The following is a 57671-nucleotide window of genomic DNA, read 5'->3' as shown; positions in this document are numbered from 1 at the left end:
GTCTTAGCATCCCTCGACGTTCGTTTACAGTCTCCCAATGCCATAAGGCGACTATTCAAAATAGTACCACAATAATCGCCAAGCCGTCCTTCTAGGACGGGGCTTGTGTCTCATGTTTTTAGTCAACAACACAACTTATGAATAACAAACCCAAAATAATTGTCCTCGATGATGATCCTACCGGTTCCCAAACCGTCCACAGTTGTTTACTATTGATGCGTTGGGACGTGGAAACCCTGGGTTTAGGATTAAAAGACGATGCCCCCATTTTCTTTATTTTAACCAATACTCGTTCCCTCACCCCGGAAGCAGCTGCAGCTGTGACTAGAGAAGTTTGTCATCATCTCAAACTGGCATTAGCAGCCGAAAAAATCGCCGATTTTCTGGTAGTTAGTCGTTCTGACTCCACTTTGCGGGGACATTATCCCATAGAAACCGATGTGATTGCCGAAGAATTAGGTCCATTTGATGCTCATTTTCTCGTCCCGGCATTTTTTGAAGGGGGAAGAATTACCCGAGACAGCATTCATTATTTAATGATTGATGGTGTTCCCACTCCCGTACATGAAACAGAATTTGCCCGTGATTCTGTCTTCAGTTACAATTATAGCTATCTTCCTAAGTATGTAGAAGAAAAAACCAAAGGACAGATCAAAGAAGATACTGTCAACAGATTTTTACTTACAGATATCCGCGCTGGTAGTTTAGAACGCTTGTTACAATTGGAGAACAATCAGTGTGGTGTAGTAGACGGAGAAAATCAACAGGATCTGAACACCTTTGCACTAGATGTATTAACGGCCGCAAGTCAGGGAAAACGATTTTTATTCCGTTCTGCTGCTAGTATTTTAACAGCTTTGGCTGCTTTACCCCCTCAACCAATTGCCGCTGAAAATATGGCAGAATATGTGCGCGGTGACAAACCTGGTGCCATCATTGTCGGTTCTCACGTTAAAAAGACAACTCAACAGTTAGAATCGTTATTACAACTGGAGGGAACGGTAGGCATAGAAGTTAATGTGGGTAGATTGCTTGATCATGGGGTAGAGGAATCTGCTAAACTGCTAAGGGAGATTCTAGAAAATGTCAAAACAGTACATAATGCTGGTAAAACTCCAGTAGTTTACACTAGCCGTCAAGAATTAACTTTTAAAGATGTCAAAACTAGGTTAGATTTTGGCAGCACGGTTTCAGCTTTACTCATGGATATTGTCCAAGGTTTACCATCTGATATAGGATTCCTAATCAGTAAGGGGGGTATTACTTCAAATGATGTCTTGAGTAAAGGGCTGGCTTTAACTTCGGCTAGGTTACTTGGTCAAATTTTAGCAGGTTGTTCAATGGTAATCACACCATCTGATCATCCCCTGTTTCCTAATTTGCCAGTGGTGTTGTTTCCCGGTAATGTTGGTAATGCTGATGCTTTGGGGACGGTTTATCAAAGATTAGTATGTAAATTGACAATTAACAGTTGACAATTATCAATTTCAAATCTCACTGTTAGTATATTTTGGCTAGTGCTGCATGAATTCTAATTCTGCTAAACCTGATGCAATCAACTCTGAAGTTCTTAAGTCGGAGTCAATTGATCCTGAGGTTGATATAGAGGTGAATAATTCTAATTCAGGTGAGGTAAATACAGATGATGCTAAAGCTGATGCTAAAGATGATGCTAAAGCTGATGCAATAAACTCGGAAGTTCCTAAGTCAGAGTCACATATCGGCCATGAGGTTGATATAGAGGTGAATAATTCTAATTCTGGGGGGGTAAATACAGATTCTACTGATCAGGTAGAATCTAATTCTATACCCTCCAATCTGGAGTTAAACCCTGTTATTGCCTATTTTAAAGATAATTCTGCTAAAGATAATTCTGCTGCTGAAAATATGGCTAGGTCTGGTAGTCTATCAGAATCTCATATTCCTAATCTGATGGCAGAAGGTTATATTTTATCTGATTTCACAGATGAGGATTTAAATTACCAGCTACAAAAGGCAGAACAAAATACTCAAGTTCAGTTAAAAACTCAAGGAGAGCGACTGTTATTAATTTTGCCCACTGAATCTCAAGTACCACCATCAGAATTTAGTTGGTGGGAGATATGGCAACAAATGAAACAGCGTTTGAATGCAGGCGATCGCTTACGTAAGCCGAACACAGCCCTGCATCTGGTAGCTAAGGATCGGTTATTAGATAACAGACAACTGCAAGATTTGGCAGAAACTTTAAATACATATCAAATACAACTAAAATCCGTAGCCACCAGTCGGAGACAAACGGCGATCGCTGCTTGTACCCTTGGTTATTCCGTAGAACAAATCCAACTAGAAACATCCCCGACCGCCGATTTTCAAACTACCCCCGCCCCACTGGCAGATGCTCTTTATTTGCAAATGACAGTCAGATCAGGTGTGGAAATTCGCCATGGCGGGACAGTGATTATTTTGGGAGATATCAACCCCAGTGGCATCATAATTGCAGATGGAGATATTCTAGTTTGGGGTCGGTTGCGGGGAGTTGCCCATGCTGGAGCTGGTGGTAATCGGGAATCTCTGATCATGGCCTTGCAAATGGAACCAACCCAATTGCGAATTGCCGATGCAGTCGCCAGATCGCCAGAAAAGTCCTCAACTAACTTCCTGCCTGAAGTTGCACATATTACCAGCGAAGGAATTCGCATTGTTAAAGCCGCTGATTTTTCCCGCAGCCAATTAAATAGTCGGACGCGATTAATTACACAAAATCTGATCTAAAATTCTTGACTAGGCAAGAATCACAAATGTAATTAATTCCGTCAGGTGACTTAATTAGAATCAATGAATAGCCGGAAATATTTTATTGTTCCTGAATCTTATACAGCATTACCATGAGTCGCATTATTGTCATTACCTCCGGTAAAGGAGGAGTGGGTAAAACCACAGTTTCAGCTAATTTGGGGATGGCCTTAGCCAAAATAGGCAAGCAAGTAGCCTTAATTGATGCGGATTTTGGTCTGAGAAATTTAGATTTACTACTAGGATTAGAAAATCGCATTGTTTATACAGCTGTGGAGGTCTTAGCTAGAGAATGTCGTCTAGAACAAGCTTTGGTAAAAGATAAGCGACAACCTAATTTGGTACTCCTACCAGCAGCCCAACATCGCAATAAAGAAGCAGTGACACCTGACCAAATGAAGTTACTGGTAAATGCACTGTCACAAAAGTATGAGTATGTAATCATTGACTGTCCAGCCGGAATTGAAATGGGGTTTAAAAATGCTACCGCCCCAGCCAAGGAAGCTCTTATTGTCACCACTCCCGAAATTTCCGCTGTCCGTGATGCTGACCGTGTAGTGGGATTATTAGAAGCACAAGGCGTGAAAAAGATTAACTTAATAGTTAACCGAATTAGACCAGCAATGGTACAAGCAAATGATATGATGTCTGTACAGGATGTTCAAGAACTTCTCGCTATCCCCATAATAGGAGTAATCCCCGATGATGAGCGTGTGATTGTCTCTACCAACCGTGGCGAACCCTTAGTATTATCAGATACGCCATCTTTAGCCGCCACAGCTTTTGAGAACATTGCTCGGAGATTGCAAGGGGAAACTGTCGAATTTCTTGAGCTTGACTCATCTAGTAAAAACATCTTTTCCCGCTTGAGAAAGATGTTTTGGTCAAAACTTGTTTAATTAACTTCCCAGTTTCTTGTGCCTTACACATACCAGCAATGATTCTTGAAATTTTAGAAAAACTTTTTGTTCGTAGTCCCGATAACAGTCGCAATGACGTTAAACGTCGTCTGCAATTTGTTATCTCCCATGACCGTGCTGACTTAAACCCCCAAACCTTAGAAAAAATGCGTCAGGAAATCCTGGAAATTGTTTGTCGCTATGTGGAAATAGAAACAGACGGTTTGGAGTTTTCCCTAGAAAGCAATCAACGGACAACCGCTTTAATCGCTAATTTACCAATCCGTCGGGTTAAGGAAGCTCTCGATGAAAACCAGTTAGAAAACACTGATATTTTACTTTTATAGTTTGTTGTTTGTCCAGAAAATAGCCTTACTTGTGACGCGACTATTAAAGAACTTATTCAATTAGTATCAAGATTACCCGTTGTTTTTAGTTGTTACGGTTGACAACGGGTATGGATTAGTGATTAATCTCTTATCGAGACGCAACCTGTGGATCAGCCCAAATTTTAGCACTTTCACCAAAAGTTATCGGCTGATCTTCCTCTGCTGACATATCTACGGTTTTACCATCATTAGCCACTTGCACCAAAGGCCAATTTTCTTCCCCTAGTTCACCAGCACGAAATAAGACATTGTTAGGCTGCTTTTTACTCCAACCTAACAAGATGGCTATTTTTTCGTGGTCATCTTCTGATTGCACAGGATTAACTACATTGATATTATTTTGTTGACGATTCCAAATTACAGCCTGATCTGTAGCATCTGCTGTGTTGAAAACAGCCACAAATTTACGTGCTAGAAAGCGATCGCCTTTTTCAGACCAGCTAACAGGCACTAACACCCCAATTTTACCATCATTATCAGCTTCTTCAGACAAACTGGCCTCTTTATTTAATAGAGGATCAATCTCCTTATCGGTTGATGTCATCACCCGCAACCTCTTAGTTTGTCTATCTTCCATAAACAACACGCTCTTAACTCGGCTATTGTGCATTTCCGGCTTTACTTCCATTTGCACCCGGCTATAAATCGCATATTTGCCATCAGGAGAAACTACAGGTAGACTGCGATAATAACGGACACCAGAAAGACCTTTGCCACCAATCGCTTCCTGGGTTGACATAATCCATTGCCAAGGTATGGGATGGGGGCTACCTATAGGATCATTTTGTGTCATTTCTGACTCATTTTTCTCTTCAATTACAGGTATTTCGCCGGTTTCAGGTGGTTGGAATTTATTCTCCTCAGGTATAACCGTTGATGTTGCTGATGTTGCTAATACTTCTGATTCAGAACCCTGATTCTCTAGAGAATTAAATTCAGCTTCTTCCTTTCTGTTTTTTAATTTTTGACTTAAATTAACTTGATTAACAGATATTTGTTCTTGATATTCTACAACATCAACTGATGGTGCAGTTTCCTTAACAAGATTATTCTCGACTCGATGATTCTCTGTTTTTGCCTCGGTTATCACCTTATTGGTTGATAATGACTGTATTCCTTCCCCAATAGATATTTTTCCCGTCTGAGAATTGACTTGAGCAAATTGTAAATTTATTTTCCCATTGGCTTCAGATTTGTCGTTTTCTAAATTGGTATTTGCTACTTGGGATTGTTTAGCTAAAGTAGCGTGAAGAGACATTCCTACAAAGGGTGAAATTACTATACTAATAGCAATGTACTTGATATATGGTTTAACACGGAACCATCCTAACACCAAAAGTGATTTAAGCATGATGAGACTCTCTAGAGGCAGTTGCTAAGTGCGGGCAGTATTTATACAGTAATGGTAAAAGCTATAACTATATATATCAATAAAGCAAAAGCTTTTACAGGATAATTTAGGCAAATGTTACAAGGCTTTACAAAAGTTTTAGTGTCACTATTAACCTCTCATAATTTTTACATAATATACATAAGGACAAGGACGTTATTAAAATTAACAGTAAATTACATCTGTTAATAAATACGGTCATTGCTGTCACTTCCAGTAACATCCATATTCAACTTAACTTGAATATAGAGATTTTTACAGTGATCATCATTAAGTTTTGATTTGACTAAATGGTATTCAAAATAACCTTAGTTCAAACTAGTCTAAAATAGCTTGTTTTGTATATAGCTTGCTGTAATAGTCAAACCTTTATACAAATAAAATTCATCTATTTTTGGCAAATTTAAACCAACTGATGCACAATCAAAAATAAACAAGAACACTAAATACACATACCCAAATTCACAAATTTATAATTTATACTTACACTGTTAAATGCTAGAATTAAGCAAACACAGTTTATTTGCAACTTGGGTAATTACTTAACAATTTTGATTTAGTAGAGAAATGGCCAATTCAAAAACTGAGTGAGATACACAAAACCTATCAATAGTAGATGCAATTAGCGATAACTTCTCTTTGAGACGCTTTGCGTTAGTGCAGCCTGTAAGATTTAGAAAACGCTCCGCGTAGCTTGCTTTCCCTCCATAGCCAAGATAGTGGTTAGCATCACTTAACTAATTGACTTGACATCATAGTTGATTTCGTCCATTTTCACTAGACTAATAGTAGACACTATACCATGAAACCCTTAAAATTCATATCCTGCCACCAAAAATTCTGTAATCAAATTCGCCAGAACAGATAATTCCATTGATATTTAGATTTTGCGGTTGTCAGCGACGGGGAACACACCTAATATTGATTAATGACTTATGACTCGTGATTAATAATTAATAACTAATGAAAGTAGTATTTTTTGGCACTCCTGATTTTGCAGTTCCCACCTTGGAAAAACTCTTAGGAAATAGTGATTTTCAGGTATTAGCCGTTGTCACTCAACCGGATAAACGTCGAGAACGTGGGAATAAATTAACACCTTCACCTGTGAAAACTTACGCTACAGATCATCATATTCCAGTTTGGCAACCTGAGAGGGTGAAAAAAGATGTGGAAACCTTAACACAACTCAAACAAATGGAAGCTGATGTATTTGTAGTTATTGCTTATGGTCAAATTCTGTCTAAGAAGATATTAGATATGCCAAAGCTAGGTTGCATTAATGTACATGGTTCAATTTTACCTCAATATCGGGGGGCTGCACCAATTCAATGGAGTTTATATAACGGAGAAAAAGAAACGGGAATTACAACTATTTTAATGGATAAGGGGATGGATACAGGGGATATGCTTCTAAAAGCTACTACAGAGATTGAATTACTAGACAATGCTCAGATTTTAGGGGAAAAGTTGGCTATTATTGGTGCAGGTTTACTAATAGAAACCCTGTATAAACTGGAACGTCAGGAAATTCAACCTATTCCCCAAGATCATGACTGTGCTACTTACGCATCTTTGATTCAAAAGCCTGATTATAATTTGGACTGGGGACGAAGTGCTATCCAATTACACAATCAAATTCGCGGCTTTTATCCTCATTGTACTACTGTTTTTCGTAACCAACCATTTAAAATCACTGCTAGTATTCCCCTAGATATTCCGTATATTGAAGAATTACCAGAGCAGTTACGAGAAAAAATACATAAAATCTCTAACTCAATGGTATCAGGGAAAGAAGGAGAAGTAGTTAATATTATTAAAGGAGTAGGGGCAATTATCCAAACTGGTGAGGGTTTATTGCTATTGCGAGAAGTACAATTAATGGGTAAACGGCCTCAGTCAGGATGGGATTTTGTCAATGGAACTCGGCTGACAGTGGGTGAGGTAATGGGTAATGGGTAATGGGTAATGGGTAATGGGTAATGGGTAATGGGTAATGGACTAATAACTTTCGTAGAAACGGCAGGACTTACAGGGTCCTGCTGGGTTAACTGCACAACGAATAATTTCCGAAAGAGCATTATAGTTACAAGTAGCATCACCAATAACCCAACGTCCCTCTACTAAAGTTTTTTCTTCTGGTCTTTGGGCTGTTTGTACGTAAATAGCGATATTATATAAAATATAGCGTCCACCTTGAAGCTGATACCTATGAAGACGCTCCAAGACTGCATAGGTTTTACCTTCAAAATCTAAATAGTTTCCTGGTTGAGGTGTCCAATCAAGCTGTAATTTACCAAGAGATTGACGCGGATGTGTTAAAATTACCTCTGTGGGTAAGGAATTTAGCTCCATAATATGTTATCTGGTATACTTGTTGAGCTTATGATCACTAATTAGGATGTTTTTGCTATAACTTAGATTTTGTATAAATAAGATTAAGCATATTTTGTCAAATTGTATAATATATAAAATATAATTTACATATAACTTTATATTATTTAATATTTATTAAATCATAACTTGATAAGTATCTGAACAATTAGTATAGATGATTAATTATAGGTACTGTAGATAACTTCTAGGAAAATCACGATTAGTTTACATATCTTTACAAATCGGCATTTATGGGAGAGGGTGATTTAGGTAAAGACTTGATGTCTATGTTGCTGATTATGACTGAATCAGAGGGATATTGGTAGATAAATTGTCCAAAGTGTCTATTACATTGTTTAAAGTTATGTAGCCTTTTGCTTACAAGCTATCAAGCCCTGGGGTAAACTATGCCTTGATTATGATTTTGTCATTCTAGAAGAACACCCAAGAGGAGAAGTTTTTCAATGTCTCATACCGTAAAAATCTACGACACCTGCATTGGCTGTACACAATGCGTCCGCGCTTGCCCCACTGACGTGCTAGAAATGGTTCCTTGGGACGGCTGTAAAGCTGCTCAAGTGGCTGCGTCTCCCCGCACTGAAGACTGTGTAGGTTGTAAGCGGTGTGAAACTGCTTGCCCCACCGACTTTTTGAGTATTCGCGTTTATTTAGGCGCTGAAACAACTCGCAGTATGGGCTTGGCTTACTAAGAATTTCAAATTTCTAAAATTTCTAAATTCTTGGTAGTTTAGTGCTGGGGAGTGAGAAGAGGAGAAATATTGAGATTCTTCTCTCATTCCTCAGCATTTTTGTTGTTACTTGTTAGTTGGTTTTCAATTACCAATTACCCATTACCAATTACCCATTACCAATTACCCATTACCCATTACCCATTACTAATTTGCTTTTATTTGCTAAAGTGGCTGAAGTATCCCAGCAACTATACTTAAAATTTAATCATCCTGTAATTGGAGTTGTTTAAGCAATGTGTGGAATAGTCGGATATATAGGCACCCAGGCAGCGACAAATATTTTACTGACTGGTCTGGAGAAGTTAGAATATCGGGGTTACGACTCGGCAGGAATTGCCACTATTTTGGAAGGTGACGTGCATTGTGTGCGGGCTAAGGGTAAATTACTCAACTTGCGCTCTAAACTGGAACAAATGGAAAATCCTGCCCAAATTGGTATTGGTCACACCCGTTGGGCAACTCATGGTAAACCAGAAGAGTACAATGCTCATCCTCATTTAGATACGGCTCTGCGGGTAGCGGTAGTGCAAAATGGCATTATTGAGAATTATCGAGAGTTACGGGAACAATTAAAGGCTTTAGGTCACACATTCCGTTCGGAAACAGATACAGAGGTAATTCCTCATTTGATTGCTGAGTGTTTAAAGCATTCTTCTAAAACTCAAGTTTCCGCTTCTGTGTTTTTAGACGCGGTTAGGGAAGCTGTAAGTAAGTTAGAGGGAGCTTATGCGATCGCTGTTATTTCTGCTGACTACCCTGATGAAATGATTGTAGTTCGTCAACAAGCGCCTTTAGTCATTGGTTTTGGCCAAGGTGAGTTTTTCTGTGCTTCAGATACGCCGGCAATTGTTCCCTATACCCGCGCTGTATTGACCCTAGAAAACGGCGAAATCGCTCGTTTAACTCCTTTGGGGGTGGAGGTCTATAACTTCGCTGGACACCGCTTGAAAAAGCATCCTCGCACCCTGAACTGGAATCCTATTATGATAGAAAAGCAGGGATTCAAACATTTTATGCTCAAGGAAATCTATGAGCAACCGGGGGTAGTACGGGATTGTTTGGAGGCTTATTTTTCTACGGAAGAGAGCGTAAATAGTGATCAATCACCAGTAAATTTCGGTTTAGGTAGCGAATTTTACGCAGATATAGAACAGATTCAAATTGTCGCCTGTGGTACAAGTTGGCACGCAGCATTAGTGGGTAAATACTTATTAGAACAATTGGCGGGAATTCCCACTCAGGTACAATATGCTTCTGAATTTAGGTATGCACCATCACCGCTAACGCCTAATACTCTAACTATTGGCGTAACTCAGTCGGGAGAAACTGCTGATACTTTGGCGGCTTTGTCTATGGAGAAGGAAAGAAGACAGGGTAAAGAGGCTAAGTATCAAGCGCGACTTTTAGGAATCACGAATCGCCCGGAAAGTAGTTTGGGTAATATGGTTACAAATATTATCAATACTCATGGGGGAATTGAAATTGGTGTGGCCGCGACGAAAACTTTTGTAGCGCAATTGATGGCTTTTTATGCTTTGGCGCTAGATTTGGCTTATCGTCGTCATGAGATTAATTCTGTTAGATTTGAGGAAATTCTCACTGGTTTACGGGAATTACCGGGGGAAATTGAAGCGATTTTAGAAACTCAAGAACGTTATATTGAGCATTTAGTACATGATTTTGCAGAAACGCAAGATTTTATCTTTATTGGGAGAGGAATTAATTTTCCCATTGCTTTAGAAGGAGCTTTAAAATTAAAGGAAATTAGCTATATTCACGCGGAGGGTTATCCTGCGGGGGAAATGAAACATGGACCAATTGCGTTATTAGATGCTAAAGTTCCTGTAGTAGCGATCGCTGTTCCTGGTAATGTATATGAAAAGGTGATTTCTAATGCTCAAGAAGCAAAGGCTAGAGATTCCCGTTTAATTGGGGTAACATCTGTTAAAGATAGTGAAGCGGGGGAGATATTTAATGATTTAATTCCGGTTGCGGAAGTAGAGGAAATTCTGTCACCAATTCTCACAGTTATACCGTTGCAATTATTAGCTTATCATATTGCGGCGCGGCGGGGTTTGGATGTAGATCAGCCGAGGAACTTAGCGAAGTCAGTAACAGTTGAATAACTGATATTTTCTATATTTGGTAAATAATTAGGTGGGTATTTTCCACCTAATAAAATTGTATCTTTGTTGAGTTATTTTTGATTTGTGAGCAACCAGTTATGTAACCCAAACTCCGCCCTGAAAAAATTAGCATTTGTAGCCATTTAGCACAAGCAAGGCTTTTATCTGATAATTTTGGATTTGTGATTAAACCTAAACGAAACCCAACATCACCCACCGACATATTATAATTACTCATTCTTTATAACCGCCAATATTTGTAGGTTGGGTTGAGGAACGAAACCCAACATCACCCACCAACATATTATCAGGACTTACGCAACTGGCACATTGGTAGGGTGCTTTACTACTGCATAAATCCTGATTAAGAGATGCTTTTGGTTATGTAATGCAGAAACATCCATTTATTATAGATGCTACTGTTATTTTACCTGATCATCTCCACTGTATTTGGACATTACCAGAAAATGATCATGATTTTTCTACTCGTTGGCGGTTAATTAAAAGTTATTTTAGTCGTCAATGTGAAACTAGTTCACCAGAAAATATATCTATATCTAGAAAAAATAAAAAACAACGGGCTATATGGCAATATCGGTTTTGGGAACATTTAATTAGAGATGAAATTGATTTTCAAAATTACGTTGAATATATTCATTAATTTCTATTTACTCAAGTAGTTGAATTTTATATTTTTATTGTTCTGGAATGGTATTTTCTTCTTCATATTGAGCTATTGCTTGTTCAATTATTTCAACGAATGGAACGATAGCGTTTAGCTAGTTCTCGCAAATCTCTTTGAAAACGAGGAGTAATAGCAATTTCAATTGATAGTGGTTCATTATTCTGCATCTATTCCTTCCCACATTTGTGAAAGAGGTATAGTTTGTCCACTTAATGCTTCCTTTATTCCCTGATGAATACCTTCAATGACAATTTCTGTGGGTGTTTCTTCAAATGAATTTTTCTCCAATTGGAAAATAGATTTTTGAATAAGTTGCACTGCATAAGTTTCCACAGAAAGACCTTGTTGTTGTGCTTGCTGTATTAAATACTGTTCTAATTCTGGTGGTAAGCTGAGGGTTAGTGTCATAAGTCTATTGTGGGTAACTTTATATATTGTATATGTTGTAAACCTGCAAAAACAAAAAATTAACCCCAAAATACCAATAAGCGTTGTTGGGTTTTCTCAACCCAACCGACGACTTATAATTGATCGGATAACCTGCACACCTACATTTAGGCATGAACCTGTGACCGAAACTGGAAAATACAAAGATACCGTCAACTTACCCAAGACTAACTTCGATATGCGGGCAAACGCCATTAAGCGCGAACCGGAAATCCAAAAATTCTGGGCAGAAAACAACATTTATTCTCAACTGGCTGAAAACAACCCCGGCGAATTATTTATACTGCACGATGGTCCTCCCTATGCTAACGGTCAATTACATATTGGTCATGCTTTAAATAAGATTCTCAAAGATATTATTAACCGCTACCAATTGCTAAAAGGTCGTAAGATTCGTTACGTTCCTGGCTGGGATTGTCACGGGTTGCCCATTGAGTTGAAAGTTCTGCAAAATATGAAACAGGCAGAACGCCAAAATCTCACTCCTTTGCAATTGCGTCAAAAAGCGAAACAGTTCGCACTAAAAACCGTAGATGAGCAACGAGAAAGTTTTAAACGCTATGGGATTTGGGGTGATTGGGAAAATCCTTATTTAACTCTACAGCCAGAATACGAAGCCGCGCAAATTGGCGTTTTTGGGGAAATGTTCCTCAAAGGTTATATTTATCGCGGTCTCAAGCCTGTACACTGGAGTCCTAGTTCTAAAACCGCTTTAGCAGAAGCTGAGTTAGAATATCCTGAAGGTCACGTTTCTCGCAGTATTTACGCCGCGTTTCCGGTGGTGAAGGTTACAGAACTATTAAAATCAGTTTTAGAGCCGTTCCTGCCTGATTTGGGCGTGGCTGTGTGGACTACTACCCCCTGGACTATCCCCGGTAATTTGGCTGTGGCTGTAAATGGTGCGTTGGAATATGCTTTAGTGTCAACTAGACAGGAATTTGCGAAACAGGACGTTGAAAATAGAGCTAGAGAAATTTGGGAAGCAAAAGGCAGGCCGCAGCAGGATAAACTTGGTCAAGATGCTGACTATATGCAGGCTTTACTAGAACTAGAACACGGACTTACAAAACAAGACGTTGAAAATAGAGCTAGAGAAATTTGGGAAGCAAAAGGCAGACCGCAGCAAAATAAACTTGGTCAAGATGCTGACTATATGCAAGCTTTGGGACATCTAGCAACAGAGGGAAAACGAAAACAACTTCCCAAATATCTGATTGTTGCGGCTGATTTGGTAGCAGATTTAGCTACTAAGTTGGATTGTGAGTTAACGGTAAAAGCCAAATTTGTCGGCAAGGATTTGGAAGGTACTATTTATCGTCATCCTCTTTTTGACCGTGAAAGTCCGGTTGTGGTTGGTGGTGATTATATCACTACTGAGTCGGGGACTGGGTTGGTACATACTGCTCCTGGTCATGGTCAAGAAGATTACATCGTTGGTCAGCGTTACGGTTTGCCGATTCTTGCTCCTGTTGAGGATAGTGGTAATTTTACGGATGAAGCTGGTAAGTTTTCTGGCTTAAATGTTTTGGGCGAAGGCAATCAAGCGATTATTGACGCTTTGCATGAGGTTGGTTCTCTGTTGAAGGAGGAAGCATATCCTCACAAGTATCCTTATGACTGGAGAACGAAGAAACCGACGATTTTCCGCGCTACTGAACAATGGTTTGCTTCTGTGTCAGGATTTAGGGATGAGGCTTTAACGGCTATTTCCTCGGTACGCTGGATTCCTCCCCAAGGTGAAAACCGCATTACGCCAATGGTAGCAGAAAGATCGGATTGGTGTATTTCTCGTCAACGTTCTTGGGGTGTTCCCATTCCGGTGTTTTATGATGAAGCAACTGGGGAAGTTTTGCTGAATGCGGACACGATTAATCATGTTCAAGCTATCATCGCTAAAAGAGGTTCTGATGCTTGGTGGGAGTTGTCGGTAGAGGAGTTATTACCGGAACAATACCGCAATAACGGCAAGACTTACCGCCGGGGTACTGATACAATGGATGTCTGGTTTGATTCTGGTTCTTCCTGGGCAGCGGTGGCGAAGCAAAGACCGGAGTTGTGTTATCCTGTGGATATGTATTTGGAAGGTTCTGACCAACATCGCGGTTGGTTTCAATCTTCTTTGTTGACTAGTGTAGCGGTTAATGGTATTGCACCTTATAAAACTGTTTTAACTCATGGTTTCGTCTTGGATGAACATGGACGAAAAATGAGTAAGTCTGTGGGAAATGTGGTAGACCCTCAATTAATGATTTTGGGTGGAAAAGACCAGAAAAAAGAACCCGCTTATGGTGCTGATGTTTTGCGGTTGTGGGTTTCTTCGGTAGATTATTCTGGTGATGTCCGTTTGGGTGGTAATATCATCAAGCAATTAGCTGATGTAAGGAATAAAATCCGCAATACGGCACGGTTTTTATTGGGTAGTTTGCATGATTTTGATCCTCATAAGGATGCTGTAGCGTTTGATGATTTACCAGATTTGGATAAATATATGCTGCATCGCATTCGTGAGGTGTTTAATGAGGTGACGGAAGCTTTTGATAGTTTCCAATTTTTCCGCTTTTTTCAAACTGTGCAGAATTTTTGTGTTGTAGATTTGTCAAATTTCTATTTAGACATTGCGAAAGATAGATTATATATCAGTTCTGCTGATGCTTTCCGTCGTCGTAGTTGTCAAACAGTTTTGCAAATTGCTTTGGAAAATTTAGCTAAAGCGATCGCTCCCGTTTTGTGTCATACTGCGGAGGATATCTGGCAATTTATTCCCTACGAAACACAATATAAATCAGTTTTTCAAGCTGGTTGGATTAAGGTGAATGATGAGTGGGATCATCCCGAATTAGCGGAATTTTGGAAAACATTGCGACGCATTCGCAGTGATGTTAATAAGGTATTGGAACAAGCGCGGGTAGAAAAGTTAATTGGTTCTTCTTTAGAAGCTATTGCTTTGATTTATTTCAGTGATGAAAAATTACGCGCTGCTATTGAACCTTTGAATGTTAGCGGTAATGGCATTGATGAATTACGATATTTATTCCTCACTTCTGAAGTGCAATTATTAGATACACCTGACACATTAAAAGGATTAAAAACTTTGCGAGTTCAAGGTGAGGATAATTGGGATATTGGGGTAGTCAATGCCGCAGAACAAGACCATAATGGTAAATTATATCAGAAATGCGATCGCTGTTGGAATTATTCGCCCCATGTTGGTGAATCAGCAGAACATCCTTTACTCTGTGAACGGTGTATTCCTGCTTTAGCTGGAGAGTTTTAGAACCATAATATCTCCGACTTCTACTAAAAAGAAGTCGGGGATCTGAATCATCTTACCATTTTTAATGATCATGAACACACAATTATCTGTAGATTTAGAAATATTACCAATGGTATTACAAATGCTACCAAATATGATCATGACAGATGATCAGTTTTTTGATTTCTGTCAGTTAAATCGTCATTTTAGAATCGAACGTAATCAAATTGGAGATTTATTCATTATGTCTCCTACAGATTCAGAAACAGGTCAACGCAATTTTAATTTAATTGGTGAATTAGGTATTTGGACAAAACAAGATGGTACAGGAGTAGGATTTGGTTCTAGTGGTGGTTTTACCCTACCTAATGGTGCAGTCCGTTCTCCCGACGCAGCATGGATAAAACGGACAAAATGGGAAATAATACCCGCAGACAAAAGAAAGAAATTCGCGCTTATTTGTCCCGAATTTGTAGTAGAATTGCGTTCAGAAAATGATAGTTTATCTACATTAAAAGAAAAGATGCAAGAATATATAGACAATGGCACACAATTAGCTTGGTTAATTGATAGAAAACAACGTAAAGTATTTATTTATCGTCCTAATTGTGGAGTTGCAGAATTAGATAATCCGCAAACATTAACGGGTGAGGATATTTTGCCGGGATTTGTGTTAGATTTAAGTGAGATTTGGTGATAAATAAATTAAATTAAATAAATTAAATAAAAGTATGAATTTGTCTCACCCAGAGCCGCAGAGATCACAGAGTAGGATGAATTTATACTTATGTCACTTTGTAAAAATAAAACTTTGTAAAAATAAATTTTATTCAGCAAACCCTATATATTACGTATTATTTCGCCATATTATTCTCAAGTCGAATTATAGTCTAGAATACAAATATATCAGCAACATTCTCAAAGATATACATTTAAATTCGGTTCTGAATTAAATAATATTAGCTATTTAAGGAATTTCAGAAGATGCTGGAAATTAAACGCAATCAAGAAAATAGCCAAACTATCCCAGAAGCTTTAGTATTACCCTTTAATTCCGTGGGAATTGCAGATATTCCCTTGGTAGGTGGTAAAAACGCCTCTTTGGGGGAAATGATTCAACAATTAAATTCCAAAGGGGTGAAAGTTCCCAATGGTTTTGCGACTACTGCTGGTGCTTATAGATATTTTATAACTGGGGCTGGTTTAGAGGTAAAATTAAGGAAGATTTTTGCACATTTAGATGTCGAAGATATGGATAATCTGCGGGAATGTGGAAAAAAAGCCAGATCATTGATGTTAGAAACTCCATTTCCGCTAGAATTACAAGAAGCGATCGCTAATTCCTATCAAAGTTTATGTGCAGAATATGGTATTAATACTGATGTAGCTGTGCGTTCTAGTGCCACAGCCGAAGACTTACCAGATGCGAGTTTTGCGGGACAACAAGAAACTTACCTGAATGTTCATGGACTGCAAGGAGTATTAGAATCTTGTCATAAATGTTTTGCTTCTATTTTTACAGATAGGGCAATTTCCTACCGACAAATTAAAGGTTTTGATCATTTTGAAGTAGCTTTATCTGTCGGTGTCCAAAAAATGGTACGTTCTGATTTAGCATCTTCTGGAGTGATGTTCTCTATTGATACGGAAACAGGTTTTAAAGATGCAGCTTTAATTACTGCTGCTTATGGCTTGGGTGAAACTATTGTTCAAGGTGCTGTTAATCCCGATGAATACTTAGTATTTAAACCCACTTTAAAACAAGGATATAAGCCCATTCTCCAAAAGCGTTTGGGAACAAAAGAAATTAAAATGATTTATGATCTAGGTGGATCAAAATTAACTAAAAATGTTCGTGTTCCTGAAATTGAACGGCATCAATTTGCCCTCAATGATCAAGAAATATTACAATTAGCTGACTGGGCTTGTATCATTGAAGATCATTATTCCCAAATTCGGGGAATAACCACACCAATGGATATTGAATGGGCAAAAGATGGGGTAACTGGTGAATTATTTATCGTCCAAGCTAGACCAGAAACAGTTCAATCTCAAAAATCAAAAACCGTTCTCAGAACTTATCAACTCAAGGAAAAAAGTCAAGTTTTATTAACAGGTCGTAGCGTGGGCGAAATGATCGGTCAAGGTAAAGCTAGAATCATACTTGATGTCCATCAAATTAACCTTTTCCAAGCCGGAGAAGTGCTAGTTACCAATCGCACAGACCCGGACTGGGAACCAATCATGAAAAAAGCCAGTGCTATTGTCACTAACTCTGGAGGTAGAACCTGTCATGCAGCAATTATTGCTAGAGAAATGGGCATTCCTGCTATCGTTGGTTGCGGAAATGGAACTACAATTTTAGAAACTGGACAAGAGATTACTGTTAGTTGTGCCGAAGGGGAAACAGGTCAAGTTTATGCGGGTTTATTAAAGTTTGACATCCAAGAATTAACTTTAGATAACTTGCCCCGTACCCGCACTAAAATTATGATGAATGTAGGTAATCCAGAGGAGGCTTTGGGTTTGACAGCAATTCCTAATGATGGTGTTGGTTTAGCGAGAATGGAATTTATTATTGCTAACCATATTAAAGCCCACCCTTTAGCATTATTACATTTTGACAAATTAGAAGACGAACTTGCCAAATATAAAATTAGCGAATTAACGGCACAATATGAAAACAAAGCCGAATTTTTTATTACTAAATTAGCCCAAGGTATCGGTACAATTGCAGCAGCATTTTATCCTAAACCTGTAATTGTGAGATTGTCTGATTTCAAAAGTAATGAATATGCTAATCTTTTAGGAGGTAGACAATTTGAACCCAAAGAAGAAAATCCCATGATTGGTTGGCGTGGTGCTTCTCGTTATTATGATCCTCGTTATCGTGAAGGTTTTGCTTTAGAATGTCAAGCCATGAAACGGGTAAGAAATGAAATGGGTTTAACCAATATGATTTTGATGGTTCCCTTTTGTCGTACTCCCGAAGAAGGAAAACAGGTATTAGCAGAAATGGCAAAAAATGGCTTAGTTAAAGGTGAAAATGCCTTAGAAGTTTACGTCATGTGCGAATTACCCAGTAACGTTTTATTAGCTGATGAATTTAGCCAAGTATTTGATGGTTTCTCCATTGGTTCTAATGACTTAACCCAATTAACATTAGGATTAGATCGAGATTCTGAATTAGTTGCACATTTATTTGATGAACGCAATGAAGCTGTAAAACGAATAATTGCTAAAGCCATAACTACAGTTAAACAAAATGGCCGCAAAATCGGTATTTGTGGACAAGCGCCCAGTGATTATCCAGAATTTGCTCGTTTCCTCGTTGCACAAGGTATAGATTCTATTAGTCTAAATCCTGATTCTGTGATCAAAACAATGTTAGAAATTGCCAAAGCAGAAAAAGGGGAATAGGTAATGGGTAATGGGTAATGGGTAATGGGTAATGGGTAATAGGTAATAGGTAATAGTTTGACAACTAACAACTTACCACTGACAACTAACCAATATGCAAACAACAAATCTAGATTTAGACTTATCTAATCCCTGTATTTTGCTTACCACATTACAGGAACTTCGTCAATCTATTAGTGAAGAAGGAACAGAAATATTTCAACAATGGAAAAAGCAAATTCACCGTCAATCTTTCATTAATAGTAGTCTCAATTTGGCCTATTATCTAGCACTGAGAAGACACGATTTAAGAGAACTACAAGCGGCCTTAATGCCTTGGGGTTTATCCTCTTTAGGGAGGATAGAAGCTAAGGTTTTACCGACTTTAGATGCTGTCATTGCCACCTTACAGGCAGTTTGTCGCCCAGAACAAGACTCAACAATTATACATCCTCCTTTGGAATTATTTTTTGAAGGCGATCGCTTGCTGCAACAAAATACTGAAGATTTATTTGGTAACACTCTCGATAAGCGTCGCGTCCGAATTATGGTGACGTTACCAAATGAAGCCGCGACTAATTATGAATTTATAGAAAATATAATTCGTCAAGGCACAAACTGTGTTAGAATAAATTGCGCTCATGATACATCTGTTGAATGGTTAGCAATGATTAATCATGTCAAACAAGCAGAATTAGAATTAGGATCTGTCTGTAAAATTCTCATGGACTTGAGTGGTCCCAAAGCCCGAATTAAATCTGCTCTTACCCCCAGCCCCAAACAGCGGATATTTAAAGGTGAATCTCTCCTCTTGGTCCAGGATTTACCAACTGCAATTAATTCTCAATATTTTCAAGTTAGTTGTACAATGCCAGAGGTATTAAAAGAACTCAAAGTTGGCACAATAGTTTGGATTGATGATGGACGTATTGGGGCTTATGTAGAGTCAATTACACCCCAGGGTGTATGGTTAAAAATCACCCATGCGCGGCTTAAAGGTGAAAAGATATTACCAGAAAAAGGCATCAATTTTCCTGAGACTGATTTGCATTTGAGTTCCCTGACGGCAAAAGATAAGCAGGATTTAGACTTTATTGCTAGTCATGCGGCTCAAGTTGATATTATCGGCTATTCCTATGTACAAACTGCTGAAGATATTCAGCTTTTACAACAGGAATTAACAGCAAGATTACCAGAAAATTCTCCCATACCTGCCATAGTTGCTAAAATAGAAACACCCCTAGCTGTTAGCAATCTTCCAGAATTAATTATTCAAGCCGCAGGTAAACAACCCTTTGGAATTATGATTGCTAGGGGAGATTTAGCTATTGAGATTGGTTATCAACGTCTAGCGGAAATTCAAGAGGAAATATTATGGTTATGCGAAGCTGCCCATATACCCGTAATTTGGGCAACCCAAGTATTAGAAAATCTCGTCAAACATGGAATGCCTTCACGGGCAGAAATTACCGATGCGGCCATGTCAGAACGAGCAGAATGTGTTATGCTGAACAAAGGTGCTTATATTGTTGAAGCTGTGGGTATTTTAGATGATGTCCTCACCAGAATGCAAGCCCACCAAGTTAAGAAAACACCCCAGTTAAGAGCTTTACATTCTTGGTAATTGGTATGAAAAAAATTCAACATAAATCTTCCTTTCTGCCGATGTCTTCACAAAACTATATATAGTAATTGTGAATACTCACAATTGGAAATATTTATAAAATTAAAACTTTATATATCAAGTTTTCAGGTTACAATCTAAGGAGGAAGTTTATAATCGAATTATATCTCCATAATATCTCTAGTACCAACTCGTGCCAGATTTGACGTTCTATTTTGATAGAAGTAAATCCTCTAATTCTCCAAAACCAAAGTATTGGGTTTATTCCTATCAAATTGATTAGCTACTAATTATTAGAGTTTTATTAGAGTTTTATTAGAGTTTTATCGGTATTAAACTAGTGACCACACCATCTACCCATGATATCAAACCAATGGATTCATTAAATAACGGTTTTCACCAGCAATTTATTAACTTACCTAGTTTAGGTCAAATCATTGATTATTCTCCTTTAACTATTAGTTCCGATAGTTGTGTTATGGATGCGATTAACTTAATAAATCAATCACCAAATTATCAAGTTAATAACCCACTTAAAACAGCAAACGACTATGTTTTAGTAGTAAATCAAAACGAGTTGCAAGGAATATTTACCATTAAAGATGTATTGAGAGTAATTGCCTTAAATATCAACTTATTAGGGGTAAAAATAGCTGAAGTGATGACTCAGCCACTAATTACTTTAAAAGCATCAGCATCTGAGCAGATTTTAACAGCATTCACCCTTTTAGAGCAGTATTGTATTCAGCATTTACCAATAGTAGATAATGCAGGGAAATTAATAGGTATCATCACAGAGAAGAACTTATTACAAGCCTTAAATATAGAAAAAATAGTTGGTAGAATGCAAGCATTGCGTGAAAATTTTGCAGAATCAACGACAGAACACAACCCAGTTAATCAACAAATAGAAGTAATCCGTGGGGAACTTTCTAATGCTTTGCAAGCATGGGCAGAAAAACAAATTGCTGATCATCCAAAAGTTAATGAAGAACTTCAAGAAACCTTAGAAGAATTGCAAATTGCGGAAGAGGAACTGCGTCAACAAAATGAACAACTAATCCTGGCTCGGGAAATTACCGAAGCAGAAAGACTGCGTTATCAAAATTTATTTGAATTTGCACCCAATGGTTATTTTGTAACTGATAGTTTAGGTGTGATTCAAGAAGCTAATCAAGCTGCATCATTCTTATTATCTGTCCCTCAAAAGGCACTTATTGGTAAGCCATTAGTGGTGTATATTGCTGACAAATGCCCTTTTGATTTTGTATCCAGGTTAGGGAAATTGCAGAATTTACAGGAATGGGAAATGTATTTATGTCCTCGTGAAGGTTCACCTTTTCCTAGCAAAGTCAGAGTTAATCCTTTGTATGATCATCTAAATAAAAGCATTCGTTTTCTCTGGTCAATATCTGATGTTAGTGAACAGCACGCTGCACTTCATGAACGGGAAAAATTAGAAGCTGCACTACGTCAAAATAGTGACCTTTTAGAAATCAAAGTAGCGGAACGCACGGCAGAGTTAATAATTGCTAATGAGCGGTTACAACAGGAAATTATTGAACGGGAAAATATTCAACAGTCATTAAAAGAAAGTGAAGAACGACTTAGTTTAGCAATGGCAGCGGGGAATACAGCGATATGGGATTGGCATATCCAAAAGAATGAGGTTTTTTGGTCTCCAAATATGGGTTTAATGTGTGGTCTATCTGGTCATGCCTTGTCTCCTATAGACGCAGAATTTCTCAATTTAATATACAGTGAAGATCGTGAGCATTTTCGTCATTGTGTGCATAAGACTTTTGAGAAAAGAGTTGATTTGTCCTGTGAATATCGGGTGATATCTAGTGATAGTAGTCTCAGGTGGTTGGGTACTAGGGCTAAACTCCACTATGATGAAAATGGTCAGCCGCTACGAATGATTGGCACAACTAGAGACATTACCGACCGCAAGGAAACAGAACGGAAAATATCTGAACAAGCTGCCCTTTTAGATATCGCTACTGATGGAATTTTAGTGCGAGACTTAAAATCTCAAATCATCTTTTGGAATCAGGGAGCAGAAAGGATGTATGGTTGGCAAAGTCAGGAAGTTTTAGTGAGAAATACCCAGGATATTTTCTATAAATCCAATGATAATGAACAAGAAATAGCAGCCCTGAAAACTGTATTTAAATCTGGAAGCTGGGAGGGTGAATTATACAAAAAAACAAAATCAGGGGAGGAAATTATTGTTCAAAGTCGCTGGACATTAATGTTAGATACTGATGGACAACCCAAATCTATTCTGACAGTAGATACTGATATTACAGAAAAGAAACGACTACAACAGCAGTATTTCCGCGCTCAGAGATTGGAAAGTATAGGTATTTTAGCTGGTGGTATTGCTCACGATATCAATAATATCTTAACTCCGATTTTAGGATCTGCTCAATTACTTAAAGCTAGATTTTATCAAGACAATAATCGTGTTTTACAAATGCTGACAATCATTGAAAATAATGCTAAACAAGGAGCGGCTTTAGTCAAACAACTGTTATCCTTTGCTAGAGGATTTGAAGGTAAATATACGATTTTACAAGTTAATGATTTGATTAATGATACTATACAGTTTGCCAAACAAACAGTTTCCAAATCTATCAAATTCTCTACCTATCTTTCTCCCAAACTATATCCAGTTTATGGGGATAAAACCCAACTGCATCAAGTAGTAATGAACTTAGTAGTTAATGCTGCTGATGCTATGCCCAATGGTGGACATCTCTCTATTTCTGCGCAAAATTTATATATTGATGAGGAGATCCAGCAAATCAATTGTCATGCTAAAGGTGGGAATTATATTGTTATTACTGTTACGGATACGGGTATAGGAATGTCACCGGAAATATTAGAAAGAATATTTGAGCCATTTTTTACTACTAAAGACTTTGGTAAAGGAACAGGATTAGGACTATCAACAGTGCAAGGAATTATTAAAAGCCACAAGGGGTTTATTAATGTTGATAGTAAAGTTGGAAAAGGTAGCAAATTTCAGGTATTTTTACCATCAATAAACCAGGAAATTTCACTTTTAAAATCCGATGATCATAAAATGTATCAAGGACGGGGAGAGTTGATTTTATTGGTAGATGATGAAGCCCAAATTATTGAAGTTACAAAAACCATTTTAGAGAACTACAATTATCAAATTATCACTGCTAGAAATGGCAAAGAAGCTATTGATATATATACCCAAAATCAGGACAAAATCAAACTAGTATTAATGGATATAATGATGCCAGAAATGGATGGAAATGCCGCCATTTGCAAATTAAAAGAAATTAATCCCCAAGTGCAAATAATTGCTTGTAGTGGACGCAATATAGAACCAGATAATGAAGCTCAAGTTGCCGCGATTTTATTAAAACCCTATAGCAATCAAGAATTACTGGAAAAATTAAATCTTGTCCTCTGTTTGTAGTCAGGGCTAAAGCTTTGGTGAGTGTTACTATGCTGTCTTGAACACAGGAGTAAAGTCGTGATTGAATGAATATTTGAATGAATATTTGGATATTTTGGACAGATTTTTGAGATTACACAACTTATGCTCATACAATTGACTGATTTCTGAGACTTTTACCCTTTTCTGGCAAATCTATGACACCTCAAGAATTTTTAGAAAATTTGGCAACAGCAGCAACAGACACCGAAAAACTGATAGTTTTTGCACAATACCTTGATACAACCGCGCTAGACAATGCCACAACCCCAAGGTGGAGAAGTATTGGTTACAGTAACGAAATTCAAATGGCACTTAAAAATGTGGCTTTTCATTTAGAAGCACTTGCGGAAGCAGGAAAATAGCATTTTCAATAAAAATCTTGTAGTGTGGGCATCTTGCCCGCTCAAGTTGATTGTGTTATTGAGAGATTAAATTAAACTACTTAGACTTCTTCACCAATATAAATCCCTAAACATTGAGCGGTTCGGATTAAATCACCGTGAGGATCAACAAGGGAGGGATTATGATTGATAACATCTTCAATGGGGAAAGTTACAACTTTTCCATTTTGCCAAGCTAACATTCTGTCGTACTGTTCTTGAGCAATTAAATCAACCGCAACTTTACCAAACATAGTAGCTGTGAGTCTGTCTAAAGCTGAGGGAATACCACCGCGCTGAATATGTCCTAACACAGAAACCCTAGTATCAATTAAATAATTACTACCATTAGCGATTTTTTCGGCAATGTATTGACCTTTACCACATTTATCAATCATACAACTAGCAGCACCATCTGTATCTTCCGCAGAAACAGATACACCCTCAGATACGACAATAATAGCAAATTTCCTGTACCAGCCATCGCTTTGGCCGTCACGGCCATGGCGTAATTCCCCTAAATGATTGCATATACCCTGAATACTATAGGGAACTTCGGGAATTAAAATCACATCAGCACCGCCAGCAATTCCTGAGTATAATGCTAAATGTCCCGCTGTCCGTCCCATAACTTCGATAATCATGACTCGGTCATGACTAGCGGCAGTGAATGTAAGCCGATTAATAGCATCAACAATGGTATTAACTGCGGTATCAAAGCCAATGGAACGTTCTGTAAAAGCGACATCATTGTCAATAGTTTTAGGAATAGCGACTAAATGCCAATTACCTAAAACTGCTAATTGGTGAATAATATTTAAACTACCATCTCCACCAATAGCAATTAAAGCATCTAAAGCGATCGCTTCATAACCTGATAATATTTCATCAGCATGGGCTAAGGTATCTCCTTGATTAATAGTACCTAAAATTGTTCCCCCCATGTTGAGCAGCGGGTCAATACCGTGCAAATTCCAACTGTGGATACTTAAAGGGACAGTTTTCCGCTCTAGCAGTCCTTGAGTCGCGTAGGGAATACCCACCACTTCCCAATCATAAGTCTGTATTGCGTGACTGACAACGGCGCGAATCACACAATTTAACCCTGGACAGTCACCACCACTAGTAAGAATACCAATACGTTTTTTCATTATTTATTAGCTATTACCTATTACCTATTACCTATTACCTAACTTTTTGTATAAACTCTACCCGAATCTGGATTATAAGTTTGTAAAGCCTTCATATATTGAGCGCGTTCAAAAGCACTAGGATGAGGACAATTTAACTGGCTCATACTACCTTGCATTTGTTGTACAGATTCATATTCGTGTATTTCCATCCATTCACGCAGGTCTTTTTCTAAACACTGTATATAAGTAATTTTTCTCCGCAATAATACAGAGCAAAGCATAGTAATATTTGCGCCTACCATCAGCATTTTAATTACATCCTGAGCATTATGAATACCACTAGTTGCAGCAAGACTACCGTGAATATGTCCATAGAGAATGGCTATCCAGCGCAGAGGTAAACGCATGGCTTGGGGGGTACTTAATAATACATTAGGTTCAACCTCTAGAATTTCTAAATTAATATCTGGTTGATAAAAGCGATTAAATAATACTAAACCATCAGCACCGGCAAGATCTAAACGTTTGGCCATATTTGCCATATTAGTGAAATAGGGACTGAGTTTAACAGCTACAGGAATGGTAACTGCGGCTTTCACCGATGTGAGAATATCAATATAATTCTGTTCAATTTCTGCACTTATTAAATCTGGGTCTGTAGGAACATCATAAATATTTAATTCTAGTGCTGATACCCCCGCTTCTTCCATGAGTTTACCATATTTAGTCCAACCACCAACAGAACAACCATTAAGACTGCCAATAATGGGAATATCCACTGTTTCCTTAGCTTTCTGAATATGATCTAAATATTCTTCAGGTCCTACCCGAAAATTAGTTATATCGGGGAAATAGGTTAAAGCTTCGGGAAAACTTTCTGTACCATAACTGAGATGATGATGAAGTTGGGATTTTTCTAAAGTTAATTGTTCTTCAAATAACGAGTGCATAACCACAGCACCCGCACCCGCATCTTCCATACTTTTAATATTATCAATTTCCCGTGAAAGTGGAGAAGCGGAAGGAACTAAAGGTGATTTTAATTCTAAGCCTAAATATGTGGTAGTTAAATTCATAATTTTAATAATTTGGGTTAATAATTTGGGTTAATAATTTGGGTTAATAATTTGGTAATTTAATGATTTTCTTCCTTTTCCTGAGTTCTGATTTAGGTTTCTTGCAATTTTCCTGCGGCTAAATATTGATACATTTGCCACCGATTGTTAACATCAACTTGTGCTTCTTTTAAAAGTTGTTTTGCTGTTTCTGGATTAATTTTCGTCAACATTTGAAAACGATTTTCCATATACATGGAATTTTCTATTGGTATCTTAGGAGTGCGGGAATCGAGTTGTAGAGGGTTTTTCCCCTGTTTAATGCGGTCGGGGTGATAACGATATAATAACCAGCGTCCAGAGTCCACAGCGGCTTTTTGATTTTGCATTGCTGTACTCATATTAATTCCGTGAGCAATACAATGACTATAGGCAATAATTAAGGATGGACCATTATAAGCTTCAGCTTCTAAAAAAGTTTTTAAAGTTTGTTCATCTTTTGCACCCATTGCTACACTAGCAACATAAACATTACCATAGGTCATAGCCATTAAACCCAAGTCTTTCTTAGTTGTTCTTTTACCACCTGCTGCAAATTTTGTAACTGCACCTTTAGGAGTAGATTTAGACATTTGACCTCCGGTATTAGAATAAACTTCTGTGTCTAATACCAAAATATTAACGTTGCGGCCACTAGCAATTACATGATCTAAACCACCATAACCAATATCATAAGCCCAACCGTCACCACCAATGATCCAAACACTTTTTTTAACTAAATAATCAGCTAAGGATTTTAAATTTTGGATTTGGGATTTGAGATTGCTTTTGGTTATAGATTCGAGAAGTTGATCTAATTTTTGTTTGAGAAGAGAAATTCGTTCTCGTTGTTCATAAATATCTGCTTCATCTTTTTGTTCAGCATTGAGGATATCTGTTACTAAAGTTTCACCTATTTCTGGTGCAAATTGTTGAAGTAAATAGGCTGCAAATTCCCCTTGTTTATCTATAGAAATGCGGAAACCTAACCCAAATTCGGCATTATCTTCAAATAAACTATTAGACCATGCAGGACCCCTACCTGCGGCGTTTTTTGTCCAAGGAGTGGTGGGTAAATTACCCCCATAGATAGATGAACAACCGGTGGCATTAGCGACGATCATGCGATCGCCAAATAATTGTGTTACTAATTTAATATAGGGTGTTTCTCCACATCCTGCACAAGCACCAGAAAACTCAAATAAAGGTTCTTGCATTTGTTGTTGATTAATATGATGCAACTGCAAATTTTTTCTATCTGGGTCAGGAATATTTAAGAAGAAATCCCAGTTTTCTCGCTCTTGTTCTCGCAATGGTCTTTGTGGTTCCATATTAATGGCTTTTCTGCGAGGTTCGGCCTTATTTTTTGCAGGACAAATATCAACACAAATACCGCAACCTGTACAATCTTCCGCTGCTACTTGAATGGTAAATTTTAAATTATGCCAATCATGTTCTTTCGCATTGGCACTTTTAAAAGTTTTTGGTGCATTTTCTAATACTTCTGCTGCATATACTTTAGCACGAATTACACTATGAGGACACACCATTACACATTTACCACATTGAATACAAACGTCACTATCCCAAACAGGAATTTCTGCCGCAATATTGCGTTTTTCCCATTTAGATGTTCCCGTGGGATATGTACCATCTATTGGTAATGCACTCACGGGTAAATCATCTCCTTGACGGGCTATGATTTTACCTAATACATTATGAACAAAATCTGCTGTAGGTTCGGGAATAGATGATAGTTCTGTTTTTGCTGCTTTGGCTATAATCTGATGAAGATTTTCCAGAGTTTTATCAACTGCTTTAATATTCAATTCGACAATTTCTTCACCTTTTTTACCGTAGGTTTTATGGATAGATTCCTTAATTTTAGCAATAGCTTCTGCCCTTGGTAAAATACCGGAAATAGCAAAGAAACAAACCTGCATAACTATGTTAATATGTCCACCTATTCCCGCTTCACGGGCGACTTTATAGGCATTAATCACATAAAAGTTGAGATTTTTATTAATTATCTCCTGCTGTATGGAAGCTGGTAATTTATCCCAAATTTCATCTTGATGATCAGGTGCATTTAATAAAAAAGTACCACCAGGAATTATCTCTTTTAAGATCGGGAATTTTTCTAAAAAGTCCCATTGATGACAAGCGATAAAATTGGCTTTCGTAATTAAATAATGAGAGCGAATTTTCTCAGAGCCAAAGCGCAAATGAGAAACCGTTACAGAACCAGATTTTTTAGAATCATAAACAAAATAACCTTGGCTATAATTATCAGTTTCTTCTCCAATAATTTTAATTGAATTTTTATTTGCACTCACTGTACCATCTGCACCCAAACCGTAGAAAATTGCCCTGACTATATTATCCGGTTCAATATTAAATTCTGGATTATATCCTAAACTAGTATGTGTAATATCATCATTAATTCCAATCGTAAAATGATTTTTTGGTATTTCAATATCTAAATTATCAAATACTGATTTTACCATTGTCGGTGTAAATTCTTTAGATGATAAACCATATCTACCACCAACAACTTTAATTTGATTAATTTGGTTTTCTGCTAACGCTGTCACCACATCTAAATATAAAGGTTCACCAATAGCACCCGGTTCTTTTGTTCTATCCAAAACTGCAATACTGCGGGTAGTTTTGGGCAGAGAATCAATAAATTTTTGCACATCAAAAGGACGATATAATCTCACCTTGATGACTCCAACTTTTTCCCCGTGTTGGTTGAGATGATCTACAGTTTCCTGGACAGTTTCACAACCAGAACCCATGAGAATAATGATTTTTTCTGCTGCTGGATGTCCATAATAATCAAATATTTTATATTCTCTTCCCGTCATTTCTAAAAACTCATCCATGACCCTTTGAGTTATATCTGAACAAGCTAAATAAAAAGAATTTACCGTTTCCCTGCTTTGAAAATAAACATCAGGGTTTTGTGCCGTTCCTCGTAATACCGGGTTATCAGGTGTTAAAGCTCGTAAACGATGGGCAATTACTAACTCTATGGGAATGAATTTCTCTAAGTCTTGAGTTGTTAATATTTCTATTTTATCTACTTCGTGAGAAGTGCGAAAACCATCAAAAAAATGTAAATAAGGTATCCGTGATTCTAAACTTGCGCGTGTAGAAATAAGGGCAAAATCATGGGCTTCTTGCACAGAAGCAGCGCACAACATAGCAAAACCGGTACTTCTTGCGGCCATGACATCACTATGATCTCCAAAAATTGAGAGCGCTTGCACTGCCAGCGATCGCGCCGCAATATGAAATACTGTAGGTGTAAGCTCTCCCGCAATTTTATACATATTTGGGAGCATTAACATCAATCCCTGGGAAGCTGTAAATGTGGTTGTCAGTGAACCCGTCTGTAAAGCACCGTGTACAGCACCAGCAACCCCCCCTTCACTCTGTAACTGCACCACTGAGGGAACAGTTCCCCAAATGTTCGGTTTTCCCTCATTCATCCAAGTATCAGACCATTCAGCCATAGGTGAAGATGGTGTAATAGGGTAAATAGCAATTACCTCGTTTAATTGATAAACAACCTGAGCAACAGCTTCATTACCGTCTATAGTGGCAAAAATTTTATTTTTCATATTTATATTATTTATATCTTTATATTATTCGTATATAATTACAGTGTTTCCTTTCCTGGGTATAGATACCCCATTAAAGTAGGTTTTTTTGGAATTATCTATACTGTTAATTTTCTGCTTACTGTATTTATCATCTCCACTGATATTTTGTTTTTTTAACTTATTTTTGAATAAATCAATATCGCAATAACCCCCTAAAAAAACCTCTGTTTCCTCTGGAGTAATATCTTCCAGAAGCAACTTGACATCAATTTGATAAATATCGGTATTGGACTGTAATATTTTAGCCATTGTCTTATATCTTCATGAATTAAAGATTACTCTGTCTTCTAGACTGGCAAAAATTATCATAATTTTCATCTATCTATTGGCTAATATTCAAACTAATTCCCTGCCATACTATAAAATACCCCATACTAACTTTAGCATGGGATATATAACAACAGGTATCCGAAATCATTTACAGTTGAGTCTACCTTTCTCCTGCGGTTATAAGTTGAGATAAATCTCTGTAATTAGGACTATTGACAGAAGCTTGAATATCAGCTTTCGTTTTTTGTTTACTAGCTGTTACCAGTGCAGAAATTTGACGGTTTTCTTTAATTAATCGGCTGTAAGTACGTTGAGGAATATAATGGATTGGATTATAACCAATATAACGTAAAATCAGCACACAAGCCCAAGAATACCGACCATCAGCAATAGCTTCGATGATATGATTGAATTGTTCAGGAGTGATAACACTATGAAAATCTTTCTGAGAATAAGAAGCTTGATAGTTCATAACTAACCCTGATTTAATCTTGTAGGACTGAAAGTTAATAAGTCGTAATAACTGAGAATAGAGAATCTTTCTAGTCCAAATTAATAAGACTTTTATGGTCAAATTTGGGAATTTTTATCCTGATTTGATCTCTAAATCCCAACTTACATGGAGAAATTCATGGGATATCTGATCTCACAGCGTTATATGCACGTAATATGCAAAGGATTCAATTCTCTTGGTAAGTAACTTTGATATCTAAATTCGAGTATAGCGATAACTTTTCGATTAAATATCAATATTATTTGTGGTTATCAGAGAACTTTATTAAGTTTTTGTGAGCTTTGTTCAGAAGTGGTTGACATTCAAGTAACCCTATATCTGTCAAGTAATTATTAGTTTTGTAATCTTTGTTATATCATGGGCAATTTTTTATCTAAATAGATTAGATTCTGAATTGTTTGAGTGTATAAATTGGTAAATTACTAAACTCACTACCCTTCTATTAGTAAAAAATATAGGTAAATTCCCAGATTTTATACTTAATTTGATTGTTTGATAACGAATAGGAAATACAGCTACTCTAATTATGACACTATTTAAATAGTCATACAATATTGAAATATTTCCTGACATTTGCTATCTACAGTTTTGTAAATACCCATTGTGACACTATTACATATAGAATACTATGTTTTCAGTAACTAGTCAGCCAAATTGGCACTTTGTGCCTCTAAATAGTAGAGAAAATGTCAGGCTTCAATTGCGTATCAAATGACTGTTTAAATAGTGTCATAAGGAGTATTTACAAAAATGTAGATCAGAGGTAATTCAATATTGTATGACTGTTTAAATAGTGTCATAAGCAGTATTTACAAAATCTTAAATAGCCCCTGTAGTAGTGGAAATTTTTTTGGTTATTGGTTATTTTTAATTCTCTAGCTAAATTAGTTACACCTGATCACGAAATACCCAACTTATTAAAGCGACTGAGAAGATGATTATCAAGTTTTTGGATTATTGAAAGCCTATTCTTACAAGACTTACGCAAAATATCTCTCCCTAAACCCCCATTTCTCCGTGACCTCTGTACCTGGAGTGGTGTATAGCTCCTGCGTCGCTACGCAAGCTATGGACACGCTACGCGAACGCTATTCCGTGACTCGTGGGTATGGGTAAGTTCTATCTTATTCAGGGGAACTTCATAAATTAGCCCTACTTTGCGTAAGTCCCTAAGATGTCTAATGTTCAAATAAGTCTTTGAATTGTAATAAATCTAAGGTGACAATTGTGGATAAAGTTTGAAAACATTCTTGGGCCAGTTGCCAACGTTCTTCCCGTTTTAACATAACTGTAAGTTTTTGCTGTATACTCAGTAGGTAACGAACGTCATTAGCAGCATAACTTAATTGTACTTGGGATAAATTACTAGCATTACCCCAATCAGAACTTTGGGCGCTTTTATCTAATTCTACTTTTTCTATTTCTAATACTACGTCTTTTAGCCCGTGACGATTTGTATAAGTACGTGCTAACTTACTAGCAATTTTAGTACAAAAGACGGGCTGAACAAAAATGTTTAAATTGTGCCTTAAAGTAGCCATATCAAACCTAGCAAAGTGAAAAACTTTGACGATATGGGTTGCTTCCATAAGTGTTTTTAAATTAGGTGCGGCTGTTTGTCCTTTAGATACGCGAATAGCGGTGACTTGGCCTTCTGGGTTACAAAGTTGAACCAGACACAAACGGTCTCGTTGTGGCAAAAGTCCCATTGTTTCTGTATCAACAGCGATCGCTGAAGCTTTTAAATACTCAGAAAGGGCAGCATCACTTAAATCGCCGTCACCAACTTGAAAATCCTGCAATATCATGAAGTTATCAAATATAAATTATCTTTATTGTGCCAGATCATAATACTATTTCTCACACTCCAGTTAAAAAAGCAAAATTCACAAGCTCATTTATACCCCTTATCGAACAAGAGGCATCTTTTAAGATTGTAAAATTTTTTAATTATTAGTGTTGTTGAATTGAAGTAGAAAAAAGGAAAATTAAAAATCTCTTTTCCTTCGCGCCTTTGCTCTTTTTTACCTGGGCGCGAAACATAATTCATACCGCCATTATGCCAAGACTAATTCTTAATTGCGCCCTGGAACTCTAGCGTTTAAAAATATTTGTGTTAGATAGACTTGTCCTTGCTCATTGGTAGCCACACCAACCCCAGTTAGATTATATTTACCCTGAAGATTTTTGAGATGTCCAGGACTTTTTAACCAGCCAGAAACCGCCTCATTTGCAGGATTGCTATATCCCGTATTGTAAGCGACATTTTCGGCTGCACTGCTGTATTTAAGAGGAATAGCCATAACGCGCCGTTCAAATCCTTGATGACTAAAAGGAACTTTACCAGTAGCCATATTTTGACTGTGAATTCTCGCTTGCTGACTGATCTTTTCACTTAAATTTAACTGTCCTAGTCCCCGTTTTGCTCGATATTGATTAATTTGAGTAAAAACTGATTTCTCTAAACTATTGGTTTGAAAACTAAGATTAGATATTTTGGCTTGACTTGTCACAAGTGATGAACGCTGATATCGGCCAGTTTGTTTAGCAAAACTATTATCTGGGTTCGCAGCAGTCATATAGCCACTAGCAAGGACAAGCGTACTTAAAGCGATGCCAAAAGCAGTTTGTCGTAACATAGAGGTTTAAATTAACTAATGTATGGATTTATTGGATATATACCCTATCTTCTGATGATCAGAATACTTACCAGGATACTATTTGCCAAATATAAACTCAAGAATTATCAAATTTTCACAATTTAAATCAGTTATTTGGATAATACTTTTGTTTATTGTCATCACCTAGAGCAGCCATATTTAGTCTTAACAGAGAATAGGTTTTGTCAATGCTATTTACACTACATTACTAATTAAAATTAAAATAATTAATAAAAAATAGTATCCAATGATAGATGTCATGGATACTAAAATCTTATAATTTACAAAGACTTATCTTGACCGCAAGAAAATTTGTGTAAAATAAATTTTTCCCTGATTATTACTGGCTACACCAATCCCCGTTTGGTTATAATTCCCTTTAATATTGGCTAAATGTCCTGAACTATTCAGCCAGCCTTGAACGGCTTGAGCCGCGGGATCTTGATGTCCCTGGTTATAAGCGACATTTTCGGCGACTCGACTGTAAGCAATACCTGTTGCTGCTACTCGTCCTGAAAATCCATCATGTCCAAAAGCGACTTTACCACTAGCCATATTTTGACTGTGAATTCTCGCTTGATTGTCAATAGTAGAATTACGGGTAAGAGCGGGTAAATTTTGCGAAGCCCGGTACTGGTTGATTTTTTGGAAAACCGCTGCTTTTAGCGTAGCAGTATTCACATTACCTTGTGCAATTTGGTCATTAGAAGTTAATCTGGTCGAGAAATTAGGTTCTGAACTAGCCATTGTCCCACTAACTAAAACCAAAAAACCCGCACTAGCAGCGAAAATAAAGCTTTTCAGCATGATTGATCACCTTTGAAAATTAATTCTTTGGGGAGGTAGATGAAATTACTCACAAGCTCAAAAGAACTTGTGAGTAATTCTCCCCAACTGTACTTAATGAATTAAGAACTTAGCAGCAGTTTGTACATCCTTGTCACCCCTTCCAGAACAGTTGATGATTATTTTGGGACTACCAGCAAGTTGTGGACAAAGAATTTCTAAATAGGCGATCGCATGAGAAGTTTCTAATGCTGGTATAATACCCTCTAATTTAGACAGTCTCTGAAATGCGTCCAAAGCTTCAGCATCGGTAACACTATAATATTCAGCGCGACCAATATCCTTCATATAACTGTGTTCTGGACCTACACCGGGATAGTCTAAACCAGCACTAATGGAATGCGGTTCAATCACTTGACCGTCCTCATCTTGCAAAAGATAACTCATGGAACCATGTAATACACCCACTGTTCCTTTCGTGAGGGTAGCAGCGTGTTTATCAGTATTTACACCTTCTCCAGCGGCTTCTATGCCAATTAAACGTACCGACGGTTCTGGAACAAACTCGTGAAATAGTCCCATAGCGTTAGAACCACCACCCACACAAGCCAAGAGAATATCAGGTAAACCGCCCCATTTTTCCATAGCTTGAGCGCGGGTTTCTTCACCAATTACAGCATGAAAATCCCGCACCATCATGGGGTAAGGATGGGGACCTGCCACAGAACCGAGGATGTAATGGGTAGTTTCTACGTTCGTTACCCAGTCCCTAATGGCTTCAGAAGTGGCATCTTTGAGAGTTCCCGTACCTGCAGACACTGGACGAACTTCTGCCCCCATCAACCGCATTCTGAACACATTTAAAGATTGGCGTTCCATATCATGAACACCCATGTAAATAATACATTCTAAACCAAACCGAGCGCAAACTGTAGCCGTCGCTACGCCATGTTGTCCCGCCCCGGTTTCTGCAATAATGCGCTTTTTGCCCATACGCTTTGCCAATAATACTTGACCAAGGGCATTGTTAATTTTATGTGCGCCAGTATGATTCAAGTCTTCACGCTTTAAATAGATTTGCGCTCCTGTACCATCAGGACGGGCATAATTAGCGGTAAGGCGTTCGGCAAAATACAAAGGTGTGGCACGTCCGACATAATCACGTAATAAACCTTGTAATTCAGCTTGAAAACCAGGTTCATGGCGATATTGCTGATATGCTGTTTCTAATTCAGCTAAAGCTGGCATGAGGGTTTCAGGAACATATTTACCACCAAAGCGGCCAAAACGTCCTAAAGTATCGGGAACTAAAGCAGTTTGTGAGAAATTCAGAGAGAGGGGTGTAGTAGTCACAGATTAGGTAAAATCTAAAATTTAGAGAACAAAGTTAATTTTAATTCTAGACTTGTTGAGAATGCTCTGGTTGTCTAGTAGTCAATCTTTACCAAATTTCGCTACATTAGGAGAATGTACACTTATAGGAATTTTCAATGTCAGCACAACTGTTACTGGTAGATGACGAACCGGGATTGCGGGAAGCCGTGAAAGAATACTTGCAAGAAAGTGGTTTTAGGGTTCAAACTGCCAGTAATGCCCGTGAAGGTTGGGACTGGATGCAAGAGAACACCGCTGATTTAGTGATTTCTGATATTATGATGCCCCAGGTGGATGGCTATCAGTTCCTCAAACAACTGCGCGATGATCCCCGTTTTCAAGCATTGCCTGTGGTGTTTTTAACCGCCAAAGGCATGACAGGCGATCGCATTCAAGGCTACAAAGCGAGTGTTGACGCTTATTTACCCAAACCCTTCGATCCCGATGAATTAGTGGCCATAGTCGAAAATTTATTGGCTCGTCGCAGCGCTCAAACCTCCGCTGCTGGCGAGGAGGGCGAAACTCCAAATCTTGCCGAATTGGCTAATCAAATCGCTCAAATTAGAATACTATTAACTCATAGAAGTGCCATATCCCAATCCCCAGCCCCTTTTAAGATAGATTTGACTCCTAGAGAGCAAAGTGTTTTAAACCTAGTAGCTGAAGGATTGATGAACAAAGAAATTGCCCGTCGCTTGGAAACAAGTGTCCGCAATGTGGAAAAATATGTCAGTCGTTTATTTAGTAAGACTGGTACTAATAGCCGCACAGAGTTGGTTCGTTTTGCTCTAGAACATGGTCTAGCTAAGTAAACCTCCGGCACCGATGATGGCAGTTATGGCAGTTAATTGGTAAATAAATGGTAAATGCACCTGGATAATTTTTTCTAGTGATATGTAGACCTAATTTCACGTTTCCCAGCCAACTCATGATTAGGAAAAACAGGTGGAGACCTCTGAAAAAGTTAATCTCCAAAGCTCTAAATCAGGCTTGTGATTATGCAAAATTACAGCGATTACTATTGTGGGATAGTATCGGAGAAATTGCGTAAGCGCATGAGTTGGCGACGCATTTGTGGGGAGGCTTTAAACTCCGATATTTCCTGAGCTTTTACAGATGCTTGTAAGGTTTCTAAAAATTCATCAGACCCTTCCGTTAAAGCCTCTAGTAATACTTGTAACAGTTGCTCCCGATCGCTTAACAGACTTTTTTCTTCAATCAGGCGGAATTTGAGGTGGATTTCACACTCATAAACACCGACCTCGAGATTATTTATTTGGCGCGGTAATGCTTTGGAGTTCATAGTTTTGAAGATTCCTCTACTTAGTGGTCATACGGGTGATGGACTAGATCTCCAGAAAAATTACTTATACTTTCCCTATACTTTTGTGAATCCAAAGTTTTTGAAGATAAGAATTTTTCCTCATCCATAAAACTAGCGGCTTTGCATCATAGCAGCATAAACTATGTTTTGCGTCAAGACACAAAGGCGCGAAGTTTGAGATTTTGATAGCTTGGGTGGCATAGCCATATTTTTATGCTTTTCTACGTCAATTCTCCAACGCCAAATTGACACTCTATTTTACTCCCCCTGTATTTTTTTAGCTATATCCTACTGTTTTCTGATGTTTCTTTATCAGTTATGGCTCATGCAAGCCATGAACTATTATTCAGTTTTTGCTCTGCCATACCATAAAGTTTTCGTAAAAAACTAATTAGTCCTTGTTAAAGTTTTTTACATCAACTTGTTCAAAACGTCAAGAAATATTATTATTTTTATTTTTGCTACGTTGTCATACTTAAATAATTGTCATCAAGATGCTCCTTTGATCAATGCAATTTATAATTATAGGAAAAGCTACCCCATGGGGTAAAAAGTTTGGTAAAGTCACTATAATACAAGTACATATACATCATAAAAAAGCAGAATCAGCAAAAATATCAAAAAATGTTTTGTGAACAATCACATACAGAGAAAAAATCAATTTCCAAAATTCTCAGCCCCACCAACTCCTAAACTTCTGTATTATTGTTACAATAATTGCAGTGTAATTCAGCCAAACTCTTACACCCTCATGGATAACCCAATGCTGCTCAAGTCCACAACCCGTCATATTCGCATTTTTGCGGCGGAAATGGACTCCTATGAACTGATTCCCAGTAATCAAGTCTTGACACTAGACGTTGATCCAGACAATGAATTTAACTGGAACGAAGACGCCCTACAAAAAGTTTATCGCCAGTTTGATCAACTGGTAGAAGCATCTAGTGGCGAGGATCTAAGCGATTATAACTTACGTCGCATTGGTTCAGACTTAGAGCATTATCTGCGATCGCTCCTCCAAAAAGGCGAAATTAGCTACAATCTCTCTAGTCGCGTTACTAACTACAGCATGGGACTACCTCAAGTTGCAGTTGTAGAGAATCAATAAACTTAGTACATATCTACCTAGCCCTGGTGAATCTAATTCGCCAGGTATGTCAAGCTTTAGTGACAAGTTGAAAATTAGTTCTGCTATAGCTACATATTCCCAGCACAATAGCAGTTATGATCAGGCTGTGGGTTAAAAAAATATGGGCGGTATCATAAGCCGCTACCAAATACTGTTGAAGAAAATGCCAATTGCAGAATCGGTGGGAAAACTATGGAAAATGATGCGGTAACGCTCTGCTGCCCAAATGAATATTGTCAATCTGCTAATCCCCTCACCCACAAATTTTGCCAGCAGTGTTCTACACCCTTACCTAAGCGTTACCTCTGGGCTGTGGGGGATGATTTCAGCCCAAGCCATCCCGGATCTATCTTAGCTGATCGCTATTTAGTCATTAATAAATCCATACTTTTAGATATCAAACCTGGGTTATTGCCCCAAATTCCTGAATTAGAGGATTTAGAGAAAATTAGACCTTATCTGAAACTAATTCCCTATCGTCTCCATATACCCCAAGTTTATGGAATCCTCAATTTAGGTAATGAGCAGCCCCAAGCAGAAATATTATTATTAGAAAGACCGCCATTATTAGTTGATCCGAGTATTACTAAAACAAGTCTGTGCATTAGCTTAGATGATGCCTGGAAGGAAGCCTCATCAATCCGCCAAATTCATTGGCTATGGCAAATAGCAAATTTATGGCAACCCATGGACATTCAAGGTGTAGTATCTACCCTTTTAGACCCTGATGTATTGAGAGTCGAAGGTGTATTAGTTCGCTTATTAGAATTGCGTTTTGATAGAGAAAACACACCGACATTATCTCAATTGGGAGAATTTTGGCGACAACTGCTCAAAAATGCCAAACCAAATATTGCTCCTTTTATTCAAGAATTATGTCAGCTTCTGATGGACGGGAAAATTAATTCGTCAAGCCAACTAATTCAAATTTTAGATCAGGGATTGAAGCAATTAGAAAGATTCCAAACAACTACTATTAAAATCTATACTAAAACAGACTCAGGTCCAGTCCGTCCACGGAATGAAGATGCCTGTTACCCTTCCCGCGACACTTTGATCACTAAACCGCCCCAGGATAACGCCCTGGCAATTGTCTGTGATGGTATTGGTGGACACGAGGGAGGTAGTGTGGCTTCTAATTTAGCAATTGAAACTATCGTGCAAGAAGTCAAAGAACTGACTTCAGTTACTGAGAATCAAATAAATCCCTCACTTATACTGTACAAGTTAGAACAAGTAGTAGCAACCGCTAACGACAAAATTAGCCAGCAAAACGATAGCGAACATCGTCAAGGACGACAACGCATGGGAACAACCATTGTCATGGCTTTACCTATGGCCTATGAAATGTATATTACTCATGTCGGTGATAGTCGTGCCTATTGGATTACTCGTCATAATTGTCATCAAGTTACCTTAGATGATGATGTCGCTTCCCGTGAAGTTCGTTTGGGCTATTCGCTTTATAGAGAAGCATTGCAACACAGTGGTTCTGGATCCTTAGTTCAGGCTTTGGGAATGAGTAAAAGTACCTCATTACACCCCACATCACAACGCTTTATTATTGATGAAGATGCTGTTTTCTTACTGACATCCGATGGTTTGAGTGATTTTGACCGAGTTGAAGAATCTTGGGAATCAGAAATATTACCTATATTATCCGATAAAAAAACTATAGAAAATGTTGGACAACGACTGATAGAAATTGCCAATACTAAAAATGGACATGATAATGTCACCATTGCTTTAGTACATTATGATGTGAAATATTCTGAACCAGATATAACAATTACAGTAGATATTTCTCAGGTTTTAGCTGACACAGAATTAGATCCATTGGATGATCACCAGAAAACTCGAGTGTTAACGGAAAATAAGACCGTAAATAAGACCGTTAAATTTTCCCAAATACCATTACAGCTGTTTGTTATTTTAGGATTAACTTTATTAGCTTTTTTGTTAGGATACTGGTTTAAACTCACACAACTCCAATCACCAAGAAACATAATTCCCTCTCATTCTCCATCTTCTAGTCAGTCCCCACCTTGAGGGGCGACAAAGAAGCTAGAGAGGTTGTTGGATAAGAATCACAGCCCTCAGACCCTGCTGATAAAATGCCATTTTTTGAGGGTGGGGTAGTGGGGTTGCTTGTGATGATTGTAGATAATTGTAGGGTGGGTTAGCGTAGCGTAACCCACCATTATCACCTAATTTATTTTAGCTTGGGTGTTGGATTTTCTCAACCCAACAAAGCTATTAACTAAACAAGAAATTACCTCCGAACAGGTTTAAACTCGCATTGGTGCTATTAAATCCTGATGTACCGGATAAAGTCACTAATGATTGACCAGTACCAAAACCAGCATTACCAATAATACCATCTCCAGCCCGCACTAATGTAGAATTACCTGATGTAATCACATCAAAATTGGCAATACCTGTAAAGTTCAGTTTATCGCCACCAGCACCGCGCACAAATTGGTAAACTGTATCTGTACCATGACCAAGAACGTAGTTAACGTTATCTACAGCAGTATCATTACCTAAGTACAGGCTGTCGTTACCTTTACCACCAGATAAATTATCAATACCAGAACCACCTTTAATCCAATCATTACCATCAGTACCAGTAAAATTGACGTTACCTGTAAAGCTACTTAAATCAAAGCGTTCAAATCCTAATACTGTTGTTCCAGGAATATTGCCAATTTGATTAGTGGTGTTGTTAGCATTAATTGTCAGACTATTAGCACTTGTTCCCCCGGTAATAATCAGGGTATCTGTGCCAAGACCACCATTGATGTTGTCATTTTGTTGTAAGTTGGTAAAGACGCTGGTAATTGTGTCATTTCCTGCAACTGCATCAATGATATCTTTGTCGTTGGTGGTGGTAATGTTATTTGTATTTGCTGTACCAGTGATTGTATTGTCTGTTAGGTCGCTGATATTTATAGTCAATTGTTTTTGATAGGTTAAACCACCCTGGTCTCTGGTTTGAACGCGAATACTGTAACTGTTTTTGGTTTCAAAGTCAAAGACAGAGTTGGTTTTAAGTTGATTTCCGCTAATGGTAAATAAACTATTATCTGTTGCACCTGTTCCTGATACTAAACTATAGGTAAAGGTGTTGTTAGCATCTGGGTCTGTGCTACTAAGATTACCAATCACTGTACCAACAGTCTTGTTTTCCGCAACTGTGCTGGTGGATAGTGTTAGGTTAGTAGGAGTTTCGTTAACGTTACTGACTCCAATGGTTAATTGTTTCTCGAAAGATAACCCACCCTGGTCTGTGGTTTTGACTCTAATGCTGTAACTGTTTTTGGCTTCAAAGTTAAATACAGAGTTGGTTTTAAGTTGATTATTGGTAATAGTGAATAAACTGTTATCAGTTGCACCACCTCCTGATACTAAACTATAGGTAAAGGTGTTTCCTGTATCTGGGTCTGTAGTGGAAAGATTACCAATCACTGTACCAATGGCTTGGTTTTCGGCAATGTTGCTATTATTTATGGTGATGTTAGTAGGTGTATTGTTGACGTTTTCTACATAGAGAGTAAAGATATCACTAACATTCGCTCCGTCCTTATCTGTAGCAATCACCTTGACATTTAATTGACCTATATTTGCTGTTTTAGGAGTACCAGTAAAGGTTCGAGTTGTAGAGTTAAAATTCAGCCAGTCTGGTAAATTACTGCCATCAGCTAAAGTAGCTGAATATTTAATCAAATCAGGAATTACGCCCTCATTGAGCAGCGTATTTTCAAATGTAGCTGTGAATAATTGATGAAGTTTTGTCGTGGGATGAAAATCGTCCCAGAAAGCGTATTGATTTGGGTCAACTGGATTAGTGGCTGTAATTAGAGGTTGGGTAATATTAGTAAAGTTGTAACTAGCAGGATTAGCCTGAAATGCTGCACTCAAACCAAAGATATCTACTAAAGATAAATCAACATTGAGGACTGGTTCTAAGTTGGTTAAAGCTTGGGTTAAAGCTGCATTAAAGCCAATAGAAATTAATCTGGCATTATCTACATTATTATTAGCAATACTTAAAGGAGTAGCACCCAAATCTGGTAAATTGCCAACAACAATTTCTTTAGCACCTAATTCTGCTAACGTTGTAATCGCACTACTAATATTAGTAACTGCATTAGTTATAGCTTGAGTAGGATTGGTGGCAAGATTTAGAAAATCATTACCACCAGCCCAGATTACGTACAATCCATCTTTACCCACGGGTGTGGCGGTATTTAAAGTTTTAAATTGCTGAATTTGTGTTAGTAAGCCAGGTACAGTGATTTGCCCAAAAGTGTTGCTTACCCCTGTATTTGCCCCCGAAAAGGCGAAGTTTTCAATTGATTGGTCTGTAAATTGTAAATTTCGTGCCAGGTAATCAATCCAAATTAAGCCATTAGAAAGACGACCTTGATAATTAGGTGGTGGTGGAAAGGTATTACCTGATGCTTGGTAGGCGTTACCTGTATCTGATAAACTGTCACCAAAGATGACCAGGTTCTTATAAGGATTAACTGCGTCTAGGTCGGAAAAGGTATTTTCAGGCAGTGTAAATGTGAAGGTAGAATTGACCTTACCTGTTTGATCTGCGATCGCACTATTTAAAATTGGCACTCTATTAAGGTTTTCAACTGTAATTGTCATGCTAATGTATGTATAGTTATTAACGTTTTTCGTCAGTAAAATTGGCAAATAGTGATAACTTGAGTGAGTGATGATACAAACAAAACTATTTTACACTATATTGTCTAAAAATAAATATTATCCATGGCAAAAATACTTGCTTGTCTAATTTTCCTTTCTGCCTAGAATATTTGTATCTGTTTAACATTTAGTTCCCCAAGCCATGTCCGGTCTGAATTTAGCGATCGCCCGTCTAGTCAATACTGGTACAGATAACTTCGTCATTTGGGTAGTCAAAGCTCCCTATCCCAGTGGCTATGTTCTCCGTGATTGTGTTTTTTCCGCCGAACTGAATCAAGTTTGGCAACAATGGCGGCAAATGTTTGCCAGCAAGAGTCCCTTAGATATTACCCATGCTTCAACTTTTCCATCAGTTAGCCTACCCCTAGCTGAAATTTCAGCGGTTGAAGGTCAAACTAAAAGTCCTTACAGTGTTCGTTTGATGCAATCCTTGGGCATCAAATTATGGCAGTGGGTATTTGATGGAGTGATTCTTAGTAGTTGGGAACGTAGCCGGGGTATGGCTACGGGGCAAAAAAGGCAATTACGCTTTCGGTTGGAAATTCGTGATCCTGATCTAATTGCCTTACCTTGGGAAATTATGCAGCCGCAAGCCGGACAACGAGCTATATCTCTGACCCAGGATATTTTATTTAGTCGCACCAGCAATGAAGTTGAACCTCTATCACATTTGCGAACTGATAAAGCTTTAAATATTCTGGTGGTATTAGGATGTGATCATAAATTACAACTAGATCAGGAAGTGTCCTTACTGAAAAATATCTTATTAAAAGATCGTCCTGCAGGAAAAACCGCCTCAGAATATGCACCTTGTACAATGAAAACACTGATACAACCCACCAGAACAGAGTTAATTCAGGAGTTAGAAACCAAAGCTTATAATGTTTTATTTTATGGCGGACACGGACTACCAGACCCAGATGGAGGCTTATTATTTTTAGCGACTGGAGACAACATTAATGGCATAGAATTAGCTCATGTTCTCACTCGTACAGGTGTAAAACTAGGAGTTTTTAACGCTTGTTGGGGAGCGCGACCAGCAGCAATCAATCACCAAGCTATACCTGCTAGTAGTTTGGCAGAAGTGCTGATTCGCCATGGTGTACCTGCTGTATTAGGGATGCGTGATGAAATTACTGATGCTGAAAGTCATACTTTTATTAAAGCTTTTGCGGAAGCATTGCGACGGGGCAAATCAATTGATGAAGCAGTAGCAGCCGCGAGACAAGAACTGTTAACACTGTATAAATTCAATCAACCAGCTTGGACATTACCAGTTCTCTACCTCCATCCTGATTTTGATGGAGAACTAATTAAAAGCGTAGATGAAGGAATTACAGAAATTCCCGATTCTCGCATATATTCGCCTGTAAAGACAGCTTGTATGAGATCGCTCTCACCCGGGGGGAAAACTTGGTTATTAGGTCCTGGAGTCACCCGCATCGGCCGCACGAGGGATAATGATATTGTGATCCCGGAAATTTATATTTCTAGACACCACGCGAAAATTTTATGCCGAAATACCCTAATTGAAAATACACTGAGTACGATTTATTATCTGCAAGATGTATCTACTTATGGAACTACCTGGTATTTAAGCCCCAACGGTTGGCAACAGATCCTCCGGGAGGAAGTACCTTTAACATCAGGAATGCAGTTAATGTTTGGCAGTGCTAACGGTGAAATTTGGGAATTTATTCGTGAATAATATCAATAAATTATTGAATTAATACGAAAACTTAATTTTTGAGATTGTAGCTATCAACAAGACCGAATGAATAATGACAGGAACATGAAAAATATTAACAACTTCAATGCTCTCGATTTAGAACTACTAGAAGCACTGTTAGCATCTGAAGATGCTATTTACCCATGGAATCCGGCTGATGTATGCTCCGAGGCTTATTTTGATGATTTAGAACAACAGTTTAACAGGCAAGATTTCTCAGCAAGCAAACTGATAGAAAATGCCAATAATTTTTATCATAATTTAGATAAAATTTGGGGACAAACTGTGGCTGAAACTGGAAATATTAGGAATAATACAGTTAATTACCTCCAAAAAGCTTTGTCAAATGCTTTTTCGGTGATCCCTGAATTCTTGCTCATGGATATCGCACAAAAAGCTACAGTCGTCTTGATGGTGGAAAAATCAGCCAGTGAGAAACTAGTAGAATGTGTACAAACTTTATTACCCAATTGGGACAGAGATGATCTATTAGTTTTAGCCCGTCCTTTTGCTTATTATATGCGAAGTAGTGAACCAGATAAATTGACATCTGTAATTAAAGACTTGGAAAATCGAGATTGGTCTAATTTATCAGAAATAGAACAGGCTAAAATTAGTTTAGCGATCGCAAATTATGCCCTGGAATATCTTTCAAAATCTAACTCTCAACCCTAATTTTACTCTGTTGCCATAGTTGATTTTGGAGTTTATTTTGGGTCAAGAAAGCGGGTAGCGAAGTTTTGTGATCTGGTTGGTGATAATACTCGTGCTTTGAGAATAGCCGCCATTAAAAAAGCATAAGATAAAACACCAACTACGACCAACAAAAAAGCATTAATAGAACCTGTCGCATTCCATAAAGCGTGAAGTGCAGAGGCGCTCAAATAACCTACTGAGAGAATTTGCTTTCCTCTCAGGGGTTTTAACACAGCCAAACCAATAAAATAGCCTAAATAGCCGCTGTAAGCCATGTGTCCAGCTACAGAGCCTAAAATGCGGGGAATTAGTAGCTGTAAACCCACCAATTGACCAGAATTTTCAGAAATTAAGGGTACATATTGACCAAGAGTTTCCAGTAAAGTAAAACCCACAGCGGAAGCCGTACCTAAAAGGATACCATCTAGAGGTTCCCAAACCCCAATTCGTTCTCGCCAGGGTGACGGTAATAAATTTCCCATCAGATATGCTGCTAATACTGGTAATATTTTTAGCAACTCCTCCATTAATCCCGCACCAAAAAACATCCGTACTAGTAATTCGGTAAAGGTAATCCCATTTTGAGAAGCAGGGTCCAAGGAGCCAGGTAAAATCTCTCTGAATACTTTGATAAATAAGTCTAACAGAGGACTGAGTAAAATTAACATTGTACTCAGTGCTACAGCCATGAGTACCCACCAAGGTTTAGGTTTACCACAAAGCTGATAAACAAAGTAGTAAGCAGCAAAAGCGATATAAGATCCTACAATTACTTGATTAGCTTGGGGATGACCTACAGTAGCAAACATTAGCACGACAAAAAATACCGTCAGGATTCCCGGTATTAAGTAAGCTTTCCGGGTTAAGTCCTTACCAGTAGAAATAATCGGAAATAATTGTGTGAAGCTGACAGAATCTTGCTTTAAAGACGAATTTTGTTTATTGACAGAGGATAATACTGTAGCTTTATTCAGAGCTATCATCTTTGGTGGAGTGATAATCTCATACTCGAAGACAAATTGTGGTCCATCAGTACCAAGGGAAATGCGATCGCCCATAAGTAATTCTTGACATCCTTCTAAGTGTTCTCCATTTAAAAAAGTGCCATTAGCACTATTCAAATCACAAATTACCCAGTTGTAATGGCCATCCTTTTGCTGAACAGTGGAAACTACCGCATGACGACGAGATACCATCCGGTATATCATGGCATCCAAGACAATTTGGCAGCTAGGGTCACGTCCAATTACCATTTCTTTGCCAGTAAGCAACCAGTAGCGAGATGCTGACTCTGAAACTTCAACCGATAGCTCGCGTGGCGTAGTCGTTTTCGCCACCAGCCGCAGAAATGCATTCTGTCTTGCTTTTTTGCCTGTCATCGAGTTAGTGAGGGTGTCTAAACAGATTCTCTAGCTTTATGGAAGCATGGCTTAGGGCTAAAACAATGCTAGGCACTTTCTATTTTGTACTTTAGCTCTACAGCCGCACCATTGCTAAATAAATATACTATAGCTTCACTAACCTTCCCTTTGTTTCCATTCAAAATACAAAATCAAAACAGAATTTACACAAGAATATGCAAATAGGTGATAGTAAAAAACTATCTAAGCCTGGAAAGGATCAGATACCCGACTACTAGCCTAAGGATTATTCTAGAATAGTCCTGATTTAATTTTCCTTTCTAGAATTACTACTCCGAATTATCAAATAACTAATTGATAAGGAAAGAATAGCAATACCTAAGCCAATAATTTCTATACCCTCAGTAGCTTTCAAATCAAGAATAATAATTTTTCGAGCAATAGCAATTAAGGAAGTAACAATAACTAACTCGACTTGGAGAACGTGCTTTTTCAGGTAAGCCGTGATATTTTCTAATATTTCTAAAGCGATTAAGACATTGAGAAATAAGCCAAAAATCTTAAATAATGTTTGACTAAAATGACCTTTTTCTGAAAAAAATATTTCCTTAAAAACAAAGATTGCCAAGTCAAAAAGTGTGGCAAATATTACTACTATCATCAATAAAGATAGGATTTTTGAAACTATGACCTCGACAATTTCAATTATGTGCATGAAATTTTTATCGCTGGCAAGTCCTAGAAAATCCTTAATTAACTTTCTCATTGGGCGCTCCTTGTTGAAAATTAGGAAGAAAATATCAAACAAAAATCCCATAGATAAATCTAGGGGATAAACAATTAAAAATTAAAAATTCACCAATTAAAAGTTTTTGAAGTTTCTTAATTTTAAACTAGTTGGAAACTTTTCTGTTTTCCAGAATATTTAAAAACATAATCATAACGATTGATAATCGCCTAGGAGTTAAATTAGTTATGAGTTAAATTAGTGTATGGATAAGAGCTTACCATGGGGACGATTGAAGTTGATAACTTTTAACATTAGATTTTACAGCAATGGGGATTAATTGCACAGCACAGGCCTTTAATTCTGGTTGCAGAGAATCAGGACAAGCTTCTGAATGAGTAAGCGTATTAGCTTCAGCGTCATCAGCCCATAGTTTACCCCAGTGGATAGGGACAAAGACAGTACCGGGAGAAATAGCTTTTGTAACTTTAGCAGGGAACTTAGTTGTACCACGACGCGATCGCACTTCTAACCACTGATTATTAATAATACCTAAACTAGCAGCATCACGGGGATGAATTTCGATAAACGGTTGGGGGTGCAGTTTGCGAATTTTCTCAATTCTGCCAGTGCGTGTTTGTGTGTGCCAATGACCGTACAATCTACCAGTAGTTAATATAAAAGGATAGTTGGGATCAGGTGGTTCAGCGAGTCCTTGAGAATAATACGCACCAAACCTAGCGCGTCCGTCAGGGGTATGAAAACGTAAATTAGTATATAGACGTTTAGTTTCTGAATTACTACCTCGTGAATAAGGCCAATGAGTTGGACCTTGTGCAGCTAAAAACCCATGACTTAAACCAGACATATCACAAGGACGCTGACGAGTTAACTGGACAAATTCTTGATAAACTTCCGCCGAATTTTGGAAATTAAACTTATCAGCAAAACCTAATCTTTTGCCAACTTCTGCGAAAATTTCCCAGTCAGGTTTTGCTTCCCTGGGTGGTTCACGAAAAGCCGAACATAGAGTTACCCTTCTTTCCGAATTAGTCATAATGCCAGTTTTTTCACCCCACTGAGACGCAGGTAATAAAACATGAGCATAAGCTGATGTTTCCGTAGGATAATAAGCATCTTGATAGATAGTAAAAGGAGACTTTAATAAAGCTTGTTTAGTGCGTTCTAAATCTGGCATACTCACAGCAGGATTAGTCGCAGCAATCCATAATAAACCCACATTTCCAGTTTCTAACCCAGTGATCATTTCCCAAGCAGTTAAACCCGGAACGGAGGAAATCTGACCTGTTTCTAAACCCCAAAAAGCCTCAACTTCTGCGCGGTGCTGTGGATTTTTTACTAACCGATAACCGGGTAATAAATGTGATAAACCTCCCGCTTCTCTACCACCCATAGCATTAGGTTGACCAGTTAAAGAAAAAGGACCAGCACCAGGTTTACCGATTTGTCCGGTCATCAAATGTAAATTAATAATGGTTCTAACTTTAGCCGTACCTTCGGAAGATTGATTAACACCCATTGACCATAAAGAAAGTACAGATTTTGATTTTCCCCAATATTTAGCAGCAGTTTCTAAATCTTCAACACTAATACCACAACTATTAGCGACAACCTCCGGTGAATAATGGCGAATTACTTCCGCATAAGCCGGAAAATTGTTAGTACAATCATCAATAAAAACCGTATCTATATAATTCCATTTCATTAATAAATAGGCAATACCATTTAATAAATCAATATCCGTACCTGGACGAATAGCTAAATGTAAATCGGCTGCTTCTGCGGTAGGAGTGCACCGAGGATCAACCACAATTATTTTAACACGACGATTTTTTTTATGATATTTTTCCAAGCGATTAAAAATAATTGGATGACATTCCGCCGTATTTGTGCCAATTAAAAAAGCACAATCAGTTAATTCCAAATCATCGTAACAACAAGGAGGACCATCAGAGCCAAAACTTTGAATGTACCCAGATACCGCACTAGACATACACAACCGGGAATTAGCATCGAAATTATTAGTTCCTAAACAACCTTTGAGTAGCTTTTGAGCAATATAATAATCTTCGGTTTGGAATTGTCCAGAACCGTACATACAAATTGAATCTGTAGCTTGATTCAATTGCAATGTTTGAATCCGTTGGGTAATAATATGAAAAGCTTCATTCCAACTCACACGCCGAAATTCTTCATTTAAAGAATCGCGCACCATAGGATGATACAATCTATTTTTATCCAAAGATTCAGCAATAGTCGCACCTTTAACACATACCATTCCCTGACTGGAAGGGTGGGATTTATCACCTCTAACTCGCCAAATGGGAATTCCTTGATCATCTCGATTTGTGGCTTTTCCATGTTGGGCTGGTGGAGAAACTTCTAAACCGCAACCGACACCGCAATAAGGACAAAGTGTTTTAGTAAATTCATTCATGGTAAGTAGGTTGGCGTTAAAAATTGTCGTTATGACAAGGGAACAGGGAACAGGGAACAGCGAACTCTTAACTCTTAACTGGGAAGAGGTTTTGGGCAACTTTACTTTTCGTTACTTATGTCGGTTTTCTTCGGTTCACCTACTTAGTTATAATTTTTGATTTCACGGGGAGACGCTTCAGGCGCAGAGTTTATGTTATTAACGTAAGTTGCTAGTTAGGGAAAATGTCATAATCAGGATATCCAAGATTAAAGGATGAACAGGATAAAAACAGAAAATTACTCACCAATTACCCATTACCAATTACCCATTACCAGCCTCAACTAGATAACTAGCAACTTGAGTTATTACCTTCGCGCCTTGGCGTGAGATATTTATTCTTCTACTATTAAAATTGGTTGGTGGTTAATTTTTGCTTCTTCAATTTCATTGTCAGATGCAAATGAATCTTTTGGTTCTTTGAGGAAGAATCCACACATAAAGGCGCAAATCATTGCAGCTATTCCCATTGTGGCAAATAGGGTTGATGGGTCTGTTAAACTGTAGATTGTTAGATAAACTACGCCACCAAAATTACCATAAGCACCAACGTTTCCAGCTATTTGTCCGGTTGCTTCTTTTTTGATTAATGGGACTATTCCGTAAGTTGCACCACAACCAGCTTGGGCAAAGTAAGCGGTAAACATTGTGACTGCAATTGCCAGGGGAATAGGCCAATCTTTGTTAATGAAATGTGCCATTAAGTAGCCAATTGCAATTCCAGCGGAAATAATGGTCATTGTCCATTTACGCGAACCTAATTTATCAGAAATTAAACCGCCACTAGGACGAGAAAATAGATTAAGAAACGGATAAATAGATGCAATCATTCCGGCTACAATATGTTCCAAACCAAAGGTTTTTTCAAAGAATGCAGGTAGCATGGAAACCGCTGCTAGTTCTGAACCAAAGTTGGTAATGTAGGTAAATTCTAATAATGCTACTTGTCCAAATTGATAACGTTGATTTGCTGGGTAGGTTTTTTGTCCTATTAGTAATTCTTGATTGACTTGATATGCTTGATAGGTTTGATAAGCAAATAATCCTGCTAAGACAATCCAAACTATATACATTTGGCTGAGTGTGAGAAAATGAATTTTCTTTTGTTCTAGTCTCCAAGCTAATAAACCTAATGCGAAGATTAAACCAAAATTAGAAACAATCAGCGCCCAAAAACTTTTGATGGAAGTTACTTCTAATGATCCATTTTTCTTGGGTTTTTGATAAACTTTACCATGGGGTGTATCTTGCACGTTTTGATAGTAGAATAAGCCGTAAACTGCGGTGACAATTCCTGTTAATGCAATGGTCAAACGCCAATTAGATAAACCACCATCTAAAAAGCTAGTTGCAATTGCAATTGTTGGTAATGCAAATTCTGATCCAAATGCTCCAAAGTTACCCCAACCTCCATAAATACCTTGAGCAATTCCCATTTCTTTAGGAGGAAACCACTCTGCTACCATGCGAATACCAACAACAAACCCAGAACCAACTATTCCCATTAATAAACGACTAATTACTAATTGGTTGAAGTCTTGGGCTAATGCTGTGAATAAACAGGGGATAATCGCAAACATTAATAATAGGGAATAGGTAATTCTTGGACCGAATTTATCCAATAACATCCCAATAATAATCCGCGCGGGAATTGTTAATGCTAGGTTACAAATTCCTAAGGTTTTAATTTGTTCTGGTGCTAAATGTAATTCTTTACCAATTGTGGTTGCAAAGGGGGCAAAGTTAAACCAACAAACAAAGGTTAAGAAAAATGCCAACCATGTCTGATGTAAAATCCGATAACGTCCTTGAAGTGAAAATAGTCCTTTTAGCATTTTATTTGCTCACAAAATAAGTAGGTTGGCGTTAAAAATTGTCGTTATGACAAGGGAACAGGGAACAGGGAACAGGGCAACTTTACTTTTCGTTACCTATGTCGGTTTTTTTCTGTTCACCTACTTACGAAAATTCACTGACAATGATTAAATTGCCAAAATTGATGATTTATCAACCACTGATAAACCCAGATGATTTAATATCTAGTTTATGAGGTTAATTTTTGGTTTTAAGCTATTGCTGGTTCTCGTAATTTTGCCCCAAATTGAGTAATTAGTATTTCTCTTAATATGGGTTGTAAGTCTTCGCAAGGAATACCTTTTTTCACACAAGTTCCTAAATGTGCATCTTTCCCCACTGTTCCACCCATATAAATATCCACACCTTCTAACATTTGCCCATTTTTACGGACTTTAGTTCCCATGAGGCCAATATCTGCTACTTGGGTCTGTCCACAGGAATTTGGGCATCCTGTCCAATGAATTCGCACCGGATGTGATAAAGTTAATTCAGATTCCAATGATTTAATCATTTCTAAGGCGCGATTTTTGGTTTCTATTAAGGCAAAATTACAAAATTGTGCGCCAGTACATGATACCAATGATCGCATTAATAAGCCAGGGTTAACTGCAAATTTCTCTAATATGCCTTCTGTGTAAAATTGTGTTAAACTACTATCGGGAATGTTGGGGATAATAACATTTTGTTCTACGGTAAACCGGATTTCTCCACTTCCGTAAACTTCCGCTAACCGCGCAATTTCCAACATATCATGAGCAGATAATCTCCCCACGGGAATATTTAAACCTGCGTAGTTAAATCCCGCTTGCTTTTGTTTATATATGCCTAGATGATCCCGTTTTTCCCAGTTAATTTCATCTTTCGCTGCTGCGGGTAATAATGATTTACCAAAACGCTTTTCTACTTCTGTGCGGAATTTTTCTATACCCCACTCATCGAGTAGCCAAATCAACCGGGCTTTTTGTCTGTTTGCGCGTAAACCATGATCTCGAAATATCTCGACAATGACTTTGGATAATGATACAACATCGGCCGGTAATACCCAAACATTTAAAGGCATAGCGGTTTCACAACGTTTTGCGGAAAATAAACCACCGACAATGACGTTAAAGCCAAAGACTGGTATTTGCTCTTGATTTGTCAAAAAAGCGGGAATAAAGGCTAAATCGTTAATTTCTGCGTGAACTGAATTATCTCTTCCCCCAGTAATTGCAATGTTAAATTTCCGAGGAAGATTACTAAATTCTGGATTACCTTCACCATTGTTAGTCAGCATATCCTGGATTTGCTGGACTAATTCTCTGGTATCATATAATTCATTTATGTCCAAACCAGCTACAGGATCACCTGTAATATTGCGGATATTATCCATCCCAGATTGGATAGTAGTCAATCCCACTTTGTGAAATTTATTAAAGATATTGGGAATATCTTGAATTTTTATGCCGCGTAGTTGTATATTCTGTCTAGTGGTAATGTCAGCGCTGCCGTCGTCACCGTAACGCTGTAGTACCTCTGCTAAAACCGATAATTGATTGCTAGTGAGAATACCATTAGGTATCCGCATTCGCATCATGAATTTACCAGGAGTCACTGGACGGAAGAATACACCTAACCATTTTAGGCGGTGGTTAAGGTCATTTTCGTCCATTGCTTCCCAACCGATTTGCGCGAACTGCTCTATTTCGTTCTTAACCGCGAGTCCGTCTTTTTCGGCTTTGAATTTCTCGAATTTATTCAGTTTTTCTGTGGTAGCTGCTGTATCTATCATGGTCTTTTCTTGGCAGATAGGACTTAATTAACTGTGTACCCTTTCATCACTTCTGTATTTACCACTTTGGGGAAATAACTGATAGTAGTTTCCTGTTTTGTGTTTGTAACAGTTGCGATATTGATAACTTAGTGTGATTTTTTATAACAATTCGTATACTAGGTTACTAAAATCAAGTGATTATGCAAAAAATGGATATCATAATTGCTATGATTGCATAAATCAAAAATTTGTTTTTCTAGATGAGCTTGTATAAATTTTAATGCGTTTGTATATGAAGATAGGAATTTGTCTCACGTAGAGACGCTTCAGGCACAGAGAGTAAAAGCTTTAAGGTTTTTTGATTTAACTAAGGTGTTAAAATGTAGAAATTTGATCAAATTTTGGCAGTATTAATATATATTCATTGGTAATAAATCAGATATTGTTGAAAGCAATTATGAAACGTCGTGACTTTATCAACTGGGTGGGATTGGGTTTTTTAGCTAGTTCTCTACCTATAGCAATTGCGGCTTGTTCTCCTGAAACAACCGCAGCACCTAGTTCTAGATCTAATACTGCTAAAAAAGGCTGGCAAAAGGTGGGTACTGTGGCACAATTAGACAAAACTGGTCAATTATTGGCGGAAAATTCGCCAATTGGTGCAGTGTTGGTGGTGGGAACATCGAAAGCTGTTAAAAGTTTAATCGCTGTTAATCCTACTTGTTCTCATGAAGGTTGTACCATTGACTGGAAAGCAAAAGAAAATAAATTTGTCTGTCCCTGCCATGGTGCAGAGTTTGCTCGTGATGGTAAACTCAAACGGAGTCCTGCTAAAAAGCCCCTCAAAACTTACCAAACAAAGATTGAAGCTGGTTCTGTGTTTGTGAAAACAGTTTAAGATGTTCTGAAACCCTGGGTTTCTGACGGAAACCCTTTTTCAATAATCTCTATCAGAGTAAATAATCACTTATTAGCTAGTATTTCCACTAATTTATTTGTATGAAGTAAATACTAAATGAAAAATTAGTTAAATTAAAATTATACGGAAAATGAGTTAAGTCCGTTAAATTTATCATGTATCATCAGGCTAAATCAAAATGCGTTTAGAGCAGTTGCAAGCCTTTTTGGCGATCGCACAAACTGGCAGTTTTCAACAAGCTGCAAAACAATGTGGTGTTACCCAATCTACCATTAGTAGACAAATTCAAGGACTAGAGGCAAATTTGGGGGTAGAACTGTTTCACCGCAGTACTCATGCTAAATTAACTTTAAGCGGTGAACGCTTACTCCCCCGTGTCCAGAAAATTTGTCAAGAATGGGAATCTGCTACACAAGAGTTAACGGACTTAATGGGAGGAAAGCAACCAGAATTATGTATTGCAGTCATTCATTCTGTTTGTGCTTCTTATTTACCACCAGTGTTACAAAAATTTTGCCATGATTACCCAGAGGTACAATTGCGGGTAACATCATTGGGAAGCGATCGCTCGCTAAAAGTTCTCAAAGATGGTTTAGTAGATTTAGCAATTGTTATGCACAATCGCTTTTTAATCACAGGTAAGGAAATGGTGGTAGAAGTGCTATATGATGAACCAATAGAGGTTTTAGTTGCAGCTAATCATCCCCTATCTGAATATGAATCTATCCCTTGGTTAGAATTAATTCGCTATCGTCAAGTAGTATTTAAAGAAGGTTATGGGATGCAGCGTCTCATTCAGGATAAATTTGAAAGTAGGTCAACCAAACTCAGCGCGGCTTTAGAAGTAAATACCTTAGAAGCTTTTCGGGGAGTAGTTCGTCAAGGAGAACTAATTGCTTTACTTCCCCAGTCAGCATTAATAGAATCTAGAAATGATCCTACCCTTGCGGTTCGTCCCTTAGCCGAAAATAACAATTTAGCCGATAATTCTGGTTTGACTCGTCGGGTAGTAATGGTAACCACTCATGACCGTCTTCAGATTCCTCCCATACAACACTTTTGGCAACTTGTCAAGAATAATATTCCCGCAATGACAACTAACTAATGACTAAATTTAGAGAATTTATCCAAAAAATAGGTAGCGGAAATCACACATCAGAAAATTTAACCCGTGATGAAGCGGCCACGGCTACAAGAATGATGTTATTAAATGAAGCTACACCTGTACAAGTTGGCGCATTTTTAATTGCTCACCGTATTAAACGTCCCACGGGAGCAGAATTAGCAGGGATGTTAGACGCTTACTATGAACTCGGTCCGAAGTTGCAATCAATAGGACAACCTGTAATTATTTTAGGTATACCCTATGATGGCAGAACTCGTACTGCACCGATTAATGTGATTACGGCTTTACTATTAGCTGCTGCGGGACAACCTGTAATTATGCACGGAGGAGATCGTTTACCGACAAAATATGGTCTACCTTTAATCGAAATTTGGCAAGGTTTAGGAATAGATTGGACTAGTTTAACACTAGAACAAACCCAGCAGGTCTTTGAAGCCACAGGAATTGGCTTTGTTTACACCCCAAAGCATTTTCCCCTCAATCAAATTTTGTGGTCATATCGTGAGCAATTGGGTAAACGTCCACCATTAGCAACCATGGAGTTAATTTGGTGTCCCTACGCTGGTGATGCTCACATTATTGCTGGTTTTGTTCATCCCCCTACAGAAGCAATGTTTCAAGTGGCTTTAGGGTTACGTGGGGTGAGGAAATATACTTTTATTAAAGGTTTAGAGGGTAGTTGTGATTTACCACGCGATCGCACAGCCATTATTAGCTTATCTTCATTAAATCCAGATGAATTAACTCGGTTACAACTCGTACCCCGTGAATATGGTTTTATAACTAAAAATGTGCCTCTAACTACCACAGCAGAACTAATCAATGATTTGCAAGGGGTTTTGACGGGAAACGCCAGCGAAATGCTGCAAACAGCTTTATGGAATGGTGGTTTTTATTTGTGGCGTAGTGGTATTTCTCCAGATATGCAAGCGGGTATAGATAAAGCTGCTGCATTAATCAGCAGTGGTGTAGTCAAGGCTAAACTTGACGAAATCAGTACGGTGATGTCTGACAGCGAAGCGTGGTGTTAGCCCAGGATATCCAGGATCAAAGGATGTACAGGATGAGGAGGGGGATTTTCTGATGATGTCAATGATTTAAAATGGTGCGTTACGCTGTCGCTAACACACCCTACTAAATAATTTAAGATAGATCTTCCTTATCAAGATCAGGATAACATATTTCAAATCCCTTGTCAACACCTGAAAAGCAAATTTTTCGCGGTTTTTTTGCGTTAATTGTTGTTTTGTGGGGTGATGTCAGAATCAGGATGTCCAGGATGAAAGGATGTACAGGATGAAGATGGGGATTTTACAGCAGTTTCCAATATTCACAAAGTACAGATATTAATAATAAAACTTTTGTGGTGCGGGCATCTTCCCTGCACAAGGTAAAGTTGCTGTATTATATAGCGAACTGCTTGCAGCAGCGCTTCGCTATCGCTATGCTACACCCAAAGTCTTCACCAATGGTGCGCTACGCTGTTGCTAACACACCCTACTATTTGGCTGTTTCCTGTCAACTGTCAACTGTCACCTAATTTCAGATAGTTCTTCCTTATCAAGATGAGGATAACATATTTAAAATCTTTTGTCAATTTTGTCAGAATCAGGATATCCAGGATGAAAGGATGTACAGGATGAAGATGGGGATTTTCTGATGATGTCAATGATTTAATATGGTGCGTTACGAATACAGCTAACACACCCTACTTTTAAAATTTAAGATAGTTCTTCCTTATCAAGATAAGGATAACATATTTAAAATTCTTTGTCAACACCTGAAAATAAAATTTTTCGCGGTTTTTTTGCGTTTTGTTTCCTGTTAACTGTCAACTGTCAACTGATTAAAGGATGTACAGGATGAAGATGGGGATTTTCTGATGATGTCAATGATTTAAAATGGTGCGTTACGAATACAGCTAACACACCCTACTTTTAAAATTTAAGATAGTTCTTCCTTATCAAGATTAGGATAACATATTTCAAATCCTTTGTCAACACCTAAAAATCAAATTTTTCGCGGTTTTTTGCGTCTTGTGATAATTGTAGGTTGGGTTAAGCGACAACGTAACCCAACAAAGTCCTAACAATAAAGTCCCTAAGTTATTGGGTTGAGAAGACCCAACAAAGCTATTAACTAAACAAGAAAGTACCTCCGAACAGGTTTAAACTCGCATTGGTGCTATTAAATCCTGATGTACCGGATAAAGTCATTAATGATTGACCAGTACCAAAACCAGCATTACCAATAATACCATCTCCAATTCGCACTAATGTAGAATTACCTGATGTAATCACATCAAAATTGGCAATACCTGTAAAGTTCAGTTTATCGCCACCGACACCGCGCACAA

At 37.9% G+C, this 57671-nt stretch carries 43 protein-coding genes and 1 pseudogene; 23 read left to right on the top strand and 21 right to left on the bottom strand.

Annotated features, from left to right (window positions below; all coding sequences use genetic code 11):
- Positions 1-137: 137 nt before the first annotated feature.
- The 4 genes from H6F39_RS11290 to minE all read left to right on the top strand — a co-directional run bounded on the left by H6F39_RS11290 (position 138) and on the right by minE (position 4021).
- Positions 138-1475, top strand: coding sequence for a four-carbon acid sugar kinase family protein (locus tag H6F39_RS11290; protein WP_137908996.1), 1338 nt, complete (start codon positions 138-140; stop codon positions 1473-1475).
- A gap of 49 nt (positions 1476-1524) precedes the next feature.
- Positions 1525-2754 (top strand): septum site-determining protein MinC, encoded by a 1230-nt coding sequence (gene minC / locus H6F39_RS11285; RefSeq protein WP_190396725.1) that lies wholly within the window; start codon positions 1525-1527, stop codon positions 2752-2754.
- 113 nt (positions 2755-2867) lie between these two features.
- Positions 2868-3674, top strand: a complete 807-nt coding sequence (gene minD, locus H6F39_RS11280) for a septum site-determining protein MinD (protein WP_028084400.1) — start codon at positions 2868-2870, stop codon at positions 3672-3674.
- A gap of 38 nt (positions 3675-3712) precedes the next feature.
- Complete coding sequence (minE, locus tag H6F39_RS11275; protein WP_137908998.1) at positions 3713-4021, top strand: cell division topological specificity factor MinE; 309 nt, start codon at positions 3713-3715, stop codon at positions 4019-4021.
- Between the two features lie 130 nt (positions 4022-4151).
- Here the strand turns inward: minE and H6F39_RS11270 are convergent, their stop codons facing one another.
- Positions 4152-5414 (bottom strand): hypothetical protein, encoded by a 1263-nt coding sequence (locus tag H6F39_RS11270; protein WP_137908999.1) that lies wholly within the window; start codon positions 5412-5414, stop codon positions 4152-4154.
- Positions 5415-6416: 1002 nt separating this feature from the next.
- Here H6F39_RS11270 and fmt point away from each other — a divergent pair.
- Positions 6417-7415 (top strand): methionyl-tRNA formyltransferase, encoded by a 999-nt coding sequence (gene fmt, locus H6F39_RS11265; protein ID WP_137909000.1) that lies wholly within the window; start codon positions 6417-6419, stop codon positions 7413-7415.
- Positions 7416-7454: 39 nt separating this feature from the next.
- Here the strand turns inward: fmt and H6F39_RS11260 are convergent, their stop codons facing one another.
- Positions 7455-7808, bottom strand: a complete 354-nt coding sequence (locus H6F39_RS11260) for a DUF6464 family protein (RefSeq protein WP_137909001.1) — start codon at positions 7806-7808, stop codon at positions 7455-7457.
- Between the two features lie 485 nt (positions 7809-8293).
- Here H6F39_RS11260 and psaC point away from each other — a divergent pair, with 485 nt between their 5' ends.
- The 4 genes from psaC to H6F39_RS11240 all read left to right on the top strand — a co-directional run bounded on the left by psaC (position 8294) and on the right by H6F39_RS11240 (position 11368).
- Complete coding sequence (psaC, locus tag H6F39_RS11255) at positions 8294-8539, top strand: photosystem I iron-sulfur center protein PsaC (protein WP_015080270.1); 246 nt, start codon at positions 8294-8296, stop codon at positions 8537-8539.
- Positions 8540-8655: 116 nt separating this feature from the next.
- Complete coding sequence (locus H6F39_RS20705; protein WP_190396724.1) at positions 8656-8811, top strand: hypothetical protein; 156 nt, start codon at positions 8656-8658, stop codon at positions 8809-8811.
- 3 nt (positions 8812-8814) lie between these two features.
- Positions 8815-10707: a glutamine--fructose-6-phosphate transaminase (isomerizing) gene (gene glmS, locus H6F39_RS11245; protein WP_190396723.1), complete on the top strand. Its 1893-nt coding sequence runs from the start codon at positions 8815-8817 to the stop codon at positions 10705-10707.
- Between the two features lie 388 nt (positions 10708-11095).
- Positions 11096-11368: a transposase gene (locus H6F39_RS11240; RefSeq protein WP_304506180.1), complete on the top strand. Its 273-nt coding sequence runs from the start codon at positions 11096-11098 to the stop codon at positions 11366-11368.
- A gap of 180 nt (positions 11369-11548) precedes the next feature.
- Here H6F39_RS11240 and H6F39_RS11230 read toward each other — a convergent pair whose 3' ends face one another.
- Positions 11549-11800 (bottom strand): hypothetical protein, encoded by a 252-nt coding sequence (locus H6F39_RS11230; RefSeq protein WP_190391446.1) that lies wholly within the window; start codon positions 11798-11800, stop codon positions 11549-11551.
- A gap of 160 nt (positions 11801-11960) precedes the next feature.
- Here H6F39_RS11230 and ileS point away from each other — a divergent pair, with 160 nt between their 5' ends.
- The 6 genes from ileS to H6F39_RS11200 all read left to right on the top strand — a co-directional run bounded on the left by ileS (position 11961) and on the right by H6F39_RS11200 (position 23958).
- Positions 11961-15113, top strand: a complete 3153-nt coding sequence (ileS, locus tag H6F39_RS11225; RefSeq protein WP_190396722.1) for an isoleucine--tRNA ligase — start codon at positions 11961-11963, stop codon at positions 15111-15113.
- A 70-nt stretch (positions 15114-15183) separates the two neighbouring features.
- On the top strand, positions 15184-15789 hold the full coding sequence (locus tag H6F39_RS11220; RefSeq protein ID WP_190396721.1) for a Uma2 family endonuclease: 606 nt from the start codon (positions 15184-15186) through the stop codon (positions 15787-15789).
- A 287-nt stretch (positions 15790-16076) separates the two neighbouring features.
- On the top strand, positions 16077-18512 hold the full coding sequence (gene ppsA / locus H6F39_RS11215; protein ID WP_190396720.1) for a phosphoenolpyruvate synthase: 2436 nt from the start codon (positions 16077-16079) through the stop codon (positions 18510-18512).
- Positions 18513-18606: 94 nt separating this feature from the next.
- Positions 18607-20115, top strand: coding sequence for a pyruvate kinase (locus H6F39_RS11210; RefSeq protein WP_190396719.1), 1509 nt, complete (start codon positions 18607-18609; stop codon positions 20113-20115).
- A gap of 340 nt (positions 20116-20455) precedes the next feature.
- Positions 20456-23575 carry a PAS domain S-box protein gene (locus tag H6F39_RS11205; protein ID WP_370539380.1) on the top strand — a complete coding sequence of 1040 codons (3120 nt, stop codon included), beginning with the start codon at positions 20456-20458 and terminating at the stop codon, positions 23573-23575.
- Positions 23576-23751: 176 nt separating this feature from the next.
- Positions 23752-23958, top strand: coding sequence for a hypothetical protein (locus H6F39_RS11200; RefSeq protein WP_028084306.1), 207 nt, complete (start codon positions 23752-23754; stop codon positions 23956-23958).
- An 80-nt stretch (positions 23959-24038) separates the two neighbouring features.
- Here H6F39_RS11200 and H6F39_RS11195 read toward each other — a convergent pair whose 3' ends face one another.
- From H6F39_RS11195 to trpB, 9 genes are all read right to left on the bottom strand, one after another.
- Positions 24039-25127: an ATP-dependent 6-phosphofructokinase gene (locus H6F39_RS11195; RefSeq protein ID WP_190372266.1), complete on the bottom strand. Its 1089-nt coding sequence runs from the start codon at positions 25125-25127 to the stop codon at positions 24039-24041.
- Positions 25128-25165: 38 nt separating this feature from the next.
- Positions 25166-26185 (bottom strand): dihydroorotate dehydrogenase-like protein, encoded by a 1020-nt coding sequence (locus H6F39_RS11190; protein WP_137909010.1) that lies wholly within the window; start codon positions 26183-26185, stop codon positions 25166-25168.
- A 92-nt stretch (positions 26186-26277) separates the two neighbouring features.
- On the bottom strand, positions 26278-29832 hold the full coding sequence (gene nifJ, locus H6F39_RS11185) for a pyruvate:ferredoxin (flavodoxin) oxidoreductase (RefSeq protein WP_190396718.1): 3555 nt from the start codon (positions 29830-29832) through the stop codon (positions 26278-26280).
- A 24-nt stretch (positions 29833-29856) separates the two neighbouring features.
- Positions 29857-30123: a hypothetical protein gene (locus H6F39_RS11180; protein ID WP_190372269.1), complete on the bottom strand. Its 267-nt coding sequence runs from the start codon at positions 30121-30123 to the stop codon at positions 29857-29859.
- A 181-nt stretch (positions 30124-30304) separates the two neighbouring features.
- Positions 30305-30616 (bottom strand): HetP family heterocyst commitment protein, encoded by a 312-nt coding sequence (locus tag H6F39_RS11175; protein ID WP_137909013.1) that lies wholly within the window; start codon positions 30614-30616, stop codon positions 30305-30307.
- Between the two features lie 1220 nt (positions 30617-31836).
- Positions 31837-32466 (bottom strand): ribonuclease D, encoded by a 630-nt coding sequence (locus tag H6F39_RS11170; RefSeq protein WP_137909014.1) that lies wholly within the window; start codon positions 32464-32466, stop codon positions 31837-31839.
- Between the two features lie 267 nt (positions 32467-32733).
- Complete coding sequence (locus tag H6F39_RS11165; RefSeq protein WP_190372270.1) at positions 32734-33297, bottom strand: CAP domain-containing protein; 564 nt, start codon at positions 33295-33297, stop codon at positions 32734-32736.
- Between the two features lie 312 nt (positions 33298-33609).
- A complete protein-coding gene (locus H6F39_RS11160; RefSeq protein ID WP_190396717.1) occupies positions 33610-34125 on the bottom strand; it encodes a CAP domain-containing protein in 516 nt (171 codons plus the stop codon).
- Positions 34126-34218: 93 nt separating this feature from the next.
- Positions 34219-35457 carry a tryptophan synthase subunit beta gene (trpB, locus tag H6F39_RS11155; protein ID WP_190372272.1) on the bottom strand — a complete coding sequence of 413 codons (1239 nt, stop codon included), beginning with the start codon at positions 35455-35457 and terminating at the stop codon, positions 34219-34221.
- A 137-nt stretch (positions 35458-35594) separates the two neighbouring features.
- Between trpB and H6F39_RS11150 the strand changes: the two genes are divergently transcribed.
- Positions 35595-36290, top strand: a complete 696-nt coding sequence (locus tag H6F39_RS11150) for a response regulator transcription factor (RefSeq protein ID WP_137909269.1) — start codon at positions 35595-35597, stop codon at positions 36288-36290.
- A 206-nt stretch (positions 36291-36496) separates the two neighbouring features.
- Here the strand turns inward: H6F39_RS11150 and H6F39_RS11145 are convergent, their stop codons facing one another.
- Together H6F39_RS11145 and H6F39_RS11140 are read right to left on the bottom strand one after the other, a co-directional pair.
- Entirely contained in the window at positions 36497-36781 is a 285-nt protein-coding gene (locus H6F39_RS11145) for an Npun_R1517 family heterocyst differentiation transcriptional regulator (RefSeq protein ID WP_028084297.1), read from the bottom strand.
- 132 nt (positions 36782-36913) lie between these two features.
- Positions 36914-37054: a hypothetical protein gene (locus tag H6F39_RS11140; protein ID WP_162501209.1), complete on the bottom strand. Its 141-nt coding sequence runs from the start codon at positions 37052-37054 to the stop codon at positions 36914-36916.
- Between the two features lie 499 nt (positions 37055-37553).
- Here H6F39_RS11140 and H6F39_RS11135 point away from each other — a divergent pair, with 499 nt between their 5' ends.
- Both H6F39_RS11135 and H6F39_RS11130 read left to right on the top strand, forming a co-directional pair.
- Positions 37554-37910 (top strand): NAD(P)H-quinone oxidoreductase subunit M, encoded by a 357-nt coding sequence (locus H6F39_RS11135; protein WP_137909268.1) that lies wholly within the window; start codon positions 37554-37556, stop codon positions 37908-37910.
- Between the two features lie 213 nt (positions 37911-38123).
- Positions 38124-39980: a PP2C family serine/threonine-protein phosphatase gene (locus tag H6F39_RS11130; protein WP_137909267.1), complete on the top strand. Its 1857-nt coding sequence runs from the start codon at positions 38124-38126 to the stop codon at positions 39978-39980.
- Between the two features lie 207 nt (positions 39981-40187).
- Here the strand turns inward: H6F39_RS11130 and H6F39_RS11125 are convergent, their stop codons facing one another.
- Positions 40188-42590: an SGNH/GDSL hydrolase family protein gene (locus H6F39_RS11125; protein WP_190396716.1), complete on the bottom strand. Its 2403-nt coding sequence runs from the start codon at positions 42588-42590 to the stop codon at positions 40188-40190.
- A gap of 202 nt (positions 42591-42792) precedes the next feature.
- Here H6F39_RS11125 and H6F39_RS11120 point away from each other — a divergent pair, with 202 nt between their 5' ends.
- On the top strand, positions 42793-44358 hold the full coding sequence (locus H6F39_RS11120; protein ID WP_190396715.1) for a CHAT domain-containing protein: 1566 nt from the start codon (positions 42793-42795) through the stop codon (positions 44356-44358).
- A gap of 66 nt (positions 44359-44424) precedes the next feature.
- On the top strand, positions 44425-45054 hold the full coding sequence (locus tag H6F39_RS11115) for a hypothetical protein (RefSeq protein WP_190372274.1): 630 nt from the start codon (positions 44425-44427) through the stop codon (positions 45052-45054).
- A gap of 32 nt (positions 45055-45086) precedes the next feature.
- Here the strand turns inward: H6F39_RS11115 and H6F39_RS11110 are convergent, their stop codons facing one another.
- From H6F39_RS11110 to H6F39_RS11090, 5 genes are all read right to left on the bottom strand, one after another.
- On the bottom strand, positions 45087-46454 hold the full coding sequence (locus H6F39_RS11110; RefSeq protein ID WP_137909263.1) for a PrsW family glutamic-type intramembrane protease: 1368 nt from the start codon (positions 46452-46454) through the stop codon (positions 45087-45089).
- Positions 46455-46743: 289 nt separating this feature from the next.
- On the bottom strand, positions 46744-47202 hold the full coding sequence (locus tag H6F39_RS11105; RefSeq protein ID WP_190396714.1) for a phosphate-starvation-inducible PsiE family protein: 459 nt from the start codon (positions 47200-47202) through the stop codon (positions 46744-46746).
- 238 nt (positions 47203-47440) lie between these two features.
- The gene (locus H6F39_RS11100; protein WP_190396713.1) at positions 47441-49621 is read right to left on the bottom strand and encodes a molybdopterin oxidoreductase family protein; all 2181 of its coding nucleotides are present in this window, start codon (positions 49619-49621) and stop codon (positions 47441-47443) included.
- Between the two features lie 374 nt (positions 49622-49995).
- On the bottom strand, positions 49996-51495 hold the full coding sequence (locus H6F39_RS11095) for a NarK family nitrate/nitrite MFS transporter (RefSeq protein WP_190372277.1): 1500 nt from the start codon (positions 51493-51495) through the stop codon (positions 49996-49998).
- Between the two features lie 230 nt (positions 51496-51725).
- The gene (locus H6F39_RS11090) at positions 51726-53288 is read right to left on the bottom strand and encodes a ferredoxin--nitrite reductase (protein ID WP_137909259.1); all 1563 of its coding nucleotides are present in this window, start codon (positions 53286-53288) and stop codon (positions 51726-51728) included.
- Positions 53289-53727: 439 nt separating this feature from the next.
- Here H6F39_RS11090 and H6F39_RS11085 point away from each other — a divergent pair, with 439 nt between their 5' ends.
- The 3 genes from H6F39_RS11085 (at position 53728) to H6F39_RS11075 (ending at position 56346) form a co-directional block, all read left to right on the top strand.
- Positions 53728-54168 (top strand): ubiquinol-cytochrome c reductase iron-sulfur subunit, encoded by a 441-nt coding sequence (locus H6F39_RS11085; protein WP_190396712.1) that lies wholly within the window; start codon positions 53728-53730, stop codon positions 54166-54168.
- A 199-nt stretch (positions 54169-54367) separates the two neighbouring features.
- On the top strand, positions 54368-55294 hold the full coding sequence (locus H6F39_RS11080; protein ID WP_190396711.1) for a LysR family transcriptional regulator: 927 nt from the start codon (positions 54368-54370) through the stop codon (positions 55292-55294).
- Positions 55294-56346 carry an anthranilate phosphoribosyltransferase family protein gene (locus tag H6F39_RS11075; RefSeq protein WP_190396710.1) on the top strand — a complete coding sequence of 351 codons (1053 nt, stop codon included), beginning with the start codon at positions 55294-55296 and terminating at the stop codon, positions 56344-56346. The genes H6F39_RS11080 and H6F39_RS11075 overlap by 1 nt, the downstream gene beginning before the upstream one ends.
- A gap of 1104 nt (positions 56347-57450) precedes the next feature.
- On the opposite strand, the pseudogene H6F39_RS11070 reads toward H6F39_RS11075, so the two are convergent.
- Positions 57451-57671, bottom strand: a pseudogene (locus H6F39_RS11070) (hypothetical protein); the annotation flags it as partial.

It is taken from the genome of Dolichospermum sp. FACHB-1250, from assembly GCF_014696335.1.
Lineage (GTDB): Bacteria > Cyanobacteriota > Cyanobacteriia > Cyanobacteriales > Nostocaceae > Dolichospermum > Dolichospermum planctonicum.
Note: the sequence above shows the minus strand (reverse complement) of the source record. Positions and strands in the feature narration are given on the sequence as shown.

Coding starts and splice junctions, on each gene's coding strand:
- glmS (WP_190396723.1), top strand. CDS start 8,815: ATGTGTGGAATAGTCGGATATATAGGCACCCAGGCAGCGACAAATATT.
- fmt (WP_137909000.1), top strand. CDS start 6,417: ATGAAAGTAGTATTTTTTGGCACTCCTGATTTTGCAGTTCCCACCTTG.
- H6F39_RS11135 (WP_137909268.1), top strand. CDS start 37,554: ATGGATAACCCAATGCTGCTCAAGTCCACAACCCGTCATATTCGCATT.
- H6F39_RS11270 (WP_137908999.1), bottom strand. CDS start 5,414: ATGCTTAAATCACTTTTGGTGTTAGGATGGTTCCGTGTTAAACCATAT.
- nifJ (WP_190396718.1), bottom strand. CDS start 29,832: ATGAAAAATAAAATTTTTGCCACTATAGACGGTAATGAAGCTGTTGCT.
- H6F39_RS11130 (WP_137909267.1), top strand. CDS start 38,124: ATGGAAAATGATGCGGTAACGCTCTGCTGCCCAAATGAATATTGTCAA.
- H6F39_RS11095 (WP_190372277.1), bottom strand. CDS start 51,495: ATGCTAAAAGGACTATTTTCACTTCAAGGACGTTATCGGATTTTACAT.
- H6F39_RS11180 (WP_190372269.1), bottom strand. CDS start 30,123: ATGGCTAAAATATTACAGTCCAATACCGATATTTATCAAATTGATGTC.
- H6F39_RS11195 (WP_190372266.1), bottom strand. CDS start 25,127: ATGAAAAAACGTATTGGTATTCTTACTAGTGGTGGTGACTGTCCAGGG.
- H6F39_RS11190 (WP_137909010.1), bottom strand. CDS start 26,185: ATGAATTTAACTACCACATATTTAGGCTTAGAATTAAAATCACCTTTA.
- H6F39_RS11090 (WP_137909259.1), bottom strand. CDS start 53,288: ATGATAGATACAGCAGCTACCACAGAAAAACTGAATAAATTCGAGAAA.
- H6F39_RS11100 (WP_190396713.1), bottom strand. CDS start 49,621: ATGAATGAATTTACTAAAACACTTTGTCCTTATTGCGGTGTCGGTTGC.
- H6F39_RS11240 (WP_304506180.1), top strand. CDS start 11,096: ATGCAGAAACATCCATTTATTATAGATGCTACTGTTATTTTACCTGAT.
- H6F39_RS11175 (WP_137909013.1), bottom strand. CDS start 30,616: ATGAACTATCAAGCTTCTTATTCTCAGAAAGATTTTCATAGTGTTATC.
- H6F39_RS11200 (WP_028084306.1), top strand. CDS start 23,752: ATGACACCTCAAGAATTTTTAGAAAATTTGGCAACAGCAGCAACAGAC.
- H6F39_RS11145 (WP_028084297.1), bottom strand. CDS start 36,781: ATGAACTCCAAAGCATTACCGCGCCAAATAAATAATCTCGAGGTCGGT.
- H6F39_RS11170 (WP_137909014.1), bottom strand. CDS start 32,466: ATGATATTGCAGGATTTTCAAGTTGGTGACGGCGATTTAAGTGATGCT.
- minC (WP_190396725.1), top strand. CDS start 1,525: ATGAATTCTAATTCTGCTAAACCTGATGCAATCAACTCTGAAGTTCTT.
- H6F39_RS11115 (WP_190372274.1), top strand. CDS start 44,425: ATGAATAATGACAGGAACATGAAAAATATTAACAACTTCAATGCTCTC.
- H6F39_RS11085 (WP_190396712.1), top strand. CDS start 53,728: ATGAAACGTCGTGACTTTATCAACTGGGTGGGATTGGGTTTTTTAGCT.
- minD (WP_028084400.1), top strand. CDS start 2,868: ATGAGTCGCATTATTGTCATTACCTCCGGTAAAGGAGGAGTGGGTAAA.
- H6F39_RS11075 (WP_190396710.1), top strand. CDS start 55,294: ATGACTAAATTTAGAGAATTTATCCAAAAAATAGGTAGCGGAAATCAC.
- H6F39_RS11160 (WP_190396717.1), bottom strand. CDS start 34,125: ATGCTGAAAAGCTTTATTTTCGCTGCTAGTGCGGGTTTTTTGGTTTTA.
- H6F39_RS11120 (WP_190396715.1), top strand. CDS start 42,793: ATGTCCGGTCTGAATTTAGCGATCGCCCGTCTAGTCAATACTGGTACA.
- psaC (WP_015080270.1), top strand. CDS start 8,294: ATGTCTCATACCGTAAAAATCTACGACACCTGCATTGGCTGTACACAA.
- H6F39_RS11080 (WP_190396711.1), top strand. CDS start 54,368: ATGCGTTTAGAGCAGTTGCAAGCCTTTTTGGCGATCGCACAAACTGGC.
- H6F39_RS11165 (WP_190372270.1), bottom strand. CDS start 33,297: ATGTTACGACAAACTGCTTTTGGCATCGCTTTAAGTACGCTTGTCCTT.
- H6F39_RS11210 (WP_190396719.1), top strand. CDS start 18,607: ATGCAAACAACAAATCTAGATTTAGACTTATCTAATCCCTGTATTTTG.
- H6F39_RS11150 (WP_137909269.1), top strand. CDS start 35,595: ATGTCAGCACAACTGTTACTGGTAGATGACGAACCGGGATTGCGGGAA.
- H6F39_RS11220 (WP_190396721.1), top strand. CDS start 15,184: ATGAACACACAATTATCTGTAGATTTAGAAATATTACCAATGGTATTA.
- H6F39_RS11110 (WP_137909263.1), bottom strand. CDS start 46,454: ATGACAGGCAAAAAAGCAAGACAGAATGCATTTCTGCGGCTGGTGGCG.
- ppsA (WP_190396720.1), top strand. CDS start 16,077: ATGCTGGAAATTAAACGCAATCAAGAAAATAGCCAAACTATCCCAGAA.
- minE (WP_137908998.1), top strand. CDS start 3,713: ATGATTCTTGAAATTTTAGAAAAACTTTTTGTTCGTAGTCCCGATAAC.
- H6F39_RS11125 (WP_190396716.1), bottom strand. CDS start 42,590: ATGACAATTACAGTTGAAAACCTTAATAGAGTGCCAATTTTAAATAGT.
- H6F39_RS11230 (WP_190391446.1), bottom strand. CDS start 11,800: ATGACACTAACCCTCAGCTTACCACCAGAATTAGAACAGTATTTAATA.
- H6F39_RS11290 (WP_137908996.1), top strand. CDS start 138: ATGAATAACAAACCCAAAATAATTGTCCTCGATGATGATCCTACCGGT.
- H6F39_RS11260 (WP_137909001.1), bottom strand. CDS start 7,808: ATGGAGCTAAATTCCTTACCCACAGAGGTAATTTTAACACATCCGCGT.
- H6F39_RS11105 (WP_190396714.1), bottom strand. CDS start 47,202: ATGAGAAAGTTAATTAAGGATTTTCTAGGACTTGCCAGCGATAAAAAT.